The following is a 46,398-nucleotide window of genomic DNA, read 5'->3' as shown; positions in this document are numbered from 1 at the left end:
AATTCTCGGGCCTAGCATCACCCGGATGCTCTCGGTCAAGGCGGATTGGCCCGAGGCTTACGTCAATGTTGGGAAGGGTAGTAATAAGCCGCCCGGGATAGCGGGCGCTAAAATGGAGCGCAGCCCGTGCTCCTGCCGCAGGTCCGCCATTCCATGCCCACATTCCTCCGCTCCCTTAAGTCCCGCAATTACCGCATCTACTTCGCGGGCCAGCTGATTTCTCTGGCGGGCACGTGGATGCAGCAGATCGCCATGGTATGGCTGGCCTATCGCCTTTCCGGCTCGGCCTTCGTGCTCGGCATGGTCGGCTTCGCGAGCCAGATCCCTATCCTCGTCTTCGGCGCGATGGGAGGGGTGATCACCGACCGCTTCGACAAGCGCCGCCTGCTCCTTGCCACCCAGGCCCTGTCGATGGCCCAGGCGCTGCTACTAGCCGCACTGGCTTGGCGTGGCGAAGCAACCACCAGTCACCTCATCGCGCTAGCTTTCGGCCTCGGCTGCATCAACGCACTGGACGTGCCGACCCGCCAGGCCATCGCGGTACACCTGGTAGACGACAAGAACGACCTGCCCAACGCCATCGCGCTGAACTCCTTCTTGATGAACGTGGCCCGTTTTGTCGGCCCGACGCTGGCCGGCTTCGTCGTCGCGCTGGTCGGTGAGGCAGTGTGCTTTCTGCTCAACGCCGCCTCCTACCTGGCGGTGCTGCTGGCCCTGCTAGCGATCCGCCTGCCCGCCGAGGGCAAACGCCGCACCTCGGCGCCGCCACTTCAAGCGTTGCGCGAGGGCCTCAGCTACGCGGCCGGACATCCTGGTATTCGCTCATCACTGCTGATCGTCGCCACCACCAGCTTCCTGGCCGCGCCCTACGTGGTGCTGATGCCGCTGTTCGCGAAAGAGATCTTCGGCGGCGATGCACGCTTGTTCGGGCTGCTGGTCGGCTGCGCCGGCAGCGGCTCGCTCCTCGGCAGCCTGTACCTGGCCGGGCGCCAGGGCACCGATGGGCTGGCCCGCCTGGTCGGCCTGGCGGCACCAGCGACCGGCGCGGCAGTAGCCCTGTTCGCGCTGTCGCCGGGAATCTGGATGGCAATACCGGTGCTGATCATCCTCGGCCTAGTAATCATCATCACGGTCGCAGGCAGCAACACGCTGATCCAGACCCAGGTGGACAACGATTTCCGCGGCCGCGTGATGGCCTTGTTTACAATGGCCTTCCTCGGCATCGCACCGCTTGGTAGTTTCAGCGTCGGCAGCCTGGCCCACGTCTTCGGCGTGCGCCCGACGCTGGTCGCATGCGGCCTGCTGACGATTGGCGCCGGCCTCGTCTACCGGCGCCGCACAGTCCGATCAGCAGAGGCCTGATTCATCCCTAACGGGTAAAACTCCCTTGCGTCATTGGGCTCCGGCGCTTATCGTCGAGTCCCAAAAACAATAAAGAACAGGGAGCGCACGCATGCCTCACACTCCTCGTCTGGCTGCCGAGACTTGGCAGCGCCTGGCCGAGACCTCATCGGACGCCATCCGTGCGGCTGTCACCGGCATCATCAAGCGGGACAAGGCTGAACTGGCCGACCGCTTTTACAAGCAGATGCTCGCCGACCCAGCCGCCGCCCAGTTTCTGTCGACACAAGCAGTCGAAGCCCACCTCAAACCGGGCCTACAGCGCTGGATGGAAATGCTGTTCTGCCACCACAGCGTGGAGGAACTGGTTTCCGCCCTCGCCCTGCAGCGCCACGTGGGCGAAGTCCATGCCCGCGCACAGATCCCGGTGCAACTGGTGGCACGGGGCTTCCGCTTCCTCAAGCAGGCCATCAATGCCCGCCTGATCGCCACCGACCTCGACCGGGAAGCCTTGGTCCATGCGGTGCTTCATGTGGACCACTTGACCGACATCGCCTTCGAGGAGATGAGTTCGGCCTTCATCCTGTCCGCCGAACGCAGCGCCCGCACCGACGAGGCCTACAAGATGCACGAGGCCGGCCGCAACCTGGCCCTTGAGCGTGAAAAGCAATCCGTCGCAGTACTCGAGTGGGAAGCCCGCGTGTACCGCCTACTAGCCTCCGGCGCCCCCTTTCACGACATGCCGACGCTGCAGGACTCCGAGTTCGGACTGTGGCTGCACCACAAGGCACCGCTGCTTTTCGAGGACACCCGCGAATTGCCGCTGATCGAGGCCTGTGTCAAGCGCATCGACCAGTCCCTGTTTCCGCGCCTAAGCGACGAGCGGGACACGGTTCCGGACAGCTGCGACAACCGCGAGCTGACCCGCGCGGTGCTGGTGGAAATTGAGGAACTGAAGTACCTGCTGCGCAACATGTTCGACCACATCATGGAACTGGAGGTCGGCCGTGACGTGCTGACACACCTCTTCAACCGACGCTTCCTGCCGTCCATCCTGCGTCGTGAGATCAGCCTGGCCCGCAAACACGAGTGCTCGTTCTGCGTGCTGATGATGGACATCGACCACTTCAAGCGCATCAACGACGAACACGGCCATGACGCCGGCGACCGGGTACTGCAGCAGATCGCCGGGCTGATCGTCGGACAACTGCGCGCCGGTGACTTCGTATTCCGCTACGGCGGCGAGGAATTCCTCGCCGTGCTGGCCGAGATCGACATCCCGCGGGCAGTCTCCGTTGCCGAAAAGATCCGCCAGCGCATTAGCGACAGCGACGTCTTCCTGGCCGGTGGCGAGACCATCCGTGTCACGATGAGCATTGGCCTGGCCGGCAGCGACGGCCATCCGGATTACCAGCGCCTCATCGACCGGGCCGACAAGGCCCTCTACGTGGCCAAGGAAGCGGGGCGGAACCGGGTGGCGACGGACTGATATCATTCCGGGCCTCGATCGCACCACCTTCCGGGCCTCCAGCCCGGCCGCCGCCATGACCGCAAGCCCCGGCCTCCGCGTGCTGTCGCTCATCCCGCCGATGACGCAGCTCAACACGCCCTACCCGTCCACCGCCTACCTGACCGGCTTCCTGCGCAGCCGCGGCGTAGACGCGGTACAGGACGACCTGGCCCTGAAGCTGGTGCTGGAACTGTTCTCCGCCGCCGGTCTGGATGCGCTACGCGACAAGGTCCGCGCGCTGCCGGACAAGAAGCGCTCGACGACGCTGCACACCTTCGACGGCGCCTTCGAACGCTACCGCGCCACCGTCGGACCGGCGCTCGGCTTCCTGCAGGGCCGCGACCCGACCCTTGCCCACCGCATCGCCAGCCGCAGCTTCCTGCCCGAAGGGCCGCGCTTTGCGTCCCTCGACGTATATTACGACCCGGACGGGGGCGATCCGCTGGCCTGGGCCTTCGGCGCGCTGGGCGTGCAGGACAAGGCCCGCCACCTGGCGACGCTGTACCTCAACGACCTGGCCGACGTGCTGCGCGAGGCCGGCGATCCACGCTTCGAGTTCGTGCGCTACGCCGAGTCCCTGGCCATGGCCCAGCCGAGCTTCGAACCGCTGGCCAGGGCCCTCGCCGCGCCGCCGACGCTGGTGGACGAGACCCTCCAGCGCCTCACGCTGGAAACCGTAGCCCGCCACCAGCCGCGCGTCGTGCTGCTGTCGGTGCCCTTCCCCGGCTCGGTGTATGCGGCCTTCCGCATCGCCCAGACCATCAAAGCCACCCACCCGCACATCGTCACCGTGCTCGGCGGCGGCTTCGTGAATACCGAACTGCGCGAGCTGACCGAGCCGCGCGTCTTCGACTACTTCGACTACCTCACGCTGGACGACGGCGAGCGCCCGCTGCTGGCCCTGCTCGAACACCTGGACGGCAAGCGCGGTGCATCGCGCCTGGTGCGCACCTACCTGCGCGAAGACGGCCAGGTGCGCTACATCAACCTGGCCGAAGCGGACATCCCCTTCGCCGAAGTCGGCACGCCGACCTGGGACGGCCTGCCGCTGGACGGCTACCTGTCCATCCTCGACATGCTCAACCCGATGCATCGCCTGTGGTCGGACGGACGCTGGAACAAGCTCACCGTGGCCCACGGCTGCTACTGGAAGAAGTGCAGCTTCTGCGACGTGAGCCTCGACTACATTGGCCGCTATGACGCCGCCAGTGCGGAGATCCTGGTGGACCGCATCGAAGCGGTGGTCGCCGAGACCGGCCAGACCGGCTTCCACTTCGTGGACGAGGCCGCCCCGCCGAAGATGCTGAAAGCCCTCGCCGCCGAACTGGCGCGCCGCCAGCGCTCGATCTCCTGGTGGGGCAACATCCGCTTCGAGAAGTCCTTCACCCCCGAGCTGTGCCAGCAGCTCGCCGACAGCGGCTGCATCGCCATCTCCGGCGGCCTGGAAGTGGCCTCCGACCGCCTCCTCAAGCTGATGAAGAAGGGCGTCTCGGTGGACCAGGTGGCCCGCGTCACCAAGGGCTTCTCCGACGCCGGCATCCTGGTGCACGCCTACCTGATGTACGGCTTCCCGACGCAGACCGTGCAGGACACCGTGGATGCGCTGGAATACGTGCGCCAGCTGTTCGACGCCGGCTGCATCCAGTCCGGCTTCTTCCACCGCTTCGTGTGCACCGTGCACTCGCCGGTCGGCCAGAACCCCGCCGAATACGGCGTCAAGCTCAAGCCCCTGCCGCCGATCAGCTTCGCCAAGAACGACGTCGGCTTCATCGACCCCACCGGCGTGGACCACGACGCCCTCGGCATCGCGCTGAACAAGGCCCTCTACAACTACATGCACGGCATCGGGCTGGACCAGGACGTACGCAGCTGGTTCGACAGCAAGGTACCCCGGCCGCGGGTGCCCAAGCACTTCATCGACCGGGCGCTGGGTTATTGAGCCAAACAGGCCAGCGGTTTAATCCCGGAACCAAACCCGGCTCACACTCGCAACATTCTAAAATCACCGCTTTTCATTGACTGACAGCCCATGAAACTGTCCCAGCTTCCCCTTGGCGCCCGCTTCGAATTCGAAGGGAAGATCTACACCAAGACCGGCCCGATGACCGCCAGCGCCGAGAGCGGCGGCCAGCGCATGATCCCGCGCTATGCGGTGCTGAAGCCCGTGGACGGCATTCCGCCTCCCGCCGCGCCCACCATCAGCCGCAGCGTGGACGCCGACGCCGTGCGCCAGGCCTTTGACGCCTTCTACGGCACCTGCCTGCGCCTGACGGACGACTTCGGCCGCGCCGAACTGGAAGCCGCGCGGCAGCGCTTTCTGGAAAGCCTGGAAAAATAGCGGGAACACCACGCCGGCGAGCCGGCGCGTGTGGACGCAAAAAAGGCCGGAACCCTTGATTTCTCTTGGCTTGCCGGCCTGATTCGGAATACTGCGGAACAGCTATTGGTGCCTTGGGCGAGACTCGAACTCGCACGTCTTTCGACACTACCCCCTCAAGATAGCGTGTCTACCAATTTCACCACCAAGGCATCCTTGCTCAACCCGACCCATGGATACAACAGTTGGAACGGGTGCACAGAAGGAGGCGGATTATAGCCGAGCTGACATGAAGGTCAACAAGTATCAGCAAACGGCACCACGCCGCTGTGGGCCGAAGGGTATGAATTCTGCTTGGAAGCCGTGATCCCTCAAATACGAGTCGCGTTCACGACAATCCATCATGAAAACCATCGGCATCTTTTTCGGCACCGAAACCGGCACCACCCGGCTCATCGCCAAGAAAATCCACAAGAAGCTCGGCGACGAGATCGCCAGCAAGCCCGTCAATGTGAACCGCATCGAGATGGCGGAAATGCTCCAGTACGACGCCCTGATCCTCGGTACGCCGAGCTACGGCGTCGGCGAGATTCCCGGCAAGAGCGCCGGCTGCCTGGAGCCGAACTGGGAAGAGTTCCTGGCGAAAAGCGGCACGCCGGATTTCAGCGGCAAGCGCATCGCCTTCTTCGGCCTGGGCGCCCAGGAACGCTATTCCGACCGCTTCGCCAGCTCCCTGCTGCGCCTCCACGATGTCTTCAAGGGCTTCGGCGCGGAGATCATCGGCGACTGGAGCACCGAGGGCTACACCTTCGCGCATTCCGCGGCAGTGCAGGACGGGCGCTTCGTCGGCCTGGTCATCGACGAGCGCACCCAGGGCATGTTCACCAACGAGCGCCTCGATACCTGGCTGGCCCAGGTCAAGCCGCAGCTCCTCGAGAAACTCGCCACGCCGGCCTGAACACCCACGCTTCACCCCGACATCGGCGGACCGTAGCCGGCGGCGCGCTGCCGATGCATCAAGTGATGCATCGATACCGATATTTTATCTATCGATTAGATCATTTGATTAAAATCCAATCCCAGGCCAAGCAGCTCTGCCACGGCCTGTAAACGCTCCCATGCCGCGCATCCCCCGTCCGGACTGGGTCGGGCGCTTTTCCCGGCATCTCCCGCCAGTGCTGGCACCCTTTCTGCTCATCAAGCAGCGGATAGCGTGAATGTGACCAGATGCTCGACCGGCGGGCATCCTCACCTCACGTTGCCTGATGTTCGCCTCTGTCCCCGGTTCAGCGCCTCTCCCTCCCGTTTCTGACATCCGCGTGCGCGTCGATCGTCCAGAAAAGCTGAATCGGGATTTCGACCCGCGGAAGCGGGTCTTTTTTTGCCCTGACATCGACATCCACCCTGCCCGACGAGACACCCGCCATGCCGAACGCCCAGACCTTCGACAAGAACACCCCGATCTGCCTGTCCGCCGTCCTCCTCGCCGGGGCGGCAGCCGTGTTGCCGAACGGCGTTGCGCAGACCGCCTGCGCCGCGGCCGCCGCGCTGTGCGCACTGCTGGCCGGCCTGGGCCACCGCTCCGAAAGGCGGGGCATCCATCGCCAGTTGCTCCCGCGCCTGCACGACGAACTGGCCGCAGCGCAAACCGCCAACCAGGCCTTGCGCCAGGATCTGGAGACGGCACGCCAAGCCCTGCAGGCGGACACCGCCACGGCAGACGATCCCCGCAGCGCGGCCGTCTCGGCCTCCATCGCCGATGCCGCCCGCCTGGCCGCCGAGCTGGGCGTGTCGGTGGACCAGGCACTGGCCGACATGGCCAATGCCAACCGCCTCGCCGAAGCCAGCGGGGCCCGAGTGGCGGCCGGGCGGAATCACATGAGTAGCGCCAAGACGGACATCGAACGGGCCGGCGTATGCCTCGCCAGGGTGCAGGCCGACCTGGACACCCTCGCCGTCCAGTCCGGCCAGATTCCGGCCATCGTCGCGCTGATCACGCAGATCTCGGACCAGACCAACCTGCTGGCCCTCAACGCGGCCATCGAAGCAGCACGCGCCGGCGATGCGGGCCGCGGCTTTGCCGTGGTGGCCGACGAAGTGCGCAAGCTGGCCGAGCAGGCCAAGGCCGCCAGCGACCGCATCGGCGGCATCGCGACTGAGCTTCAGCACACCTCATCGCAGGCGTCCACGTCGGTACTCAGCGCCAGCACCGCGGTCAGTGCCGGGCGCAGCGCCACCGCCGAAGCCGAGGCGGCGATGCAGGCGATCCAGGACAGCGCCCGTGAGCGCGTCGCGGTGGTCACCCAGATCACCGAGGAAATCCGCAACCACCGGGACATCGGCCAGTCGCTGATGGTGGCGCTCGCCCAAGCCGAGGCCTGAGCGAGCGCCCGTGTCACGCCGCGCCGTTCGGGTTGCGGTGGGCCCAGCTCGTCATGCGCTTCTCGACGAAGGCGAACAGCTCGTACATCACCACGCCCATCACACCGATGACGATCAGCCCGGCAAACACCAGCGGCATGTTCATCGACGAACTGGCCGACATCATCAGGTAGCCGATGCCCAGGTTCGACGCCACCGTCTCGGCGATCACCGAGCCGACGAAGGCCAGCGTGATCGCCACCTTCAGGGACGCGAAGAAATACGGCATGGCCCGCGGCAGGCCGACCTTGGCGAGGATGTCGAGGCGCGAGGCACCCAGCGAACGCAGCACATCCTCCAGTTCCGGCTCCAGCGTGGCGAGGCCGGTCGCCACGTTGACCACCACCGGGAAGAAGGAGATCAGGAAGGCAGTGAGGATGGCCGGCACCGTGCCGATACCGAACCACACCACCAGCACCGGCACGAAGGCCACCTTGGGGATCGAGTTGAAGCCGACCAGCAGCGGATACATGGCCCGGTAGAGCAGCGGCGACGAGCCCACCGCCATGCCGATCAGGAGGCCCACCAGCACCGCAATGGCGAAGCCGGCCAGCGTGGTGAGGAAGGTCTGGGTGGCGTGCATCATGATCGGCGCGAACTGCTCGACGCCCACGTGCCACACCGCGCTGGGCGCCGGCAGCAGGAATTCGGGCACGTCGAAGCCGACGCAGATCAGCTCCCACAGCAGGAACATGCCGGCCACCACCAGCCACGGGGCGGCCTTGACGAGATTGGGTTTCATGGCAGGCCTTTCAAGATGCGCGCACGCGGCCGATGTGCTCGCGCAATTCATGGACGTAGCCGGCGAAGGCGTCGGTGTAGGTCACATCTAGGTCGCGCGGGCGTGGCAGGTCGATCTCCCGGCGCACCAGCACGCGGCCCGGCCGCTTGCTCATCACGTAAACGGTGTCGGCGAGGAAGACCGCCTCGCGCAGGTCATGGGTGACGAGGATTACCGTGAAGGGCTGCAACTGCCACAGGTCGCGCAACATGCACCACAGCTCCTCGCGGGTGAAGGCGTCCAGCGCGCCGAAGGGCTCGTCGAGCATCAGCAGGCGCGGCTGGTGGATCAGCGCGCGGCAGATCGACGCCCGCTGCTGCATGCCGCCGGACAGCTCCCACGGGAACTTGTCCTCGAAGCCGGCCAGGCCGACCTTGGCGAGCAGCTGGCGCGCCTCGGCTTCATAGCGCGTGCGCTCCTTCTTCAGCGTGGAGCGGTAAGGCTCGACGATCTCCAGTGGCAGCATCACGTTGTCGAGGGTCGTGCGCCAGGGCAGCAGGTTAGCGTTCTGGAAGGCCATGCCGACGATCTTCAGCGGCCCGCCGACCTGGCGGCCATCCACGTAGACATAGCCGCCGGATGGCATGCGCAGGCCGGAAATGAGCTTCATGAGGGTGGATTTGCCGCAGCCGGACGGGCCGACGACGGCGACGAACTCGCCCTCGCGGACCTCCAGGCTGACGTCCTCGATGGCCAGCGCACCACCCGGCGCATAGGCGAGATCGACGTTCTCGAATTTGACGAAGGACATGGGTGTCTTTCAAAAGCAAAAGGGGAACCTGCGGGCCCCCTTGGGCACCCGCAGGAACACGTAGCGACAGCGCCCGGATTACAGGCTGCGGTCGGCCCTGGACGGCAGGAAGGCGGCGTTGAACAGCTCGGTGGCCGACGGCACCTTGGGCAGCGCGTAGGCTTCGGCGGTCTCCGCCATCGAGCGCTTGAGGCGGTCCGGCGTCACCGCGCCGAGGCCGATCTGCTTCACTTCCGGCGTGACGATGCTCGACTCGATGGCGAGCTTCAGGCGGCGCGTCTCGAGGCCCGCATCGATCAGCGGATCGCGCTCCTTCACCGCCGGCACCGCCGCCTCCGGCCGGGCGATGGTTTCCTTCAGCGCCTTGTTGAAGGCGCGCAGGAAGCCCTCGATGGCCTTGGGCTTCTCGGCAATCAACTTGGGGCTGGCGATGATCGCATTGCCATACAGCTCGACGCCGTGGTCCGGGTAGCGCAGCGCGACGATGTCGGCCGGCTTCACGCCGCGGGCTTCCAGGTTGAGCAAGCTGGTGAAGTAGAAGCCGGTGATGCCGTCCACATCGCCACGGGCCAGCAGGGTCTCGCGGATCGCCGGATCCACCGACTGCCACTTCACGGCCTCGACGCCCAGCTTGTTGGACTTGGCGAAGGCCGGCCAGGCCTTGCGGCCGGCATCGAAGATCGGCGCGGCGAGGGTCTTGCCGGCCAGGTCGGCAGGCTTGGTGATGCCGCTCTTCTTCAGTGCGAACACCGCCGCCGGCGTGGCGTTGTACACCATGTACACCGCCTGGATCTTGGAGCCCGGCGTCTTGGCGTCGTATTCGACCAGCGCATTGAAGTCGGCAAAGCCCATTTCATAGGCGCCGGTCGCCACGCGAGTCACAGCGCCGGCCGAGCCGTTGCCGGCGTCGATGGTCACGTCCAAGCCTTCGGCGGCAAAGTAGCCCTTGCTCTTGGCGAGCAGGAAGGGCGCGGCCGGCCCCTCGAAGCGCCAGTCGAGGGTGAACTTGATCTTCACCGGCTCCTCGGCGAAAGCGGGGGCGGACAGCAGGGGCGCGGCGAGGGCGGCAAACCCGGCGGACAGAAGCAGACGACGGGATGCGCGGAAACGGTGCGGCATGGGCAGAAACTCCGGAAATGATTGGACGAGGACGTCGAATGGTGCGTCTCGCCTTCTTTCCGCAATCTCCATGCCAATTTCCAAGCCATTGATTTGTATGTCTTTAAATCCTCACGACGGAACCGCCCCGGATTCAGGCCGCAATCTCACCGGAAAAGCCGCCAGAATACGCCCCCGCATGGTGCAAAACGCTATTCCGCGCACCCGCAGAGTGCATTCCAATAACATATTAAAAACAACAAAGATTCTTTATTTTCAAATGGATATACACCATCAACTATATTCTTTCGGTGATGATGGATATCGCCATGCCCATAGCGGGCTCCTGCTAGATTCGGCTTCAAGGCGTCGCCGTGCCTAGTCACGCGGACCACCTACAGATCCCTCGAATCGACCAATCAGGAGCCACCATGAAGTTCTCGCAGAAGACGATCCTCGCCGCGTCCCTCCTTGCTGCCTGTGCCGGCACGGCCACCGCCGCCGACTGGAGCGACACCTCCATCGGCTACCGCTACGGCACCAAGTTCGCCGAACCGTACGAGAGCAACAGCATCAACAAGAGCATCGTCAACCTGACCCACGCCAGCGGCTACAAGTACGGCACCAACTTCCTGAACGTGGACCTCCTCCTGTCCGACAGCAAGGATCCGGTCGGCCCCGGCTCCAAGTCCGGCGCCCAGGAAATCTACATCGTCTATCGGCACACCCTGGACCTGGGCAAGATCACCGGCCAGGACTTCAAGTTCGGCCCGGTGCGCGGCCTCGGCCTGACCGGCGGCTTCGACGTGAATGACAAGAACGACGCCGGCTACAACTCCCGCAAGCGCATGCTCGTCGCCGGCCCGACGCTGATGATGGACGTCCCCGGCTTCCTCAACGTGAGCCTGCTCTACCTGTGGGAAAGCAATGCGCCCTACAACAAATTCACCAGCACCCAGACCGACCGCTACAGCTACGACGTGCACCCGATGCTGACGGCGGCCTGGGGCATCCCCTTCAACCTCGGCCCGGTTCCGCTGTCCTTCGAAGGCTTCGCCAACTTCATCGCCAGCAAGGGGCAGGACGAATTCGGCGGTGGTACCAAGCCGGAAACCAACATCGACATGCAGGTCATGTACGACGTCAGCCCGCACATCGGCGCCGCCAAGAACACCTTCAAGGCCGGCCTGGAATACCAGTACTGGCGCAACAAGTTCGGCAACGACCACACCAAGGCCGCCGGCGACGGCGCCTTCGCCAAGACCCCGATGGTGCGCGTCGAGTACCACTTCTGAGCACGCCCGGGCGGTGGGGCGCGTCCATTCGCCCCACCGACGGACGCAAAAAAGCCAACCCCGCGGGGTTGGCTTTTTTGCTGGAGAAGACGACCGGATCAGGCGGCTGCGGCCAGCGGCTTGTCGCCGTTCGAATCCTCGTCGAGCACGCCGTTCAGGGCCTTGTTCATCCGATCCATGTCCAGCTCGTTCTCGGAACGGGACACCACCACGGTGGCAACCGCGTTGCCGATGATGTTGGTCAGCGCACGGGCCTCGCTCATGAAGCGGTCGATACCGAGGATCAGCGCCATGCCGGCCACCGGGATCGTCGGCACCACGGCCAGCGTGGAAGCCAGGGTGATGAAGCCGGCACCGGTGATGCCGCTGGCGCCCTTGGAGGTCAGCATCGCCACCACCAGGATGGAGAGCTCCTGGGACAGGGTCAGCTCGGTATTGGTGGCCTGGGCGATGAACAGGGCCGCCATCGTCATGTAGATGTTGGTGCCGTCCAGGTTGAAGGAGTAGCCGGTGGGCACCACCAGGCCAACCACGGAGCGGGCGCAGCCCATCTTCTCGAGCTTCTGCATCAGCTTGGGCAGGGCAGACTCGGAGGACGAGGTGCCCAGCACGATCAGCAGTTCTTCGCGGATGTACTTGACGAACTTGAAAATGTTGAAACCGGTGTAGCGGGCAATGGTGCCCAGCACGATGAAGATGAACAGGATGCAGGTCAGGTAGAACGAACCCATCAGCTTGGCCATCGGAATCAGGGAGCCCACGCCGTACTTGCCGATCGTGAAGGCCATCGCACCGAAGGCGCCCAGCGGAGCGAGCTTCATGACGGTATTGACGATGCCGAACATCACGTGGGAGATCTGCTCGACGAACTGGAATACCGGCTTGCCCTTCTCACCCATCGCGGCCAGCGAGAAGCCGAACAGGATGGCCAGCAGCAGAACCTGCAGGATATCACCCTTCGCAAAGGCATCGACGAAGGTGTTCGGGATGATATTGAGGATGAACTCCACCGTGCTCTGAGCATGGGCCTTGGCGGTGAAGTCGGCGATGGCCTTGGTGTCGAGGGTGGTCACGTCGGCATTGAAGCCGGCGCCCGGCTTGGCAACGTTAGCCACTACCAGACCGATCATCAGCGCAAAGGTGGAAACGATCTCGAAGTACAGCAGCGCCTTGCCGCCGACCCGACCGACCTTCTTCATGTCCTGCATGCCGGCGATGCCGTGCACCACGGTGCAGAAGATCACCGGCGCGATGATCATCTTGACGAGCTTGATGAAGCCGTCGCCAAGGGGTTTGAGATCGACTCCCAGCTTGGGCTCGAAGTACCCCAGCAGCACGCCGCAGGCGATGGCGAACAGGACCTGCACGTACAGAACCTTGTAGAACGGCTTCTTCATGACGGTTAATCTCCGGTGTTATATAGGACTATGAGACGAACAATAGATCCCCCACCGAAGCGCCGAAATTGTGTCCTCCCCCATTGTGGACGGCCCTATTGTGGTTATCCGTAATAGGCCGACGCCCTTTGATCGGGGTCAGTCCGGCACGACGACCGCAAGCCGACGGTTCAGCACGACGCCTTCCGGCGTGACCTCGGCGCCCAGCGCGAACACCTCGACGCCCTGCGCCAGCGCCTCACGAAGCGTCCGCCCGTAAGCCGGGTCGATGTGGTCGGCCGGCCGCACCTCATCCACGTCGCCCCGCTGCACACAGAAGACCAACGCCGCCCGGTGGCCGGCCCCGACCATCGCACTCATCTCCCGCAGATGCTTGGCGCCGCGGGTCGTCACCGCATCCGGGAAGAAGCCCACCCGCCCCTCCACCGCGGCAGTGACGTTCTTCACTTCCACGTAGCAGTCGGAACGGCCGCTCTCCTGCAAAAGAAGATCGATGCGGCTGCCCTCGCCGTACTTCACCTCTGGACGGATCGTCCGGTAGCCGGCCAGCTCGGGCAGCGTGCCGGCCTCGATCGCCTCCCGCACCAGGCCGTTGCTGCGCCCTGTATGCACGCCGACCACACAGCCGGGCGCCACCTCCACCAGTTCCCAGGTCCATTTGAGCTTGCGTGCCGGATTGTCCGCCGGCGACAGCCAGACCCGGCTACCCGGAGCCTTGCAGCCGAGCATCGAGCCGGTGTTGGGACAGTGGGCAGTCACCAGCCCGGCTCCGGTTTCCACATCGGCGAGGAAACGCTGATAACGCCGGACGAGACGGCCTTCGAGAAGCGGATGGGGGAAGCGCATGGTGAATAAATGGCCATAAAGGATGCGGTCATCAAGCTTTCCGCATGGAAAAAATCACATCGCAAGGGGCACGAACCCGTGCCGCCGCCGTATCATGCCCTCAGAAAGCAAGCGTGGTGCGGCTTTGCGCCGGATCACCCATTACAACCCGCCGAACAACGACGACAGCCAACGACACCAAGCCATGCGTGATCCTTCCCCAGCGGCGGCCAGCGAGCTGCCCGACTATCTCCGCGAAACCTACACCTGGGCCTATCTCGATCACCGCACGGTCCCCTGGCTGGACCGGCCAGTCGTGGTATCGGCGATCCTGTGGGGCAATGCCAGCCGCCTGATGGACAGCGCGGTGCGGGAATTCAGCCCCGGCCAGCGGGTGCTGCAAGCGGCGGCGGTGTATGGCGACTTCTCGCCGCGCCTGGCCCGCCAGCTCGGCGACGAAGGGCAGCTGACGGTGCTCGACGTGGCGCCGATCCAGATCGCCAACACCCGGCTCAAGCTCGCGCCCTGGCCCCACGCGCATGCGCAGGTGGCCGACCTGACCGAACCGGTGGGCGCCACCTTCGACGCGGCCTGTTGCTTCTTCCTGCTCCACGAAGTCCCGCCCGATGCGCGGCAGCGCATCGTCGCCAACCTGCTGGCCGCAGTCGAGCCAGGCGGCAAGATCGTCTTTGTGGACTACCACCGGCCCCGCTGGTGGCATCCGATGGGGCCGATCATGGCGCTGGTGTTCCGCTACCTGGAACCCTTCGCCAACTCCCTGCTGGCCGACTCCATCGACACCCTGGTGCCGGAATGCGCCGACTTCGAGTGGCGCAAGGAAACCTGCTTTGGCGGGTTGTACCAGAAGGTGGTGGGCATCCGCCGCTGAAGGTGGTCAGCCCAGGCTATCCAGGCAGGCGGCAATCGCCGGCAGGCCTTCGCGGATCGCTGCCGGCCCCGGCGCCAGCAGAATCGCCGACTTGATCTCGAAGACCCGCCCGTCGCGCACCGCCGGCAGCGCATCCCAGCCCTCCCGCGACGTGACGTGGCTCGGCTGGAAATGCTTGCCACACCAGGAGCCGATAATCACCTCCGGCGCCCGCGGGATGACCAGCGCCGCATCCGCGAGGATGCGCTGCTTGGCGTTGGGATGCACCGACAGCTCGCCGAAACAGTCTTCGCCGCCGGCAATGCCGATCATCTCGGAGACCCAGCGGATGCCGGTGATCAACGGCTCGTTCCACTCTTCGAAATAGACCTTCGGCCTGCGCCCCAGGCGTGCTGCGCGAGCCTCGCCGCGGACCCGCACGTCGGCGATGGTCGCTTCCAGCTCGGCCACCAGGGCCAACGCCTTCTGCTCGGCGCCCACCAGCCGGCCGACGGTCTCCACCATCGCCAGGATGCCGTCCACGCTGCGATGGTTGAACACATGCACCGCCACGCCAGCCTTCACCAGATCCCGCGCGATGTCGCCCTGCAGATCGGAAAAAGCCAGTACCAGGTCCGGCTCGACAGCCAGGATGCGTTCGATCTTGGCGCTGCTGAAGCCGCTGACCTTGGGCTTCTCCTTGCGCGCCCGCGGCGGATGGGTGGTGAAGCCGGAGATGCCGGCGATGCACGCCTCCTCGCCGAGCAGATAGAGCACTTCGACGGTCTCGGTGGACAGGCAGACGATGCGTTGGGGCAGACGGGACATGGCTTCGCGTTATCGGGGATAGGGTGCCGGGCACCGCTGGCGGTCGCCGGCCGGGTTGCACAGATGGACCTGGGCCAGGAAGGCTTCCGCCGCCGCCCGGGGGTTTTCGCTGTCGGCCTTGAGCCGCTCGGCGTCCCCCGCCGGCAGACGCCAGGCACGCTGGACCACGTATACGTAATCCGGCCCCTCGATGGCTTTCACGACCGCCATCTCGGCGTAATTGGTATCCGGCACCTGGGGGCACACCAGATAGGTCTGCACGGTCTCGCCGCTGGCCCCGTCGCCCTCGCGGGGCAGGCTGTCCACCGGACCGGCTGGCACGCCGCAACGCGCCTGGCGTGCCTGCTGCATGCCTTCGAGCAGCGCCCGCGCCTGGCCCGGGCTGCTCACCCGCGGCAGGCCCTGCACGCCGATCAGCTGGGTCCATTCCCGCGGGCTGTCGCCGAGGGGCACGAAATCCGCCAGCCAGCCCCGCGCACCTGCACTGTTGGCCGCCGGCACGCTGTCCGACGGCAGCGGCAGGTTGAGCCAGCGCAGCTTGCCGGCGGACTCATCCGCGCTGCGCTCGGCGGCCAGTTCCTGCAACCGACGCAACGGCGGGTCGAGCTCAGCCTGAAAATCGGTAGCGCTGCTCTCGCTGACCTTCAACTGGGAGCTGCTGGCCTCGAAGCTGTACCACACGTCATAGTGGCGCAGCACACCGCAGGCCTGCACGGACCAGCGCTCCAAGGCGTGGTGCACGCGGCGCGGGCGCGTCTCGATGAGATCCGGCGCGGCCTGCACCGTGTCGATGACGATCAGGTTACTGCAGGCCTTGCTGCGCCGGCTTTCCAGTTCCTCGATGCGTTCGATGACCTTGGCCTGTGAGGCGGCCTGACGCCATGCGCCAGCATAGCCCGGCACCTTGCGCTCATCCGCGGGGACGGCAGCCACCTGGCCGATCTGCGTAACGACCTCGCCGGGCAGCGGAGCGGCCACGGCCACCCGCAGCACCGCCACCAGCGCCAGGCCGGGCAGGAAACGGCCCTTCATCGCCTGGCCCTCACTTCTTCGAGCTGGCCGCACAGACGCTCGGCCCCGTCGAGGATACGCGGCGTGTGGCGCTGGATCAGGTCGGGCGGGATGAAGAACAGGTTGCCCTTGGCCACCGCCGGCAGCTTGGTCCACTTGCGCCAGTCGTCCAGCCATTCCGGCCGGCTCTCGCCCATGCCGCTGGCAACGATGGCATCCGGCGCGGCAGCCAGCACCGCTTCCACATCGATGGTCGGCGCCAGCATCGGCAGCTTGGCAAACACATTGTCGCCGCCGCACAGGCGAATCACGTCGGAGATGAGGTGTTCGCCGTTGATGGTCATCAGCGGGCGGTTCCAGATCTCGTAGAACGTCCGCACCTTGGGACGCCGCGCATAGCGGGCCTCCAGCGCCGCATGGCGCTTGCGGAAGGCCTGCGCGGCAGCATCGGCCACAGCACTGGTACCGGCCAGCCGCCCGAACTGGGACAAGCTGCGGGCCACGTCCTCGATGCGCCGCGGCTCATTGATGAAGACCGGGACGCCAAGGGCCTTGAACTTGTCCAGTTGGGCCTCCCGGTTGCCGCTCTTCCAGGCGATCACCAGGTCGGGCTTGAGGGACGCGACCATCTCCATGTCCGGCGCAGTGTAACTACCGACCCGCGCAACCTTGCCTGCAGCCTCCGGATAGTCGCTGTACTGCACCGCACCGACCACCCGGTCGCCAGCACCGGCAGCAAACAGCAGTTCGGTCACATGGGGCGCGAGGCTGACGATGCGCCTGGCCGGCTGGGCCAGATGCAGGGTCTGGCCCTGGTCGTCGGTGACGTCGATGGACGCCCGGGCGAAACCGGACACGAGCAGCAGGGCAAAAAGAAACCGACGCATGAAGAAGTCTTTCAGTGGAAGTCGTTACAGTCGGGCGAGCGCCGCGGCCAGGCGCGACCACTCGCTCTCGTGGCCCGGCAGGCCGAAGCGCAGCCCGGACGGCGTTTCGAACAGGCGGGTCAGGATGCCCTGTTCCGCAAGGCGGGCGTGGATGCCGCTTGCGGCGGCGCTCGGCCGCCACTGGAACAGCGCCGTGCCGGCCCCGCCGGTGAGGCCATGGCGATCCAGCAAGGCCGCGAGCCGCCGGCTGTCGGCTGTCAGGCGCTCCCGCGCCGTGTGCTGCCAGGCCCGGTCAGCCAGCGCCGCGGCAGTCACCGCCCGTGCCGGACCGGACACCGCCCACGGCCCGAGCCGCTCGGCCAGTTGCGCACGCAGCGCGGCCTCGGCAAACACGAAACCGACCCGCGCACCGGCCAGGCCGAAGAACTTCCCCACCGAGCGCAGCACCACCAGGCCGGGGCGCCCGGCCAGCGGTACCAGGCTGTCGTCCGGTTCGGCATCGATGAAGGCCTCATCCACGATCAGGCGCCCACCACGGCTGGCCAGGCCCTCCTGCCAGGCCAGCAACTGTCGGCGCGAGAAACGCTGCCCGTCCGGATTGTTGGGCTGCACCAACAACAGGGTGTCGGCATCCCGCACCGCGGCATCGATGCGTTCGGCCGGCAGCGCCTGCAGCGCATGGCCGCGCCAGGCGTAGGGATGTTCGGCGTAGGTCGGCGCCAGCGTGACCACACGGCCGGGCGGAAAGCACGCCGGCAGTGTCTGGATGGCGGCCTGGGAACCCGCCACCGGCAGCAGCTCCGCGCTGCCGTAATAGGCTGCCGCAGCGGCCTCCAGGCCATCGTCGTCTTCCGGCAGGCGCAGCCAGACTTCGGGCGCCAGCGCGGGCACCGGGTAAGCCTGGGGATTGATGCCGGTGGACAGATCCATCCAGTCGCCCAGCGGAATGCCATAGTGCTGCGCCGCGCTACGCAACCTACCGCCGTGTTCAAGCATGGAGGAACACGCTGACGATGGCGACGCCCAGCAACCACAACCACACGCTGTTCTGCACCAGGGCCAGCGCCTTGTCGATGTCCGCCGCCGCCGCCGGCCGGCCGGCCCCCAGGGACGGACGGCTTTCCAGGTGACCGTGGTAGATCGCCGGGCCGCCGAGGGACAGGTCCAGCGCGCCGGCGCCCGAGGCCATCACCGGACCGGCGTTGGGGCTGTCCCAGGCCGGTGCCTGGGTACGCCAGCAGCGCAGCGCGGTCGCCGTGTGACCGAGCAATGCATAGCTCAGCGCGGTCAGGCGGGCCGGGATGAAATTGAGCACATCGTCGATGCGCGCCGCCGCCCAGCCGAAGCGCAGATAGCGCTCATTGCGGTAGCCCCACATGGCGTCCAGCGTGTTGGCGAGACGGAACATCAGCGCCCCCGGCCCACCCAGCAACGCGAACCAGAACAGCGCGCCGAAGATCGCGTCGTTACCGTTTTCCAGCACCGATTCGACGGTGGCCTTGGCCACGCCGGACTCGTCTAGCTCGGAGGTGTCGCGGGAGACGATCCACGACAGGCGGCCGCGCGCGCCGGCCAGATCGCCTGCAGCCAGAGGCGTGGCGACTGCCCGTGCATGCTCCGCCAGGCTGCGACCGCCGATCGCCGCGTACAGCAGCACCACATCGAGCAGCATGCCGAACCAGAAATGTCCCTCCCGCAGCGAACCGGCCAGCGCGACCCACGGCAGCACCGCCACGCTCCAGGCAAGCAGGCCGACGGCCCGGTTGATGATGCCGATGCGGCGGAACAGGCGCTCGACAGCCGCGGCGTAGCGGCCGAAGCCGACCAGCGGGTGGTAGCGGCGCGGCTCGCCGAGCAGGTGATCGAGGAGCAGACCAAAGGCCATCGGGATGACGATCGGCAGCAGGACGAGGAGGTATACAGCGGACATGGGATAATCGAAGGCTTTCTGCACCCGAGATTGTAAGTCATGCGCCACGCCAGCACCCTGATGGTTCAGGGCACCACGTCCGACGCGGGCAAAAGCACCCTGGTCGCCGGCCTCGCCCGCCTGCTGTGGCGGCGCGGTGTGCGGGTGGCACCCTTCAAGCCGCAGAACATGGCCCTCAACTCGGCGGTAACGGTGGATGGCGGCGAGATCGGCCGCGCCCAGGCCCTGCAGGCGGTGGCTGCCGGCCTCGAGCCCCACACCGACATGAACCCGGTGCTGCTCAAGCCGTCCACCGACATCGGTGCCCAGGTCATCATCCACGGCCGCGCGGTGGCCAACCTGTCGGCCCGCGACTACCACGAGTACAAGCCACGGGCGATGGCTGCCGTGCTGGAAAGCTACGGCCGCCTGACGGACAAGTACGAAGCGGTGCTCGTCGAAGGCGCCGGCAGCCCGGCGGAGATCAACCTGCGCGACCGGGACATCGCCAACATGGGCTTCGCCGAAGAGGTGGACTGCCCGGTAATCCTCGTCGCCGACATCGACCGTGGCGGCGTCTTCGCCCACCTAGTCGGCACCCTCGACCTGCTGTCGCCCAGCGAACAGGCCCGCGTGAAGGGCTTCGTGATCAACCGCTTCCGCGGCGACATCGGCCTGCTGCAATCCGGCCTCGACTGGCTGGAAGAACGCACCGGCCGGCCCGTGCTGGGCGTGCTGCCCTACCTGCACGGCCTCTTCCTCGACGCCGAGGACGCACTGGCCGACGCCCGTGCAGAGAAGGGCGAAGCCCGCCTGCGCGTCGTCGCACCGGTCTATCCGCGAATCTCCAACCATACCGACCTGGACGCCCTGCGCCTGCATCCGCAGGTGGATTTCAGCTGGGTCGGCCCCGGCCAGCCCATTCCGCCGGCCGACCTGATCGTGCTGCCGGGCTCCAAGTCCGTACAGGCCGACCTGGCCTGGCTGCGCGCCCAGGGCTGGGAGACGGCGCTCCGCCGCCACCTGCGCTACGGCGGCAAGCTGGTGGCGATCTGCGGCGGCTACCAGATGCTCGGCCGCCAGCTGCACGACCCGCAGGGCCTCGAGGGCGCCCCTGCCAGCCTGCCCGGCCTCGGCCTGCTCGACGTGGAAACCACGCTGGAAGCCGAAAAGCAGCTGGTCAATGTCACCGGCACGCTGGCGCTGCCCGGCGCACCAACCGTCAAAGGCTACGAGATCCACATGGGCGTCACCCACGGCGCAGCCCTCGAACGCCCCGCCGCCCATCTGGCCGACTGCCGCCCCGACGGCGTGCAGTCGGACGACGGGCAGATTCTCGGCACCTATCTGCACGGCCTGTTCGACCACCCGGACGCCCTCGCCGCACTGCTGGCCTGGGCCGGCGTCAGCGACGCGGAGCGCATCGACCTGGCCGCCCGTCGCGAAGCCGATCTCGACCGCCTCGCCGACAGCATGGAAAAACACCTCCATCTGGACCGCCTGGCAGCCTGCTTCGGTGACGGCGCCGCGGCCCGCGCCTTGCGTCCGTCATCACCCGCGGCGCTTGCTTGACCCCGTCCCCGCCCCTCTCTAACATTCGCCGCATGGATGCCGAACTCGCCTCTCTCGAACAGAAACTCGAACAACTGATCAGCCATTGCACAGCTGCTCGGACCGAAAACCAACGCCTGCGGGAACGGGTTGCCAGCCTCGAAAATGCCAACCAGGAGCTCAACGCCAAGCTGAGCCAGGTCGGCAGCCGTCTCGAGGACCTTCTCGCCCGCATCCCTGAGGCCTGACATGGAACAGCTGGACATCAAGCTGCTGGGGCGCGAATACCGCGTCGCCTGCAAGTCGGAAGAAAAGGACGGCCTGCTGGCCGCCGTGGCCTATCTGGATGGCAAGATGCGCGATCTGGCCACCAAGACCAATTCGTCCGGCGAACGCCTGGCCGTCATGACGGCCTTGAATATCAGCCACGAATTTCTGCAACTGCAACGTGCCGGCGGGTTTGACATCCCGACGCTCAAGCGTAGAATCGAGCACATAAACGGTCGCCTCGATACAGCCCTCGCTGAGCAGGTAAATCTGTTCTGAGAACGGTAAATCCAGGCAATCAAAAGGTTTGATAAATCCCCTGCGGTGTTGGTCAAGGCTTAAAACTCCTTGAACCAATGTCTTCGTGACATGGGTCGCTGCCCATAGAAACCGTTGGTGTGCGCGTTCCTCGTCGAACGTGCCTGATACGGAAGGAATGCGGCCCCCCTGAACTCCGGTTCAGGATGAAGGCCTGACGGCACGCGCGGGGGACCCATGAAGAAAAGGCGCAGACCATCGGTCTGCGCCTTTTCCATTTCCGCTCCAGCTTTTGCCCGTGGAGCAAAAGCTGGCAGGGAAAACTTATTCCGGAGCCTTGAAGCCGGCGCCCGCCTTGTTGGCCAGGAAGGCCACGGCACGCTTCAGCTCGTCATCGGTCAGATCGGCCGCGCCACCACGCGGGGGCATCGCGTTCTTGCCAGCTGCGGCGGACTTCACCAGGGTATCGTAGCCTTGGGCAATACGCGGGCCCCAGGCAGCCTTGTCGCCAGCCTTCGGAGCACCGGCAGCGCCGCTCTCGTGACACGCAGCGCAGACAGCCTTGAAGATGTCCTCACCCTTGCGGCTGCCCGGTGCAGCAGCCGGCGCGGCAGCCAACTCGACTTTAGCGACCGGCTGGACCAGCTTGGCAGCCAGTTCTTCATCAACGGCAGCCTTCTTGCCACAGCCCACGAGCTGGGTGGCAAGCGCAGCAACACCGATGGAAAGCGCGATTCGCGCGAAGGAACGAACAGGGGCAGAACGACCAAGATCCGACATGCTGAATTCCTCGAGTACTGGCAAATTTAATAAAGCATTGATTATAGCGGGGCTATTCACCTTCTGTCAGGCAAAGCATGGACTTCGCCGCCGTTTCACGCTATCCTGCGCGCCGCACATGAAAATGCGCAGCGTTGTTTCCGACGGGCGCCCGTAGCTCAGCTGGATAGAGTACTGCCCTCCGAAGGCAGGGGTCGGACGTTCGAATCGTCTCGGGCGCGCCAATACATCAATGGGTTAGATCAACAGATCTAGCCCATTTTTGTTTTTGGCCCATCCTTGGCCCAAAGTTAGCCCACCTCTGGCCCACGGTTTTTTCGTCTCGCTTGGCAAGGGGACGATTTGCCCCCTGCTCTCCTGGCCCATGCGTTGATGGGCTGCGAACCAGCCCCCGCACCGCACCGCACTACTCTCCCCCATCCCCTGCAGGCTTCCCGTCATCCGGAAGGTGTTCAGCGAGTTGCTCCAGGCGACACGCAAAGTAATCGCACAGACGATCAAGGTTGTCCGTCACGGTGCTGTAGCCGGGATGGTTGGCAATCTTCGACAGGGTCATGCGGTTGATCCCAGTCTGTGCGGCAACCTCCGTCATTGTGATCACGCGGCGCTCACGAAACTCCTTTTCTGCAATTAGCTCCTTGAGCCTGAACCTGATCATGACTTGCACCTGAGTGTGTTTTGTTACGAGTGATTAAAAATATTATCGCTCGTAGTTGACATTACGCATAGATGTGATTAAATTTGTTATCAGGTGATTGAAAAACACAACCACCGATCCGATTAATCATCAAGGAGCGCATCATGGAACTGACCTACCTCACCACGGACGAGTTGTCGGAGCGCATCAAGTACGACCCTCGGACAATTCGCGAACGCCTGAAGGACAGCGTGCTGATTGAAGGTACCCATTACATTCGTCCATTCGGCGGACGCAAGATTCTGTACATCTGGGAGCACATCAAGCGCGACATGGGCTTGAAATCGGCCGAAAACCACTTTGCGATTCCGATGGCGAATGGGGGTGTATGCCATGGGTAGCATCCGCACACACAGTCAGACAGGTGCGCTGTTCTTTGACTTCCGCTTTGCAGGCGCTCGCTGCCGTGAATACACGACTCTCTCGGACACCGCGGCCAACAAGAAGAAGATGGAGAAGGTGATGAAGATGATCGAAGCCGACATCACCGCCGGCACCTTCGACTACCGCAAGTACTTTCCGGCCAGCAAGAACGCCGCCCGCTTCGATGCGCCTCCGGCAGTCAGTGTCGCGGTGACCGTAACCGCTCCGAGCGCACCGCCGGTCGCCCCGACGCCGCTCTTCAAGGACTTCGCGGAGATCTGGTATCTGGAGAAGGAAGTGGAGTGGCGCAAGTCCCACCGGATCACGATCCGACGGGAGCTCGACAGCCTGATTGCCCGTTTTGGAGAGAAGGCGGTCGGCCAAATCGCCAAGGCTGACGTACTTGCCTACCGCGCCGAACTCGGCAAAGTGACTGCGCGGGGCAAGGAAACCAAGTTGTCTGCTGCACGGATCAACAAGATGCTGAATCCGCTCAGGCAAATCCTCAACGAAGCGGCCGACCGATTCAATTTTCCCACGCCCTACCAGAACATCAAACAACTGCGTATCAAACGCACGGATGTGGATCCCTTCTCCCTTGAGGAGGTGAAGTCCATCCTCGCCACAGTGCGGCCGGACTTCCATGACTACTTCACCGTTCGCTTCTTCACCGGCATGCGCACGGGCGAGGTGGATGGGCTCAAGTGGAAGTACGTGGATTTCGAACGCCGGCTGATTCTGGTCCGCGAGACGGTTGTCCTCGGCGACGAGGAATACACCAAGACGGACGGCTCACAGCGGGATATCCAGATGAGCCAACTCGTTTTTGACGCCCTCAAGCGTCAAGAGGCGGCGACCGGCAAGACCTCGGAGTTCGTGTTCTGCAATCGCCTGGGCAAGCCCCTCGATCACAAGAACGTGACGAATCGGGTCTGGTATCCCCTCCTCCGCCATCTGGGGCTCAAGAAGCGGCGCCCCTACCAGTGCCGACACACCGCAGCCACGCTGTGGCTGGCCGCTGGCGAGGCACCGGAGTGGATCGCCCGGCAACTGGGACACACGACCACCGAGATGCTGTTCCGTGTCTATTCCCGCTACGTGCCCAACCTCACCCGTCGAGACGGCTCGGCCTTTGAACGACTGATCACTCAGTCAATCGCCGACCAGCCCCTGCCTGTTCAGCACACGAAGGAGAGCCACAATGCCTGATTCGAAACTTACTTCCGGCATCGGTCAGTTGCCGAGCGCCGATCACGTGGTGGATCGCCTTCCCACCCTGTTTCGCCTGCAAGCCATCGCTCGTTTCCCCTTCGATGAGCGGCACAGCCTGTGCCAGGCCGTTTTGTTCCATGAGCAAGCCAACCTCAAAGTCGAGTGGCTGTGCCGCCAACCTGACAACCGGCTCACCGTCGGCACCCTGGTGTCGATCCGTTGGCTCGGTCGTCCGGTGACGACGGCAGGTGCGGTGCGGATCTCACGCATCGTGAAGCTGGAACGGCCGGAGGCCAGCGTGAATCCCTTCTCGACGATTCTTCATGCGTGGGTCAAGGATCGCGCGCTCATCGCCCGTGCCGCCCAACTCTGGGAAGCCATGGGTCGTCCTCTGCAACACCTCTTCAATGCGGTGTTCTGGGACCACCATCGGTTCGAACGCTACCTGGACGGGCCCAGTTCCCTGGCGGGTCACCACAATGGCCGTAACGGCAATTTCCGGCACGCCATTGAGGTCGCAGAACGGGCCCGGGCCCTCGCCAGCCACCACTCGGAGGCGCACCTGCCGGTGCTGATCGCCAGCAGTCTGCTGCACGATGCCGGCAAGGCCGAGGAGTACCGCTTCAACGGCCGACACCGGCGATTCGAGATGACCGAGAGGGGCACCCTCCTTGGGCATAAGCACACCGTGCTGGAGTGGATTGCCGCCGCTCGCGCCCAGCACCGGGTGATCATCCCGGAGCCCCATTACCTGGCCTTGCTCCATGCGATCACCGCCGCCAAAGGGGCGCCCGATTGGCTGGGCTTACGAGAGCCACTCAGCCTTGATGCCCACATTCTTTCGATGGTGGACCGCCTGTCCGGGCAAGCCGACCTGGTCGCCCGGCATGCACCGGCACAGGGCGGATTTGGTGCCTACCACCGGCATCTGGGCGGACGGCCTTACGTGCTGAGGGAATGAGGGCACTCAGGGCAGGCGCCGCCGCTCGGCCAGCCCGCAGCGGCGGAGCCAAGTTGCCGCTTTGAGAATTGAGGCGTTCCGTTATGCTGAACCTGACAGCGGACGCCCCGTCATTCCCATTCTAGATATTGCTTGGAGATTCTCATGAATCCACATGAGGGTAGCGCTCGTCCCAACAGCCCGTCACTGCGCGGCACTTGCATCACACGTACCTTCGAATTGGCCGATCCGCGTCTTATCGACACCTGGAAATGGAATTTCGAGGAAATCAGCGACAGTCTGTACACCATCTCTGTCATCTGCCCCACGGTCCTGCGCGATGTCTATCCCAATGCAGAACGCGAGGAGATCAAGGATCTCATTGAACTGCAGTCGCACAAGATCAAACGGATGATTGAGTGGGCCGACCAGCAACTCTTCGCGGAAAGCCTGCAGATAGGCCAGCCCGGCCGACTCGAACTACTCAATGCGGCCATCCGGACGCCTCTGGCCAATGCCTACGTCGATCTCCTGATCCACGTGGACTGCGCGCTTCGCTTGTTGGACTCACTGTGGCTACAAGGCGCCCTCACGGACGCTGGCCATACCGAGAGAGTTTCGGCAATGCGGCGGATACCACGGCGGGTTCTGGGCGAAATCAGAAAGGCGCATGCGCACTGCCGCAGAGACATGCGAACCCACTATGCCAGGCAAGCCGCTTCCACGGACGTGCAGCACATTCACTCCGACTGCAACTGACTGATCAAGAGGTGGAGCTGGTCGCGGGAGCACGCTCCCAGAATCCGGATCAGCTCCGCCAAGTCGTCATCCGGCTCATACAGGTAAGAGACAGGCACACCCAATTCAGCAGCCAAGCGCTGGGCGGTCTGCAGATCCGGCACATGCTTGCCCCGTTCGTATTGGTTGATTCGGGCACTCGCAACGAACTGATCAATACCGGCCAAGATTCCAAGCTGCTTCTGCGATACGCCTTTTGCCTCGCGGGCTGTCTTCAAGCGCCTGGCGAACGCTGATCTTTCATCCACTCTCAGTCCCCTGCTCACAAGGACTAAGAGATTCTTAGGATCTACACCTATGGCATACTAAGGAATTCTTAGCACCACTGATCGACAGTGGGACCAACGCCGTCACTCAGGTCTCGCTCACCAAACGGACATCCCTGCATCCACCGAACAAGGAAAAAGACATGCACACGAAAGCTATTGCCTTGGCATCAGCCGTCATCCTGAGCGGCTGCGCATCCATGAAGCCGACTTACCACACCGAGTCGACCTTCGTGATCTACGACGTTCAGCCCGCCACACTCGACAGAAACCAGCTCCTGAATACCGTACTGACGGCAGTGCAGAAAAGTGCCACCAAGTTGAGAGTCAATCGAGACATTCCTCCCGCTGAACTTCCCGCCACCCCGGGCCGGTTCGAGTTGCAGGATCCATTCGCCAATTCGAAACTGGGGGCGCTGATGGCCTCTCAAGCCCAGAACGTTCGCGTCCCGGTCTGCAAGAATGCGCTGATGACCGTGTCGACTGACGACACCTCGATGGCACGTTATGGGGAGCAGACGACCTTCTTCCTGTGCGTCCTCCCCTACAAGGACGGCTATCAGATCGACATCCATGCGACCTTCACTCGCGTGAGTGGTGGCTTTAGCCCGCAGGGGATTGGCACGGCGGTCGGACGCTCCCTTGTGGGCGACTCAAGTCAGTTCATCCCGCGAACGATGCACTCGGTTCGGATAGCGGCTGAATCGGTAGGCGGCAAGGTGACGGTTGTCGATAGCTACATCCCAGAGGACTTCAAAGGCGCATTCACGAATCAAGCCCAAAGCGCTGGCAAGTAACCACGACACCACTCGCCGACCCATCGGGCCGCATCAGAGTCCTTTGGGTCGTTTCAGTCTTTCACCATGACCGCAACCCGACTCGGGGAGTTTCTTCCAACCACTCAGCGCGAGCGGATCAGGCGCCAGATCTACCTGACACGGGAAGTGGCCTGTGCAGATGTGTTCGATTACATCAAGCTGTTCTACAACCCGAAACGCAGGCACTGATGACATGCCGCAGATAGGCTTCGACATAGCTGTATATGTTTCACCTTCATTTTTATACATCTCTCCTGAGTCACTTCCACCATAGGCCGCTTCTGGTCAGCTCGGGAGATATTTGACTACCGCTACCCAGCACGTGCTAGATTGAAACAAGAAGACGCTCCTGCCAACGCGTAGCGGTTTCTTGACGCACCGAGTTACGAGCGTCCTACGGAGTATGGGTGTGGCGCGTGATCACTCCGCTTTCCGAATTCCCTGGCCAGAAGTCAGAGCTTACCGCCTCTACTGACGTGTGGTCATTCCCGTCCCTCCCGCCAGATCATGACCGTTGCTGACTGGTCTCTCCTCCTCGGAATCCTGCTGGTTACCATGGTTCTCGCCGGGACCTTTCTGGCCCGCCTTCCCCTCAGCACGGCCATGATTTATCTCGGTTTGGGCTATGCCTTGGGGCCTGGTGGCCTGGGTCTCATTACACTGGATCCGTTTCGACAGGCCGGCGTTCTCGCCCTGATCAGTGAGGTGGCCGTGCTCATCTCCCTGTTCGCTGTCGGCTTGACGCTCGGCGTCCCCATGCTCGACCGGCGTTGGCTATTGCCCGTACGGCTGGCCTTTCCCGTCATGGCCATCACCGTCGGACTCATCGCAGGTATCGGTATCATCGGACTCGACTTGCCCCCCGGCGCAGCGGTGCTCCTCGGCGCAGTTCTCGCTCCCACGGATCCGGTGCTAGCATCAGGCGTCCAGTCTGAATCTGGCGCAAGTCCAGACCGGGTGCGGTTCAGCTTAGCTGGCGAAGGCGCCCTCAACGACGGATCTGCCTTTCCCTTCGTCCTACTCGGCCTCGGCTTGCTCGGACTACACCCTCTTGGTTCCGCGGGCTGGCAGTGGCTGGCTGTCGATCTGCTCTGGGCAACCAGCGGCGGGCTGTTAATTGGCGCCATACTTGGTGCCCTGATAGGGAAGTTGGTGGTTTACCTGCGCACCCGCCACCATAATGCCGTTGGCCTAGATGAATTTCTGTCTCTGGGCCTAATCGCCATTTCTTACGGCTTGGCCCAGCGGTGCTTGGCATCTGGTTTTCTGGCTGTCTTCGCTGCCGGCCTGGCCCTGAACCGGGTGCGGGACTGGCCCATGGAGGGCACTGCCTCCACCGACCCGCCCACTGGTAGTGCAGACGTTGGCCGGTCCGACTGGGCCACCCACTCCCACCATGCCAGCTCCGCGATGACTCGGGCGGTCCGCGGTTTCAACGAACAACTGGAAAAGCTAGCGGAACTCGCCATGGTGCTCATCGTCGGAGTGCTCCTCACTGCCGTCACACCCTTGCCGGCCCTGTGGTGGTTCGTCCCCGTGCTGTTCCTGCTGGTGCGCCCCCTCGCCATCCTGATCGGCCTTGCCGGCCAATCCTTACCCCTCCACCAGAGCGCCTTGATCAGCTGGTTCGGCATACGAGGTATCGGATCGATCTTCTACCTGATGTTCGCCTTGAATCACGGCGTCACCGGCCCCCTGGCTCAGGGGCTGCTCAACTTGACCCTGGTCACGGTGGTCGCGTCCATCCTGGTCCACGGTATTTCCGTACTCCCTTTGATGACTTGGTATGCATCTCGGAAGGCGCAGAACAAACAAGACCATGGGTAAGCACGTGACTCGAAATAGCGGATCTCGAGGTGTCGTGATCTATTTCCCAGGTCCGGCCCAAGCATGTGGGCGCGAAGGGTGACGCTACTAACAGGCCGATGCAAAAAGCTCAGAACCCACGTCCAGCCTGACGCTCATCATCCGGTGTCTCATGACTTCATTCCCCGAAATGGATTTTCAATTCCGTTTTGACGTCCGCCGAGCGGACCGGGGAATGAGTTTTTTCCCAATCCCGGATACCGCTTCATGCCGCGCTCCCCGCGTCCTGCAATTTCGCAATCCGCAGCAGGTTATACGCCGCGGCCGACAAATAAGCCGCGATCTGGGTTCGGGCTTGGCCGATGAAACGGGTCTTTCTCATTCCGCCCACCGTCTTCAGCCAGCCGAAAATCTCTTCAACCCGCTTTCGTTTGCGCTGGCTGACCTTGTAGCCCTCGGTGCAGGTCGTCCGTCCATCAAGGCCCGGTGTCTTGCGTCCCTCAATACGGGCGATATGCGGCGTGATCTTGTGCTCGCGCAAATGTTGGACAAAGTCCTTCACGTGGTAGCCCTTATCAGCCCCCAGGGTTTTGGGATGAATCCGGCGGCGCCGGGCACGGGTGAGCAACTGGCGGGCGGCTTTGTGTTCGGCCAGAGTGGCGTCGGTGATGAGCAGATCGATACACAGGCCGCTGCGGTTCTCCATGAGCGCATGGCCGCCATAACTGAGCTTGGCCGGCTGGCCATTGCTCTTGCGCATGAGCTTCGCGTCGGGATCAGTCGTGCTCTGGTGAGTGGCGTTGGAGCGCTTCTCGCCCTTGAAGTCCACCATGCCGGTGCCGGCGCCGGGCTTGGGCGGTTCGTTGTCGCCCTTGCGTTTGAAGCTCTTGAAGGACGCCCAGGCGTCGATCAAGGTGCCATCCACGGTGAAGTGATCAGACGACAGCAGCTTGTCCTTGCGGGCCAGACGTACCACCTCGTCGAAGAAACGGCGGGCGATATCGGTTTCCACCAGGCGCTCGCGCAGGCGGCTGAAATTGGATTGATCCAACCCGCCCGATTCCAGGTCCAGATCCAGGAACCAGCGAAAGAGCAGGTTGTAATCGAGTTGCTCGCAGAACTGCCGATCCGAGCGCACCGAATAGAAAGCGATCAGCAATTGCGCCTTGAGCAGGCGCTCCGGCGGAATCGACGGTCGGCCGCCCTTGGCGTAAAGCCCATCGAGTTCTGCCGAAATGGCCGACAGCGCCGAATCGGCCAGTTTCTTCACCGGCCGCAGCGGATGATCGGCCGGAATCCGGGACTCGACCGAGAAATAGTGGAACATCGAGGACTGGGGATCGACTTCGCCGCGCATCGGTGCTGTGCCTGGGGTTCGGGAGATACGGCTAGGACAGGTGGGTGGCCGGATCGTTCACTGGGTTCTGCATCAACCTGCTAAAGCTTCATTACCAGCCGAAGTGGCGGTCATACCAGCCCTTCATCAATTGAGTCAAACTTATGTAGGCGACAAGAATTACTGTCAGCCAACCGAAATAGGCGAGCGGAAGTGCCACAAGCTTGAAGTAATGAGCTAGCGGCCCCATCACAATGAAGATACCTGCCGCCATCGTAAAGCCTGTCATGCCAGTCAACTGCCAAGATGCAGCGCTCTCCACAATAGGCAGCTTGCGAGTGCGAATCATGTGAACGATTAAGGTCTGAGACATGAGTCCCTCGACGAACCAGCCCGATTGGAAGAGTGTCTCCATCATTGGCGTGGTGGCCTGAAAAACGATCCACATCAGCGCGAAAGTCGCGATATCGAAAATCGAACTGATCGGCCCGAAGCACGCCATGAAATGTCCAAGCCCATCCACATTCCAGTGCTGGGGGGTTCTGAGGAACTCTTCATCCACGTTATCGAAGGGAATCCCTGTCTGGGAGATGTCGTAAAGCAGGTTCTGCAACAGCAGGTGCACCGGCAGCATTGGCAGAAAAGGCAGAAAGACGCTGGCCACCAGCACGGAAAAGACGTTGCCGAAGTTGGAACTGGCAGCCATGCGAATGTATTTCAGCATGTTGGCAAAGGTTCGGCGCCCTTCACGCACCCCTTCGGCGAGTACCAGCAGGCTCTTTTCAAGCAGAATGATGTCGGCGGCCTCCTTGGCGATATCCACCGCGGTATCCACTGATATACCGATGTCGGCCGCATGCAACGCGGGCGCATCGTTGATGCCGTCACCCATGAAACCGACCACATGGCCGTTGGCGCGTAGCGCCCGCACTACCCGTTCCTTGTCGATCGGCGATAGCTTGGCGAAGACCGTGGCGCTGTCCACTGCTTGGCGCAGGGTCTGGTCGTCCATCCGTGACACCTCCTGCCCTTGCAGCATTCCGGCGACTTCCAGCCCCACCTCGCGGCACACCCGCGCGCTCACAAGCCCGTTGTCGCCGGTCAAGACCTTCACAGTTACGCCGTTGGCGCGCAGTGCCGCGAGGGCTGGAGCGGCGCTTTCCTTGGGAGGGTCAAGGAAGGCGACATAGCCCGCAAAGCTTAAATCCGTTTCGTCGGCCGCACTGTAGGTATCCTGGCCTGGCGGCATAGTCTTGGTGGCCACGCCGACGACGCGCAGGCCGTCAGCATTCAGGCCGTCGGTGATTATCTTGATATTGGCCAGCAACTCCGGCGTCATCGGCTCGACGGATCCACCACGACTCGCCTGACTACAGGCCGTAAGGATCTCCTCAATGGCGCCCTTGCATATCAGCAGAGGACGCTCGTCCCGCTCAGCCACCACCACCGACATGCGGCGACGCAGGAAGTCAAAGGGAATCTCGTCCAGCTTATGAAAATTCCGGGCCGGATCGAGCCCCACAAGCTCATTTCCACGCGCCAGCACCGCCACGTCAAGGAGATTTTTCAGGCCGGTCTGGTACTGGCTGTTAAGCCACGCATACTCCAGCACCTTCACGGAATCCCTTCCGTCGATGTCGCAGTGACGCTGTAGGACGATATGGTCCTGGGTCAGGGTTCCCGTCTTATCGGTGCACAAGATATCCATCGCACCGAAGTTCTGGATTGCATCAAGCCGCTTGACGATGACCTTTTGCCGCGACAACAACACCGCCCCCTTGGCGAGGGTAGAGGTCACCACCATCGGCAACATTTCGGGGGTCAGACCGATAGCGACCGACATGGCGAACAGGAAAGCTTCCAGCCAGTCTCCCTTGGTCACACCATTGATCAGAAAGACGATCGGGGTCATGACCGCCATGAAGCGGATCAGTAACCAGCTCACCTTGTTAACGCCTGCCTGAAAGGCCGTCGGCGCATGTTCGACCGCCGTGACCCGCTCGGCAAGGGTCCCGAAGTAAGTACGTGATCCCGTGCCGATCACCACTCCAGTGGCCGCCCCGCTGATCACGGTAGTACCCATGAAGGCGATCGTATCCAGTTCCAGAGGATTGGTGACAGCGGGGGTACGCGGAGTTGCAAATTTCTCGACCGGCAGGGCTTCTCCGGTCATGGCCGCCTGACCGATGAACAAGTCCCTAGCCGAGAGCAGGCGCAAGTCGGCGGGGATCATGTCGCCAGCCGACAGAATCACCATGTCGCCCGGCACCAGGTCGGCAAGCGGCACCTCCACGCAGCGCACGTCACGTCCTTCGATCTCCACGTGGCGCGCCGTCGCCGAGTCAACCGGGTTATCGGTCTCCCGGCGCAATACCGTCGCCTTGCTGCCGACCATGGCCTTCAAGGCGTCCGCCGCCTGGCTGGAGCGCCACTCCTGCGCAAAGCGGATCAGAGTGGACAACACCACCATACTGCCGATAACCGTAGTCGCCTTCAGATCGCCCGTGTACCAAGACACCGCCGCCAGCACGGAGAGCAAAAGGTTGAACGGGTCAATGTAGCAGTGCCAAAGATGCAGCCAGCCGGGCATGGGCTTTTCGTGGACCACACTGTTTTCACCGCTCTCACGACGGATAGCTACGGCCTGGAATACATCGAGTCCGTCCGGGTGGGCATGCAGGCGGGCGAGAAGTGCCGAAGGCTCCTCTCCTGCTGCAGTCACAAGACTCTGCGCCAGATCCGGCGGCACCGCCTTGCTGACCGGCGCATGGCGAAACAGCTCGAAGCTGAAGTGGCGCAGAAAATGGCGAGCTACACGCCGCCGCCGCAGGCGCGCGACGAAATGAGCACGGAGGAACGAATGCTTCATCGCAGGCAATCCCGCTGGCCCCAGGATTTAATTCTCTAGAACGAAGTCAATAAACCCCCGCTCGATTGACGTGGATACCAGTCGAATTCGAACTAACTGCCCGATTTTCAGTAAAGGAAGCGAGCCCTTGAGCCTCCCCTCCGCCGGGGGCTCAAAAATACGCACCCACGTGCCTTCCGGCCCAATTCCGGTAACGAGCCCGTCAAATCGTTGCCCAACCCGCGTATGTAGCAGCAGTGCCGCTTCCGATTTGCGGAGCTGTCGCTCTACTTTTCGAGCGGCATCCTCCTGGGTAGTGCAATGCACGGCCAATTCATCCAATTCATTGTTTGAATAGGGTGGCCGGGCATTCTGCAATACGGCCTTCAGCAGGCGTAAGGTGATCAAATCCGGAAAACGTCGATTAGGCGCGGTGGAATGCATATAGGCTTCCACCGCCAGACCAAAGTGACCAATCGACTGCCCATTCGGGCGCTCCACCACATATTCTCCCGAGCCCATCAACTTCACGATGACGAGCGACAGATCAGGGAAACGCAGCGGATCGGATTTGTGCTGCCGTGCGAGAAAGGCTTCAAGCGCCCTGCCATCCGGCTGATCGGGAAGCGTCACACCGTAAGTCTTGGCCACCTCCACAATCCTCAACCAACGGTCGGGGGATCGCACGACCCGCCGCAGCGATGCGCTCCCCTGCTGCGCCAGGAAACGCGCTGTACAGCCATTGGTGGCGATCATCAATTCCTCGATCAACTGCCGTGCCCGATTCTGCTCCTGCTGCCGAATGGCGGTAATTCTTTCACCCTCGAAAAGTGCCCGGGGCTGGAATGTCTGGAACTCCAGTGAGCCCTGCGCGCGGCGCAGCACCCGGAGTTTCTGGGCCAGCTCGTCCTGCATGCGCAACTGGATGTTCATGCCGACGACGGCTTGCGCAGGGCCCGGCAGATCGCCGGTGCCGCAAATCCAGGCGGAAACCGCGTCGTAGGCCAGCTTGGCCTTGTTCCGCACCATGGCGCGGTAAATCGTCGAGCCAACCAATATCCCGTCGTCGGTAAACTCCATCTCGGTCACCAGGGCCAAGCGATCCTCGTCGGGGTTGAGCGAGGTCAGATCGGTGCACAGGCGCTCGGGGAGCATATGGAATACGCGCGCCGAGGTATAAACCGAGGTCGTATTGATGCGGGCATGTTCGTCGATCGGCGAGCCCTTGGCGACGATTGCATCGACGTCGGCCACCGCCACGAACACCCTTGCAGCGCCTCGCGAAAGCGGCTGGATTGCTGTCAGCTGATCCAGGTCGCGGGAGTCATCGTTGTCAATCGAGCACCATGGGAGCTCGGTCAGATCACGGATATTCTTGCCTGTCTCGCGAGCCGGGCCTTTCAGTCGGGCCACTTGCTCCTGAACGCCATGAGCGTATTCAGGCTCCAATCCACGACTGAACATTGCCAGGCTTGCAATCGTGGCCAGAGTGGTCCGGTGGTTGCTCAGTGCACTTCGCATTCAACCTCCCCGCTGCTTGCAGTGCGCCTATTTGCGTCTGGCACCATTCGTTGCCGTGGCGGCTTGAATGAATGACGCGCCATGCCACTCCCGTCGAAGCGGCGGATATTGGTGAACGCGCTTTCTACAAGGCAGTATAGTCCGTCTGCCGGCCCACTCCGGGTACATACACGCTCCGGCAATGAAGGCCGCAGCAAGTGGCTGAACTACCGCCCCCTTCCATGCCGAATCAGAAATGACAAACGGACAGCCTCCTTCCCCACCCCCCATGACCACACCAGACCAACCGGCCAAGGCAGGTGCCACTCGCGACGGCAACCGTCGTGAGCAAAAAAGGGCACCCGTGAAACCGACTTCCCGGTTGTTGGCATCGGCTGCTCCGCAGGCGGGCTCGAAGCCCTCGAGGCGATGTTGAACGACACCCCAGCCGACAGCGGCATGGCCTTCATCGTCGTCCAGCATCTGGACCCGGAGCACCACAGCAATCTTCCCGAACTATTGCAGCGTCACACCCGCATGGCGGTCGTGGAAGCGGCCGAACACATGGCGATCAGGCCCAACTGCATCTACGTCATCCCTCCCAACAAGGATCTGTCGCTGTTGCACGGCAACCTGCACCTGTTCGATCCGAGCGAAAAGCGCGGCTTGCGCCTGCCCATCGATTTCTTCCTGCGCACCCTTGCCGAGGATCGCCAGCACAAGGCCATCGGCGTGATCCTCTCCGGCATGGGGTCGGACGGCATGCTCGGCCTCGGCGCGATCAAGGAGAAAGGGGGCCTCACCCTTGCACAGGACCCGGCCACGGCCCGGGCCGGCAGCATGCCCGACCATGCCATCAAGGCGGGCATGGTCGATATCGTTGCCCCCTGCGATCAACTGAGCGCACGCATCACGGCCTATCTCCGGCATGCCGTGCGCCATGCGCCGATCGATGAAACGCCCGAAAGGCGCGAGCAGAATGCCCTGGAGCGCATCATCGTCCTGCTCCGCAACCGCAGCGGCAACGATCTTTCCCTGTACAAGCCGAGCACCCTCCTCCGGCGTATTGAGCGACGGGTCGCCCTGCTCCAGATCGATGGCGTCGCCAGCTACGTGGGCTACCTGCGTGACAACCCGCAGGAGCTCGACCTGCTCTTCCGGGAGATGCTGATCGGTGTCACCAACTTCTTCCGCGATCCCCCCGTCTGGGATTTCCTGCGTGACGTCGCCATCCCGTCGCTGTTTGCCCGCTATCCGGACGGCCAGGTCCTGCGCGCATGGGTGCCGGCATGCTCGACGGGCGAGGAAGCTTATTCATTGGCAATCGTTTTCAAGGAGGCCCTGGAAAACCTCCAGCCCCGTGGGCATTTCACCTTGCAGATCTACGCCACCGACCTGGATATGGATGCCGTCGACAAGGCCCGCAAGGCCTGCTATCCGACCAACATCGCGGCCGACGTGACGCCCGAACGGCTGGCCCGTTATTTCGTCGCCGAGGATGGCGGCTACCGGCTCAGCCGGAACATCCGCGAGATGGTGATCTTCGCGCCGCAGAATCTCGTCTCCGACCCCCCGTTTACGCGGCTCGACATCCTGTCCTGTCGCAACCTGCTGATCTACTTCGGCCAGGCCCTGCAGAAAAAGGTGTTGCCCTTATTCCACTACGCCCTCAACCGTGACGGCATCCTGGTGCTGGGCAGTGCCGAGACCATTGGCGGTTTTGCCAGTCTTTTTGCGCCACTGGACAAGAAGATGCACGTATTCCAGCGCGTCGACCAGAGCGCACGCTCCCCTTGGCTGGATTTCCCGACCCGTCCCCCGTCCAGCGCCCCCACCATGGAAATCGGCGGGCGCCCCGACTACCGGGACAGCCTGGAATATCAGACCGACCAGCTCATCCAGCAGCACTTCTCGCCGGCGGCGGTGCTGGTCAATGGGGATGGCGACATCCTCTACATCAGCGGCCGCGTCGGAAAATACCTGGAGCCCGCCGCCGGCAAGGTCAATATCAACATCCACGCCATGGCCCGTGATGGCCTGCGAGACGCCCTGATCGGGGTCATCCGCAACGCCCTGCACCAGACACAGCCCATCCAGCTGGAGGGCCTGCAGGTGGAGGTGAATGGACGCATGCAGACGGTCAATGTCACCGTGCAGGGCATCGAGAAGCCGGAAGCCCTGCGTAATCGCGTGCTGGTCGTGTTCGCCGATGTCAAGTTGCCGTCGGGCCGTCAACGGCGCAAGCATCCGGCTTCCGACCGGGAGAGCTCCCTGCTACTCGAGCTGAATCAGCTGCGCGAGGCGCTACGCATCAACCAGGAGGAGATGCAGGTATCCCTCGAGGAAGCGCGGTCGGCCAACGAGGAGCTTCAGGTCACCAACGAGGAGCTGACCACCTCCAAGGAGGAGCTTCAGTCCATGAACGAGGAGCTGCAGACCATCAACGCCGAGCTGCAGTCCAAGGTGGACGACCTCACCTGGGCGCGCAACGACATGACGAACCTGCTCAACAGCACGGAAATCGCCACCATCTTCCTCGACAACGAGATGAAGCTGCGGCGTTTCACCACCCACGCCACCCATCTCTTCAAGTTCATCCCCGGCGACGTCGGGCGCCCGCTGTCCGACATCGTCACCGACCTGGATTACCCCGCCCTCCACGACGACGCGGTGGCCGTGCTTAGCACCCTGAACTTCCGCGAGAACCAGGTCTGCACCGCGGACGGGCGCTGGTATCGGGTGCGCATCATGCCTTACCGGACCCAGGACAACGTGATCGACGGCGTGGTGGTCACCTTCATCGACATCACCGCCATCAAGCAGCTCGAAGCCCAACTGAGAAAACGCCAGACACGGCACTGATCAGCGCCGGCACAGGGCCGGCGCAAGGGCAACGCGCTCTTCAGGTTCGATGCTTACTGAACGGCATCGAGACCACGCCGGCCACTCGAAACGAGCGCCCGCACCGCCTCATGAAAGGGCAGCCCATTTTCCTGGCTGATCTCCATCACCACCATGCGGCATTCCCGGCCTTCGGCATCCGACGCCGCCTCGATCCGGACCAGCGCCTCGGGACGATGGTCGGTGGCCGTCAAGGCGATCGCGCATTTGCTCCTGGTCTTGCCGCCCAGCACCTCTGCTACGAAACTGTTGAATTCGGGCAGGAAAGCCGGCTTCACAAAAGCACCGAAGCGGAAGCGCCCCATCTGTGAGCGCTTGATGCCAAGCAGAATCGCCCCCGCCAGATTGATCTGCAGGATGATGCCCTGGGCATCGAGGGTGAAATAGCCGACCGGCGCGAAATCGTAGAGATCCGCGTATTTCTCGCGCAGGGCATCGGCCTCATCATAGGCGAGCTGGAGCTCTTCGTTATGCATTTCCAGCTCGATCTGGTGCACCTGCAGTTCATGCAGCAACCGGGCGGTGTCCCACTGGGTGCTGTCGGCGTAGGGCTGGTTCTGCTTGAGACGCACCTCTGCGCGCTGCCGCAACGTGGCAGGGTTCGGGCGGGCACGCGGCAGGGCCAGACTCTCGGTCGTCAGGCTGGACAGCCGTTCATACTCACCCTTCACCACGTGGTAGCACTCACAGACCCGGGCCTCCAGCCCGGCGCGATTCGTCACCGTGATGTGCCCTCTGCGGTAATGGATCAACCCGGCGGCCTGGAGCTTGCCGGCCGCCTCGGTGATGCCTTCGCGGCGCACGCCCAGCAGATTGGAGATTGTCTCCTGCGTGACATCGAGCTCCATACAGGAACTCTGGTCGAGACTACGGAGCAGCCAGCGGCACAGTTGCTGATCGACGGAATGGTGCCGGTTGCACAGCACACTCTGGGCAATCTCGCTCATCAACGCCTGGATGTAACACAGCGCCATACGGCGCAGACTGCCGCCCTGCTCGAGCTCCCAGGACATCACCTCGGCGCGCAGACGGAAAGCCCCGCCCGCCCGCTGGACCACGACCTTGTAGTGACTCGTGTCACCACCCAGAATCAGGGGAATGCCGACGAAGCCGTCGCTGCCGGTCATCGCCAGTTCGACCGACGCACCATCCGCCGTGGTGGCGATCCGTGAAAAGGTGCAGGTGGTGGGGAAATAGACGAAGCCCAAGTGATCGCCGGACCTGTAAACGGTCTGTCCAGCCGATAGGCTCACGAACTCCAGATCGCTCTCCAGCCGGGCGCGCTCTTCCGGTAGAAGGGCCGCGAGAATCCTGTTCTGTCGAGAGCCTTCGCTCATCTTGCTGGCCACTCCATCCCCCTTCTTCTCAAACAATTTTTTCGTTTTTTATATTTTTCAACTCCAATCGCACTAAAGCAGCATAGATCAAAAATATCGTTTGCTATGTGCGTCAGCCCACATAGGGCTTTGGCGATTTCTCGCTGCTGCCTGGTCATGGCGAATGGAAAAGCGCCTCATGCATGCAACAGTTCCCGCAATACATAGGGCAGGATGCCGCCGTGCAGGTAGTAGTCCACCTCCACCGGCGTATCGATACGCAGCAGCAGCGCCACGCTCCGGGACGTTCCATCCAGCCGGCGAATCGTCAACGTCACCGGCTGGCGCGGAGCAATGCCACCTTCGAGGCCCGACAGATCGAAAAGCTCATCGCCGCGGATCGCCAGCGTCGCCGCGTCGTTTCCGTCCGCGAACTGCAGGGGCAGCACGCCCATGCCGACCAGATTGGAACGGTGGATACGCTCGAAGCTCTTCGCCACCACGGCCTTCACGCCGAGCAGACGAGTGCCCTTGGCGGCCCAGTCGCGGCTCGATCCGGTTCCATACTCCTCGCCGGCAAAGATCAGCGTCGGTGTGCCGGCGGCCAGGTAGTCCATCGCCGCATCGAAGATGGACTTGCGCTCGCCCCCCGGCTGAACCAGCGTCAAACCGCCCTCCATCGGTTTGCCGGTCGCATCGGCGGGCAGCATCCGGTTGCGGATGCGCACGTTGGCGAAGGTGCCGCGCATCATCACTTCATGGTGCCCGCGGCGCGAGCCATAGCTGTTGAATTCGTCGGGCGTCACCCCGTGGGCCTGCAGCCACAGGCCGGCCGGCGAGGCTGGCTTGATCGAACCGGCCGGGCTGATGTGGTCGGTGGTCACCGAGTCGCCGAAGATCGCCAGCGCACGGGCGTTGCGGATGACTGGCAGCGGCACCGGCTGCATGTCGAAACCGGCGAAGAACGGCGGCTCGGCGATGTAGGTGGAAGCGTCCCAACCGTAGGTCTGGCCGGTGCTGGTGGCGATCCGGTTCCACAGCGGGTTGCCGACGGCAAAGTCGGCGTAGAGCCGGCGGTAGATCGCCGGGTCGGTGGCGTGGGCCAAAGCCGCGCCCACCTCCTGCTGGCTCGGCCAGATGTCGCGCAGGAAGACCGGCATGCCGTCGCTGCCGGTACCGAGCGGCTCCGTCGCCATGTCGATGCCGACGCGGCCGGCCAGCGCGAAGGCCACCACCAGCGGCGGGCTCATCAGGAAGTTGGCCTTGATGGCCGGATGGATGCGGGCCTCGAAGTTGCGATTGCCCGACAGCACCGCTGCGCATATCAGATCGTGCCCGGCGATCAGGCCTTCCAGCTCCGGCGACAGCGGCCCGGCATTGCCAATGCAGGTGGTGCAGCCATAGGCCACCACGCGAAAACCCAGCGCCTGCAGCGGTTCCAGCAGGCCGGCCTTGCCCAGGTAGTCCGTCACCACCCGCGAGCCGGGAGCGAGGGAAGTCTTGATCTGGGACGCGACCTTCAGGCCGCGGGCCACCGCGTTCTGCGCCAGCAGCCCGGCGGCCAGCATCACACCCGGGTTGGAGGTATTGGTGCACGACGTGATGGCGGCGATCAATACGTCGCCGTGACCGAGGCTGGAGCCGTCGGCCAGCAGCGGGCGTGCGGTTTGCTCCCCCGCAGCCTTCCCGTAGCCGCCCTCGCCAGCCGGCCGGGCCAGCAGGGTATCGAAACGCGCTTTCAGCTCGGGCAGGACGATGCGGTCCTGCGGCCGCCCGGGGCCGGCCACGCTGGGCACCACGGTGGCGAGGTCCAGCTCCAGCTCCGCGCTGTAGTCGATCTCCCCGGTGCGCGGAATACCGAACAACTCCTGGGCCTGGTAGTAGCTGACGAAAGCCTCCACCTCCTCGTCGCTGCGCCCTGTGGCGGCGAGATAGGCGGCGGCGACTTCGTCCGGCGGAAAGAAGCCCATCGTCGCGCCATACTCCGGCGCCATGTTGGCGAGGGTGGCCCGGTCCGGCAGGCTCAGGGAGGCGGTGCCGTCGCCGAAGAACTCGACGAACTTGCCGACCACCCGGGCCTTGCGCAGCATCTCGGTGACCGCCAGCACAAGATCGGTGGCGGTGACGCCCTCCGGCAGGCGGCCGGCAAGGTGCACGCCAACCACGTCCGGAGTGAGGATATACACCGGTTGGCCGAGCATGCCGGCCTCCGCCTCGATGCCTCCCACGCCCCACCCGACCACGCCGAGGGCGTTGATCATGGTGGTATGGGAATCGGTGCCGACCAGGGTGTCGGGATAATACAGGTCGTCCTGGCGGATCACGCCGCGGGCCAGATACTCCAGGTTCACCTGATGCACGATGCCGATGCCCGGCGGCACCACGCGGAAACTGTCGAAGGCCTGCATACCCCATTTGATGAAGCGGTAGCGCTCCGCATTGCGGCGGAATTCGAGGCGCATGTTGAGGTCGAGGGCATCGGCCTCGCGGAAATGGTCCACCTGCACCGAGTGATCGACGACCAGATCGACCGGCACCCGCGGCTCGACGATCCCCGGGTCCTTGCCGAAGTGCTGCGCCACGCCGCGCATGGCCGCCAGATCGCACAGCAGCGGCACGCCGGTGAAGTCCTGCAGCACGATGCGCGCCACCACGAAGGGAATCTCCTCGCTGCGTTCCGCCAGAGCTTGCCAGCCGGCCAGGCGGCACACGTGGGTCTTGGTGATGCGTTTGCCGTCGAGATTGCGCAGCAGCGATTCGAGGATGATGCGCAGGGAAACCGGCAGGCGACCCAGGTGCGGAAATCCCGCCTTGCCCAGGGCCGGCAGCGAATGGAGGCGGCCCTGGCGGCCAGAACCTATTGCGAAGTCACGAAGGGTGTCGAAAGCGCGGGCGGACATGGCGAACTCCTGGTGGCGCCACCTGGACCGTGGGCGAAAAGCGCCTGCAAGGCCCGACAGGGCGCGAAGAAAGAACGAACCGACTCCCTTTCAGACTTCCCCACCACAGCATCGTTCGGCTTCACTGGAAAGGGTAGCCTGACTGGACTCAGGTTATCGTCAGGGTAAGCAGGATGTCCGCGTACCACGTGTAATTGAGGCCGAGCATTTCATCGTCCTTCAAGTCCCGCGGGCCAACGTCGAGCCTTCCCGAATGAATGCCCAGCAACATCCATGGCAGATCCGCCCGCCCGGCGTCCGGTCTGGCGATCCGCATGACTACCGGCGCACCACTGCTGCCCCGGTGGGTGCGGGCATCTGTCAGGAAATAGCCTTGCCCCTGGAAACGTAATCCAAAGGACGAGGCAACAATCCCGTGACGGACCACCGGAACATGGTGCAGGGTGTCGTGGAAGCCTAGGGGAAATCCGAGGATCAGTAAGGCCGTCCCGACCTCCACCAGCTCGAACTGCCCCAGCAGATGCCGTGGTGTAAAGGCGCGGTAGAGCGTATTGGGCGGCAGCGCACCGCGTTCGATGGGGATCACCGCCACGTCGATCTTGCCCGCCGTATCCGTCCCCTGCCGCCAGACGCTACGGCCTGCCTGGTACAGGGGAATGGAGAAGCCGGTAGATGCTGCGATGTTGGCCGGGTCGATGTGCAGCTCGATCTCGATCCGGGTCGGCGCATGACCGGTCGGCTCGTCGTACAGCACGTGACGGCTGGTCACGAGAAACAACTGGCCGTCCCGCTCGAAGAAAAAGCCGCTGGCGCTGGTCAGGCGCCGCTGCGCGGAGAACGTGGAAATGCGCGCGGCCGTGAGGAGAAGGGATTCGATCATGTCAGCGCCTGGCATTACCCCTACTTTTTGATCTCGTGGCCGATGATGCCGCCGACCGCCGCGCCGCCAATCGTTCCGGCCGTGCTGCCACCAGTCAGCACCGCGCCACCGACGGCACCGATACCGGCGCCCACCGCGGTGCTCCTGTCCCGCGCCGACATTCCGGAACAGGCGCTCAGGCCCAGCAGCAGTGTTGCAGCGACCGCGCAAAGGTTCAGTTTCTGGGTGCTTTTCATGATAGGACTCCTCAACAACTTGCAAGGCGGGATATGTCGCACTTTCAAGGAGAGCCCGGCATACCGTTCCGTCGCCGCGAGGAAACCTGAGATCCCCTTGGCTCGGATGGATTCAAGTTACAGAACGTCGTAGCGGCAGTCTGTCTGCTGACGTACACAGCTGGGACTTCAACGCATGTTCGATGGCGTACAGACGCGGCACGGCGACTGAGTAGGATCAAACGACACCCACCATTCGGACAAGGAGACATCAAATGTCCATCGGAACCATTCTGCTGATCGTATTGATCCTGCTGCTGGTCGGCGCCTTGCCAAGTTGGTCGCATAGCCGGAACTGGGGCTACTACCCCAGCGGCGGGCTTGGCCTGGTGGTGGTGATCCTGATCATCCTGCTGCTGCTGGGCCGCATCTAGGCCGGTTACGCCCCCATCTGTCGCCGCAGGTCCCGCAGGGCCGTACGCGCGCCCTCCTCGATCACCGGGTGATAAAACGGCATTTCGAGCATCTCGGTCACGGTCATCCGCTTTTGCAGCGCCCAGGCGAGCAGGTGCCCCAGATGCTCTGCCTCAGGCGCCAGCATCTCCGCCCCAAGGAAGCGGCCGCTGGCCGGATCACCATACACATTGAGCAGTCCTTTATTGCGCAGCAATATCCGCGCACGTCCTTGATCCTCAAAGCAGACGGTACCGGTCGCGAAGCTGCCAGGCTGCAATGCCCGGAATCCCCCGCCGACAACGGCAATTTGCGGATCAGTGAACACGATGTTGAGCGGCACCCGGCGCAGGCCGGGGCTGACCGGTTTGCCGAGGGCATGGCTGGCTGCGTTCTGGCCGGCAATACGCCCCTCATCGACCGCTTCGTGCAGCAGCGGCATGTAGTTGCCGGCGTCCCCCGCAATGAAGATCGGGCTCGCTCCGTCTTCGCTGATGGTCCGGGTCGTGGCCGGGTCAAACAGCGGAACGCCTTTGGCATCGAGCCTCAACGTGGTCCGCGCCAGGCCGGTATCGAGCAGGTCGGGCGCCCGCCCGGTCGCCGCCAGCAGATAATCGAAATAGTCCTTCCGCATGGCCCCGTCCGGCCCCAGATGCCGGATCGCCACGCGCTCGCCATCCCGCACCGGCGGCTCCATCCGGGCTGCCGGCACGAGGATGAATTCTTCATTGAAGGCGGCAATGGCGTAGTCCCGAACGACCGAATCGGTGATCGGCCCGATACGCCCACCCCGCCCCAGCACGGCAACCCGCAGGCCCAGGCGATGCAGGGCCTGCCCCAGCTCGAGCCCGATGATTCCCGGTCCAACCACGGCCAGAGAGGCAGGCAGGTCCTCCCAACCGAACACATCGTCGTTGATGACCAGCCGATCACCGAGCGCCGCCAAGCCTTCCAGATGAGCGGCACGGGAGCCGGTGGCGATGACGATGCTCTTGGCGCAGACCCGCGTGTGGTCGTCGATTTCCAGCGTCCTGTCATCCACGAAACGGGCGTGGCCGCGCAAGCGCGACCACTCGGGCATGGAACTCACCCCGCTCAACACGAAACCGACAAAGCGATCCCTTTCACGCCGCACCCGCTCCATGACCTGGCGCCCATCGATCGACACGCGCCCTTCGACGCGGACGCCGAAGCCCGGGGCCCTGGCGATCGCATGGGCTGCATCTGCCGCGGCGATGAGAAGCTTGCTTGGCATGCAGCCGACCCGTGCGCAGGTGGTGCCATACTCGCCACCCTCGATGGTCAGCACGCTGGCTCCCGCGGCCTTCGCCGCGCGATATGCGGCCAGGCCTGCAGTGCCTGCACCGATGACGGCCACATCCACCTGGACGGTTCTCATCCCATGTACCCCAATTCAAATAGTGCAACGGCAGCGGAGCGCCCCGGAAAGACGGGGCACTCCGCTGCCGTGATCGGCTTCCGCTGCGCCTGATCAGCGCTTGATACGGGAAATCTTCGTGCCTTCGATGCTGAGGCTGGCCATCAGGCCCTGCTGATCGAAGATGAAGGCATAGGCATCGTCCTTGAGGGTCGACGTGGACAGATTCTTGGCTGCACCTTCATTCACCACCACCACGCTGGGACCGACGCCGATTTCCCAGCCCTGCGACTTGTCCAGGTAATTCACGGCCTTGTCGCTCATCAGGAAAACCACGTAGCCGTAGGATTCGGCTCCCGCCTGCCAGCCCCACGACGCCGATACGGTGTTGTAGTAGCCAGCGGTGGTGGAGCCCTTCATCAAGACGCCTTCGCCGTAGCTGCCGCCGAACACCAGGCCCGCCTTGATGACCTTCGGAAACACCAGGATCGCCCGCGCCTTCTTTGAGATGCTCTCGGCAATCGGATGGGTCTTGTACAGCAACTGCAGTGCCTGGGCGGCGTCCTTGTTCAGATCTTCCGCGGTCGCTGCGAAAGCAGGTGCTCCGAGGCCCCCCAGGGCGAACGAGGCGGCCGTCACGAGAATGAGCTTATGGAAGTTACGACGTACATTGGTCATGTTCCTGTCCCTCACGTTATTCCGTCATCGCCAAAGGACGCCGGAGATCTTATGGAAAGCGGTGCCTGGTCCGATGCAGCGATGACTGGGCACAGCGAATACCCATGTTGCACCGAGTGCCACAGAGGTTCCGTACGCTAACGAACAGAGCAAGATTCCGTTTGTCATTTGCCGTCAAAGGGCGCCCAGCACCCTAAGGCGTTCCCGCAGGGCGTCCACCTCATCCAGCAACTGCAAGGCCAACGCCGCACCGGCCAGATTGAGTCCGAGATCCCGCCTCAGCCGCAGGGCGACTGTGGCCCGGCGCAAATGGACGCCTGTAAACCGCCAACGATGCGGCTCCCGCCCCAAAGGGGCCAGGACCCCCTCATCCACGAGTTCGACGATGCTATCGGCGCGTACTGCACAGGCGCGACAGAGCTCGATCAAGGTCAGCCCGGTCTGCTCTTCGAGAATCGCCACACTGGCTTGGGGCAGCATCTTTTCGTCGTCCATTGTCAGCCTCCAGCTATTGATCGCGGGTCAAAGGATCGGAACTGCCGGGCCATTTCGCTATAGAACGCCCGGGCTGCATCACTGTCGGCGGGCGGCAGAGCGATCTGCAGCACAGCATAGAAATCCCCCGGAGTGGAACCGGGGATACCGCGCCCCTTGAGGCGCAGCTTGCGGCCAGCGACCGCATTCGGCGGAACCTTGACCTCCACCGCTCCGCTCGGGGTCGGCACTTCCACCTGCGCCCCCAATGCGGCCTCCCAGGGTGCGACACGCAAGTCGAAATAGACGTCCCGCTGCTCGACGCGATAGTGCGGATGTGGCAAGAATTCCACCTCCAGGTAAAGATCCCCGGCCGGCCCTTGCCCCACGCCAGGCATGCCCTGCCCGGCCAGACGAATGTGCTGCCCAGCGCGGATGCCACGGGGAATCGACACATTGAGGGTGTGCTTGCGAAGATGCACACGCCCTTGCTCGTCCGCTTCCGGCATCTGCAAGACAAGACT

General features: G+C 63.6%; 44 protein-coding genes, 2 tRNA genes, 1 other RNA gene and 1 pseudogene (1 of these 48 running past the window's edge). 23 read left to right on the top strand and 25 right to left on the bottom strand.

From position 1 onward, the window contains the following. Positions 1-153: 153 nt before the first annotated feature. From AC1PQG_RS26255 to AC1PQG_RS26240, 4 genes are all read left to right on the top strand, one after another. Positions 154-1,362, top strand: a complete 1,209-nt coding sequence (locus tag AC1PQG_RS26255) for an MFS transporter (protein WP_481120648.1) — start codon at positions 154-156, stop codon at positions 1,360-1,362. Positions 1,363-1,453: 91 nt separating this feature from the next. Beyond that, a complete protein-coding gene (locus AC1PQG_RS26250) occupies positions 1,454-2,830 on the top strand; it encodes a GGDEF domain-containing protein (RefSeq protein WP_481120647.1) in 1,377 nt (458 codons plus the stop codon). 55 nt (positions 2,831-2,885) lie between these two features. Next, entirely contained in the window at positions 2,886-4,790 is a 1,905-nt protein-coding gene (locus AC1PQG_RS26245) for a B12-binding domain-containing radical SAM protein (RefSeq protein ID WP_481120646.1), read from the top strand. Between the two features lie 90 nt (positions 4,791-4,880). Continuing rightward, positions 4,881-5,189, top strand: coding sequence for a hypothetical protein (locus AC1PQG_RS26240; RefSeq protein ID WP_481120645.1), 309 nt, complete (start codon positions 4,881-4,883; stop codon positions 5,187-5,189). Positions 5,190-5,295: 106 nt separating this feature from the next. On the opposite strand, the gene AC1PQG_RS26235 is transcribed toward AC1PQG_RS26240, so the two are convergent. Beyond that, a tRNA-Leu gene (locus tag AC1PQG_RS26235) sits at positions 5,296-5,380 on the bottom strand. A gap of 191 nt (positions 5,381-5,571) precedes the next feature. Between AC1PQG_RS26235 and AC1PQG_RS26230 the strand changes: the two genes are divergently transcribed. Next, positions 5,572-6,126 carry a flavodoxin gene (locus tag AC1PQG_RS26230; RefSeq protein WP_481120644.1) on the top strand — a complete coding sequence of 185 codons (555 nt, stop codon included), beginning with the start codon at positions 5,572-5,574 and terminating at the stop codon, positions 6,124-6,126. A gap of 467 nt (positions 6,127-6,593) precedes the next feature. Beyond that, positions 6,594-7,550, top strand: coding sequence for a methyl-accepting chemotaxis protein (locus AC1PQG_RS26225; RefSeq protein WP_481120643.1), 957 nt, complete (start codon positions 6,594-6,596; stop codon positions 7,548-7,550). A gap of 13 nt (positions 7,551-7,563) precedes the next feature. Here AC1PQG_RS26225 and AC1PQG_RS26220 read toward each other — a convergent pair whose 3' ends face one another. The 3 genes from AC1PQG_RS26220 to AC1PQG_RS26210 form a co-directional block, all read right to left on the bottom strand. Further along, on the bottom strand, positions 7,564-8,331 hold the full coding sequence (locus tag AC1PQG_RS26220; protein ID WP_481120642.1) for an ABC transporter permease: 768 nt from the start codon (positions 8,329-8,331) through the stop codon (positions 7,564-7,566). A 10-nt stretch (positions 8,332-8,341) separates the two neighbouring features. Next, positions 8,342-9,121: an ABC transporter ATP-binding protein gene (locus AC1PQG_RS26215; RefSeq protein WP_481120641.1), complete on the bottom strand. Its 780-nt coding sequence runs from the start codon at positions 9,119-9,121 to the stop codon at positions 8,342-8,344. A 78-nt stretch (positions 9,122-9,199) separates the two neighbouring features. Continuing rightward, positions 9,200-10,240, bottom strand: a complete 1,041-nt coding sequence (locus tag AC1PQG_RS26210; RefSeq protein ID WP_481120640.1) for an ABC transporter substrate-binding protein — start codon at positions 10,238-10,240, stop codon at positions 9,200-9,202. 410 nt (positions 10,241-10,650) lie between these two features. On the opposite strand from AC1PQG_RS26210, the gene AC1PQG_RS26205 reads away from it, so the two are divergent. Beyond that, positions 10,651-11,514: a hypothetical protein gene (locus tag AC1PQG_RS26205; protein WP_481120639.1), complete on the top strand. Its 864-nt coding sequence runs from the start codon at positions 10,651-10,653 to the stop codon at positions 11,512-11,514. Positions 11,515-11,612: 98 nt separating this feature from the next. On the opposite strand, the gene AC1PQG_RS26200 is transcribed toward AC1PQG_RS26205, so the two are convergent. Together AC1PQG_RS26200 and sfsA are read right to left on the bottom strand one after the other, a co-directional pair. Next, positions 11,613-12,911: a dicarboxylate/amino acid:cation symporter gene (locus AC1PQG_RS26200; protein ID WP_481120638.1), complete on the bottom strand. Its 1,299-nt coding sequence runs from the start codon at positions 12,909-12,911 to the stop codon at positions 11,613-11,615. 138 nt (positions 12,912-13,049) lie between these two features. After that, positions 13,050-13,757 (bottom strand): DNA/RNA nuclease SfsA, encoded by a 708-nt coding sequence (gene sfsA / locus AC1PQG_RS26195; protein WP_481120637.1) that lies wholly within the window; start codon positions 13,755-13,757, stop codon positions 13,050-13,052. A gap of 9 nt (positions 13,758-13,766) precedes the next feature. Here sfsA and AC1PQG_RS26190 point away from each other — a divergent pair, with 9 nt between their 5' ends. Both AC1PQG_RS26190 and rquA read left to right on the top strand, forming a co-directional pair. Continuing rightward, positions 13,767-13,949, top strand: coding sequence for a hypothetical protein (locus AC1PQG_RS26190; RefSeq protein WP_481120636.1), 183 nt, complete (start codon positions 13,767-13,769; stop codon positions 13,947-13,949). Beyond that, positions 13,942-14,625 (top strand): rhodoquinone biosynthesis methyltransferase RquA, encoded by a 684-nt coding sequence (rquA, locus tag AC1PQG_RS26185; RefSeq protein WP_481120635.1) that lies wholly within the window; start codon positions 13,942-13,944, stop codon positions 14,623-14,625. Before AC1PQG_RS26190 ends, rquA begins: the two co-directional genes overlap by 8 nt. A 6-nt stretch (positions 14,626-14,631) precedes the next feature. On the opposite strand, the gene AC1PQG_RS26180 is transcribed toward rquA, so the two are convergent. Genes AC1PQG_RS26180 through cbiB form a run of 5 tightly spaced genes read right to left on the bottom strand, consistent with a single transcriptional unit; the run spans position 14,632 to position 19,260 of the window. Continuing rightward, positions 14,632-15,432: a cobalamin-binding protein gene (locus tag AC1PQG_RS26180; RefSeq protein ID WP_481120634.1), complete on the bottom strand. Its 801-nt coding sequence runs from the start codon at positions 15,430-15,432 to the stop codon at positions 14,632-14,634. Between the two features lie 9 nt (positions 15,433-15,441). Next, the gene (locus AC1PQG_RS26175; RefSeq protein ID WP_481120633.1) at positions 15,442-16,464 is read right to left on the bottom strand and encodes a hypothetical protein; all 1,023 of its coding nucleotides are present in this window, start codon (positions 16,462-16,464) and stop codon (positions 15,442-15,444) included. Further along, the gene (locus tag AC1PQG_RS26170) at positions 16,461-17,330 is read right to left on the bottom strand and encodes a cobalamin-binding protein (protein WP_481120632.1); all 870 of its coding nucleotides are present in this window, start codon (positions 17,328-17,330) and stop codon (positions 16,461-16,463) included. The genes AC1PQG_RS26175 and AC1PQG_RS26170 overlap by 4 nt, the downstream gene beginning before the upstream one ends. A gap of 24 nt (positions 17,331-17,354) precedes the next feature. After that, positions 17,355-18,326 carry a threonine-phosphate decarboxylase CobD gene (cobD, locus tag AC1PQG_RS26165; protein ID WP_481120631.1) on the bottom strand — a complete coding sequence of 324 codons (972 nt, stop codon included), beginning with the start codon at positions 18,324-18,326 and terminating at the stop codon, positions 17,355-17,357. Continuing rightward, positions 18,319-19,260, bottom strand: coding sequence for an adenosylcobinamide-phosphate synthase CbiB (gene cbiB, locus AC1PQG_RS26160; RefSeq protein WP_481120630.1), 942 nt, complete (start codon positions 19,258-19,260; stop codon positions 18,319-18,321). Before cbiB ends, cobD begins: the two co-directional genes overlap by 8 nt. Before the next feature lie 39 nt (positions 19,261-19,299). Here cbiB and AC1PQG_RS26155 point away from each other — a divergent pair, with 39 nt between their 5' ends. The 4 genes from AC1PQG_RS26155 (at position 19,300) to ssrS (ending at position 21,552) form a co-directional block, all read left to right on the top strand. Continuing rightward, positions 19,300-20,811 (top strand): cobyric acid synthase, encoded by a 1,512-nt coding sequence (locus AC1PQG_RS26155; protein WP_481120629.1) that lies wholly within the window; start codon positions 19,300-19,302, stop codon positions 20,809-20,811. Between the two features lie 32 nt (positions 20,812-20,843). Next, positions 20,844-21,038: a cell division protein ZapB gene (gene zapB / locus AC1PQG_RS26150; RefSeq protein WP_481116780.1), complete on the top strand. Its 195-nt coding sequence runs from the start codon at positions 20,844-20,846 to the stop codon at positions 21,036-21,038. Position 21,039: 1 nt separating this feature from the next. After that, entirely contained in the window at positions 21,040-21,336 is a 297-nt protein-coding gene (locus AC1PQG_RS26145) for a cell division protein ZapA (protein ID WP_481120628.1), read from the top strand. Between the two features lie 34 nt (positions 21,337-21,370). After that, positions 21,371-21,552, top strand: a non-coding RNA gene (ssrS, locus tag AC1PQG_RS26140) — 6S RNA. A gap of 87 nt (positions 21,553-21,639) precedes the next feature. Here the strand turns inward: ssrS and AC1PQG_RS26135 are convergent. Further along, complete coding sequence (locus tag AC1PQG_RS26135; RefSeq protein ID WP_481120627.1) at positions 21,640-22,095, bottom strand: c-type cytochrome; 456 nt, start codon at positions 22,093-22,095, stop codon at positions 21,640-21,642. A 147-nt stretch (positions 22,096-22,242) separates the two neighbouring features. Here AC1PQG_RS26135 and AC1PQG_RS26130 point away from each other — a divergent pair. Beyond that, positions 22,243-22,319: transfer RNA gene (locus AC1PQG_RS26130), tRNA-Arg, on the top strand. A gap of 182 nt (positions 22,320-22,501) precedes the next feature. On the opposite strand, the gene AC1PQG_RS26125 is transcribed toward AC1PQG_RS26130, so the two are convergent. Beyond that, positions 22,502-22,753 carry a helix-turn-helix domain-containing protein gene (locus tag AC1PQG_RS26125; RefSeq protein WP_481120626.1) on the bottom strand — a complete coding sequence of 84 codons (252 nt, stop codon included), beginning with the start codon at positions 22,751-22,753 and terminating at the stop codon, positions 22,502-22,504. 143 nt (positions 22,754-22,896) lie between these two features. On the opposite strand from AC1PQG_RS26125, the gene AC1PQG_RS26120 reads away from it, so the two are divergent. The 4 genes from AC1PQG_RS26120 (at position 22,897) to AC1PQG_RS26105 (ending at position 26,066) form a co-directional block, all read left to right on the top strand. After that, complete coding sequence (locus AC1PQG_RS26120; protein ID WP_481120625.1) at positions 22,897-23,133, top strand: hypothetical protein; 237 nt, start codon at positions 22,897-22,899, stop codon at positions 23,131-23,133. Continuing rightward, a complete protein-coding gene (locus tag AC1PQG_RS26115) occupies positions 23,111-24,364 on the top strand; it encodes an Arm DNA-binding domain-containing protein (protein WP_481120624.1) in 1,254 nt (417 codons plus the stop codon). Before AC1PQG_RS26120 ends, AC1PQG_RS26115 begins: the two co-directional genes overlap by 23 nt. Continuing rightward, positions 24,357-25,328, top strand: a complete 972-nt coding sequence (locus AC1PQG_RS26110) for an HD domain-containing protein (RefSeq protein ID WP_481120623.1) — start codon at positions 24,357-24,359, stop codon at positions 25,326-25,328. The genes AC1PQG_RS26115 and AC1PQG_RS26110 overlap by 8 nt, the downstream gene beginning before the upstream one ends. 144 nt (positions 25,329-25,472) lie before the next feature. Further along, on the top strand, positions 25,473-26,066 hold the full coding sequence (locus AC1PQG_RS26105) for a hypothetical protein (RefSeq protein WP_481120622.1): 594 nt from the start codon (positions 25,473-25,475) through the stop codon (positions 26,064-26,066). Here AC1PQG_RS26105 and AC1PQG_RS26100 read toward each other — a convergent pair. Then, positions 26,048-26,353, bottom strand: coding sequence for a helix-turn-helix domain-containing protein (locus tag AC1PQG_RS26100; RefSeq protein ID WP_481120621.1), 306 nt, complete (start codon positions 26,351-26,353; stop codon positions 26,048-26,050). The two genes, AC1PQG_RS26105 and AC1PQG_RS26100, sit on opposite strands and share 19 nt — an antisense overlap. A 161-nt stretch (positions 26,354-26,514) precedes the next feature. Between AC1PQG_RS26100 and AC1PQG_RS26095 the strand changes: the two genes are divergently transcribed. From AC1PQG_RS26095 to AC1PQG_RS26085, 3 genes and pseudogenes are all read left to right on the top strand, one after another. After that, on the top strand, positions 26,515-27,168 hold the full coding sequence (locus AC1PQG_RS26095; RefSeq protein ID WP_481120620.1) for a hypothetical protein: 654 nt from the start codon (positions 26,515-26,517) through the stop codon (positions 27,166-27,168). A 105-nt stretch (positions 27,169-27,273) separates the two neighbouring features. After that, a pseudogene (locus AC1PQG_RS26090) lies at positions 27,274-27,378 on the top strand (IS3 family transposase); the annotation flags it as partial. A 318-nt stretch (positions 27,379-27,696) separates the two neighbouring features. After that, entirely contained in the window at positions 27,697-29,016 is a 1,320-nt protein-coding gene (locus AC1PQG_RS26085) for a cation:proton antiporter (protein ID WP_481120619.1), read from the top strand. A gap of 244 nt (positions 29,017-29,260) precedes the next feature. On the opposite strand, the gene AC1PQG_RS26080 is transcribed toward AC1PQG_RS26085, so the two are convergent. The 3 genes from AC1PQG_RS26080 to AC1PQG_RS26070 form a co-directional block, all read right to left on the bottom strand. Beyond that, the gene (locus AC1PQG_RS26080) at positions 29,261-30,352 is read right to left on the bottom strand and encodes an IS5 family transposase (RefSeq protein ID WP_481120618.1); all 1,092 of its coding nucleotides are present in this window, start codon (positions 30,350-30,352) and stop codon (positions 29,261-29,263) included. 91 nt (positions 30,353-30,443) lie between these two features. After that, the gene (gene mgtA, locus AC1PQG_RS26075) at positions 30,444-33,200 is read right to left on the bottom strand and encodes a magnesium-translocating P-type ATPase (RefSeq protein WP_481120617.1); all 2,757 of its coding nucleotides are present in this window, start codon (positions 33,198-33,200) and stop codon (positions 30,444-30,446) included. A gap of 27 nt (positions 33,201-33,227) precedes the next feature. Then, complete coding sequence (locus tag AC1PQG_RS26070; protein WP_481120616.1) at positions 33,228-34,700, bottom strand: RNB domain-containing ribonuclease; 1,473 nt, start codon at positions 34,698-34,700, stop codon at positions 33,228-33,230. 369 nt (positions 34,701-35,069) lie between these two features. Here AC1PQG_RS26070 and AC1PQG_RS26065 point away from each other — a divergent pair, with 369 nt between their 5' ends. Then, on the top strand, positions 35,070-37,541 hold the full coding sequence (locus AC1PQG_RS26065) for a chemotaxis protein CheB (protein WP_481123062.1): 2,472 nt from the start codon (positions 35,070-35,072) through the stop codon (positions 37,539-37,541). Positions 37,542-37,594: 53 nt separating this feature from the next. Here AC1PQG_RS26065 and AC1PQG_RS26060 read toward each other — a convergent pair whose 3' ends face one another. The 4 genes from AC1PQG_RS26060 to AC1PQG_RS26045 form a co-directional block, all read right to left on the bottom strand. Continuing rightward, entirely contained in the window at positions 37,595-38,929 is a 1,335-nt protein-coding gene (locus tag AC1PQG_RS26060; protein ID WP_481120615.1) for a helix-turn-helix domain-containing protein, read from the bottom strand. Positions 38,930-39,093: 164 nt separating this feature from the next. After that, entirely contained in the window at positions 39,094-41,796 is a 2,703-nt protein-coding gene (acnA, locus tag AC1PQG_RS26055; protein ID WP_481120614.1) for an aconitate hydratase AcnA, read from the bottom strand. Between the two features lie 148 nt (positions 41,797-41,944). Next, positions 41,945-42,676 carry a S1 family peptidase gene (locus AC1PQG_RS26050; protein WP_481120613.1) on the bottom strand — a complete coding sequence of 244 codons (732 nt, stop codon included), beginning with the start codon at positions 42,674-42,676 and terminating at the stop codon, positions 41,945-41,947. A gap of 20 nt (positions 42,677-42,696) precedes the next feature. Further along, complete coding sequence (locus AC1PQG_RS26045) at positions 42,697-42,912, bottom strand: glycine zipper 2TM domain-containing protein (protein WP_481116770.1); 216 nt, start codon at positions 42,910-42,912, stop codon at positions 42,697-42,699. Between the two features lie 254 nt (positions 42,913-43,166). Between AC1PQG_RS26045 and AC1PQG_RS26040 the strand changes: the two genes are divergently transcribed. Next, positions 43,167-43,325 (top strand): DUF3309 family protein, encoded by a 159-nt coding sequence (locus tag AC1PQG_RS26040; RefSeq protein ID WP_481116769.1) that lies wholly within the window; start codon positions 43,167-43,169, stop codon positions 43,323-43,325. A 5-nt stretch (positions 43,326-43,330) separates the two neighbouring features. Here AC1PQG_RS26040 and AC1PQG_RS26035 read toward each other — a convergent pair whose 3' ends face one another. The 4 genes from AC1PQG_RS26035 to AC1PQG_RS26020 form a co-directional block, all read right to left on the bottom strand. Then, positions 43,331-44,743, bottom strand: coding sequence for a dihydrolipoyl dehydrogenase (locus tag AC1PQG_RS26035; RefSeq protein WP_481120612.1), 1,413 nt, complete (start codon positions 44,741-44,743; stop codon positions 43,331-43,333). A 93-nt stretch (positions 44,744-44,836) separates the two neighbouring features. Then, a complete protein-coding gene (locus AC1PQG_RS26030) occupies positions 44,837-45,400 on the bottom strand; it encodes a lipid-binding SYLF domain-containing protein (RefSeq protein WP_481116767.1) in 564 nt (187 codons plus the stop codon). 174 nt (positions 45,401-45,574) lie between these two features. Further along, entirely contained in the window at positions 45,575-45,895 is a 321-nt protein-coding gene (locus AC1PQG_RS26025) for a chaperone modulator CbpM (protein WP_481116766.1), read from the bottom strand. A 2-nt stretch (positions 45,896-45,897) separates the two neighbouring features. Beyond that, a protein-coding gene (locus tag AC1PQG_RS26020; protein ID WP_481123061.1) for a DnaJ C-terminal domain-containing protein crosses the window boundary here: on the bottom strand, positions 45,898-46,398 show its 3' portion. Its footprint extends 447 nt past the window's final position; the window shows 501 of its 948 coding nt (coding positions 448-948); its start codon lies beyond the right edge, outside the window — the gene reads right to left on this strand; the stop codon is at positions 45,898-45,900.

It is taken from the genome of Zoogloea sp. GDB6 (genome assembly GCF_056724105.1).
The sequence above is the reverse complement of the archived record's forward strand: the minus strand, read 5'-3'. Positions and strand labels throughout refer to the sequence as shown.

Coding starts and splice junctions, on each gene's coding strand:
- acnA (WP_481120614.1), bottom strand. CDS start 41,796: ATGTCCGCCCGCGCTTTCGACACCCTTCGTGACTTCGCAATAGGTTCT.
- AC1PQG_RS26230 (WP_481120644.1), top strand. CDS start 5,572: ATGAAAACCATCGGCATCTTTTTCGGCACCGAAACCGGCACCACCCGG.
- cbiB (WP_481120630.1), bottom strand. CDS start 19,260: ATGTCCGCTGTATACCTCCTCGTCCTGCTGCCGATCGTCATCCCGATG.
- AC1PQG_RS26105 (WP_481120622.1), top strand. CDS start 25,473: ATGAATCCACATGAGGGTAGCGCTCGTCCCAACAGCCCGTCACTGCGC.
- AC1PQG_RS26170 (WP_481120632.1), bottom strand. CDS start 17,330: ATGCGTCGGTTTCTTTTTGCCCTGCTGCTCGTGTCCGGTTTCGCCCGG.
- AC1PQG_RS26035 (WP_481120612.1), bottom strand. CDS start 44,743: ATGAGAACCGTCCAGGTGGATGTGGCCGTCATCGGTGCAGGCACTGCA.
- AC1PQG_RS26070 (WP_481120616.1), bottom strand. CDS start 34,700: ATGCGAAGTGCACTGAGCAACCACCGGACCACTCTGGCCACGATTGCA.
- AC1PQG_RS26045 (WP_481116770.1), bottom strand. CDS start 42,912: ATGAAAAGCACCCAGAAACTGAACCTTTGCGCGGTCGCTGCAACACTG.
- AC1PQG_RS26080 (WP_481120618.1), bottom strand. CDS start 30,352: ATGCGCGGCGAAGTCGATCCCCAGTCCTCGATGTTCCACTATTTCTCG.
- mgtA (WP_481120617.1), bottom strand. CDS start 33,200: ATGAAGCATTCGTTCCTCCGTGCTCATTTCGTCGCGCGCCTGCGGCGG.
- sfsA (WP_481120637.1), bottom strand. CDS start 13,757: ATGCGCTTCCCCCATCCGCTTCTCGAAGGCCGTCTCGTCCGGCGTTAT.
- AC1PQG_RS26200 (WP_481120638.1), bottom strand. CDS start 12,911: ATGAAGAAGCCGTTCTACAAGGTTCTGTACGTGCAGGTCCTGTTCGCC.
- cobD (WP_481120631.1), bottom strand. CDS start 18,326: ATGCTTGAACACGGCGGTAGGTTGCGTAGCGCGGCGCAGCACTATGGC.
- AC1PQG_RS26190 (WP_481120636.1), top strand. CDS start 13,767: ATGGCCATAAAGGATGCGGTCATCAAGCTTTCCGCATGGAAAAAATCA.
- AC1PQG_RS26225 (WP_481120643.1), top strand. CDS start 6,594: ATGCCGAACGCCCAGACCTTCGACAAGAACACCCCGATCTGCCTGTCC.
- AC1PQG_RS26240 (WP_481120645.1), top strand. CDS start 4,881: ATGAAACTGTCCCAGCTTCCCCTTGGCGCCCGCTTCGAATTCGAAGGG.
- AC1PQG_RS26095 (WP_481120620.1), top strand. CDS start 26,515: ATGCACACGAAAGCTATTGCCTTGGCATCAGCCGTCATCCTGAGCGGC.
- rquA (WP_481120635.1), top strand. CDS start 13,942: ATGCGTGATCCTTCCCCAGCGGCGGCCAGCGAGCTGCCCGACTATCTC.
- AC1PQG_RS26205 (WP_481120639.1), top strand. CDS start 10,651: ATGAAGTTCTCGCAGAAGACGATCCTCGCCGCGTCCCTCCTTGCTGCC.
- AC1PQG_RS26255 (WP_481120648.1), top strand. CDS start 154: ATGCCCACATTCCTCCGCTCCCTTAAGTCCCGCAATTACCGCATCTAC.
- AC1PQG_RS26030 (WP_481116767.1), bottom strand. CDS start 45,400: ATGACCAATGTACGTCGTAACTTCCATAAGCTCATTCTCGTGACGGCC.
- zapB (WP_481116780.1), top strand. CDS start 20,844: ATGGATGCCGAACTCGCCTCTCTCGAACAGAAACTCGAACAACTGATC.
- AC1PQG_RS26135 (WP_481120627.1), bottom strand. CDS start 22,095: ATGTCGGATCTTGGTCGTTCTGCCCCTGTTCGTTCCTTCGCGCGAATC.
- AC1PQG_RS26110 (WP_481120623.1), top strand. CDS start 24,357: ATGCCTGATTCGAAACTTACTTCCGGCATCGGTCAGTTGCCGAGCGCC.
- AC1PQG_RS26085 (WP_481120619.1), top strand. CDS start 27,697: ATGACCGTTGCTGACTGGTCTCTCCTCCTCGGAATCCTGCTGGTTACC.
- AC1PQG_RS26125 (WP_481120626.1), bottom strand. CDS start 22,753: ATGATCAGGTTCAGGCTCAAGGAGCTAATTGCAGAAAAGGAGTTTCGT.
- AC1PQG_RS26220 (WP_481120642.1), bottom strand. CDS start 8,331: ATGAAACCCAATCTCGTCAAGGCCGCCCCGTGGCTGGTGGTGGCCGGC.
- AC1PQG_RS26120 (WP_481120625.1), top strand. CDS start 22,897: ATGGAACTGACCTACCTCACCACGGACGAGTTGTCGGAGCGCATCAAG.
- AC1PQG_RS26245 (WP_481120646.1), top strand. CDS start 2,886: ATGACCGCAAGCCCCGGCCTCCGCGTGCTGTCGCTCATCCCGCCGATG.
- AC1PQG_RS26155 (WP_481120629.1), top strand. CDS start 19,300: ATGCGCCACGCCAGCACCCTGATGGTTCAGGGCACCACGTCCGACGCG.
- AC1PQG_RS26115 (WP_481120624.1), top strand. CDS start 23,111: ATGGGGGTGTATGCCATGGGTAGCATCCGCACACACAGTCAGACAGGT.
- AC1PQG_RS26215 (WP_481120641.1), bottom strand. CDS start 9,121: ATGTCCTTCGTCAAATTCGAGAACGTCGATCTCGCCTATGCGCCGGGT.
- AC1PQG_RS26025 (WP_481116766.1), bottom strand. CDS start 45,895: ATGGACGACGAAAAGATGCTGCCCCAAGCCAGTGTGGCGATTCTCGAA.
- AC1PQG_RS26180 (WP_481120634.1), bottom strand. CDS start 15,432: ATGTCCCGTCTGCCCCAACGCATCGTCTGCCTGTCCACCGAGACCGTC.
- AC1PQG_RS26145 (WP_481120628.1), top strand. CDS start 21,040: ATGGAACAGCTGGACATCAAGCTGCTGGGGCGCGAATACCGCGTCGCC.
- AC1PQG_RS26050 (WP_481120613.1), bottom strand. CDS start 42,676: ATGATCGAATCCCTTCTCCTCACGGCCGCGCGCATTTCCACGTTCTCC.
- AC1PQG_RS26210 (WP_481120640.1), bottom strand. CDS start 10,240: ATGCCGCACCGTTTCCGCGCATCCCGTCGTCTGCTTCTGTCCGCCGGG.
- AC1PQG_RS26175 (WP_481120633.1), bottom strand. CDS start 16,464: ATGAAGGGCCGTTTCCTGCCCGGCCTGGCGCTGGTGGCGGTGCTGCGG.
- AC1PQG_RS26250 (WP_481120647.1), top strand. CDS start 1,454: ATGCCTCACACTCCTCGTCTGGCTGCCGAGACTTGGCAGCGCCTGGCC.
- AC1PQG_RS26040 (WP_481116769.1), top strand. CDS start 43,167: ATGTCCATCGGAACCATTCTGCTGATCGTATTGATCCTGCTGCTGGTC.